This window comes from Caecibacter sp. AF58-12pH5A (assembly GCF_027681725.1).
GTDB lineage: Bacteria > Bacillota > Negativicutes > Veillonellales > Megasphaeraceae > Megasphaera > Megasphaera hominis.
The window spans coordinates 1,535-59,205 of sequence record NZ_JAQDBC010000008.1 but is presented as its reverse complement, the minus strand read 5'-3'; the positions used below and the strand labels follow the sequence as shown (position 1 = coordinate 59,205).

General features: G+C 50.1%; 46 protein-coding genes, 2 tRNA genes, 1 riboswitch and 1 other annotated feature (1 of these 50 cut by a window edge). Of the genes, 45 read left to right on the top strand and 3 right to left on the bottom strand.

All coding sequences use genetic code 11. From position 1 onward, the window contains the following. The 26 genes from PGX44_RS05715 to PGX44_RS05590 form a co-directional block, all read left to right on the top strand. Nucleotides 1-550, top strand: the end of a protein-coding gene (locus tag PGX44_RS05715; protein ID WP_498854580.1) for an ATP phosphoribosyltransferase regulatory subunit. The gene continues 668 nt to the left of window position 1, outside the view; only the last 550 of its 1,218 coding nucleotides appear in the window; the start codon falls outside the window, past its left edge; it ends in the stop codon at nt 548-550. Nucleotide 551: 1 nt separating this feature from the next. Beyond that, on the top strand, nt 552-1,184 hold the full coding sequence (gene hisG / locus PGX44_RS05710; protein ID WP_186502437.1) for an ATP phosphoribosyltransferase: 633 nt from the start codon (nt 552-554) through the stop codon (nt 1,182-1,184). Nucleotides 1,185-1,213: 29 nt separating this feature from the next. Continuing rightward, complete coding sequence (gene hisD / locus PGX44_RS05705; RefSeq protein ID WP_498854579.1) at nt 1,214-2,509, top strand: histidinol dehydrogenase; 1,296 nt, start codon at nt 1,214-1,216, stop codon at nt 2,507-2,509. Continuing rightward, complete coding sequence (gene hisC / locus PGX44_RS05700; protein WP_498854578.1) at nt 2,499-3,572, top strand: histidinol-phosphate transaminase; 1,074 nt, start codon at nt 2,499-2,501, stop codon at nt 3,570-3,572. The genes hisD and hisC overlap by 11 nt, the downstream gene beginning before the upstream one ends. Nucleotides 3,573-3,575: 3 nt before the next feature. Beyond that, nucleotides 3,576-4,160: an imidazoleglycerol-phosphate dehydratase HisB gene (gene hisB / locus PGX44_RS05695; protein ID WP_289001030.1), complete on the top strand. Its 585-nt coding sequence runs from the start codon at nt 3,576-3,578 to the stop codon at nt 4,158-4,160. Further along, nucleotides 4,161-4,778, top strand: coding sequence for an imidazole glycerol phosphate synthase subunit HisH (gene hisH / locus PGX44_RS05690; RefSeq protein WP_186502433.1), 618 nt, complete (start codon nt 4,161-4,163; stop codon nt 4,776-4,778). It abuts the gene before it with no gap. Nucleotides 4,779-4,782: 4 nt separating this feature from the next. Then, nucleotides 4,783-5,499: a 1-(5-phosphoribosyl)-5-[(5-phosphoribosylamino)methylideneamino]imidazole-4-carboxamide isomerase gene (gene hisA / locus PGX44_RS05685; protein ID WP_498854577.1), complete on the top strand. Its 717-nt coding sequence runs from the start codon at nt 4,783-4,785 to the stop codon at nt 5,497-5,499. A 1-nt stretch (nt 5,500) separates the two neighbouring features. Continuing rightward, nucleotides 5,501-6,265 carry an imidazole glycerol phosphate synthase subunit HisF gene (gene hisF / locus PGX44_RS05680; RefSeq protein WP_498854576.1) on the top strand — a complete coding sequence of 255 codons (765 nt, stop codon included), beginning with the start codon at nt 5,501-5,503 and terminating at the stop codon, nt 6,263-6,265. Then, the gene (gene hisIE, locus PGX44_RS05675; RefSeq protein ID WP_498854575.1) at nt 6,265-6,981 is read left to right on the top strand and encodes a bifunctional phosphoribosyl-AMP cyclohydrolase/phosphoribosyl-ATP diphosphatase HisIE; all 717 of its coding nucleotides are present in this window, start codon (nt 6,265-6,267) and stop codon (nt 6,979-6,981) included. Before hisF ends, hisIE begins: the two co-directional genes overlap by 1 nt. A gap of 11 nt (nt 6,982-6,992) precedes the next feature. Further along, nucleotides 6,993-8,117 carry an HAD family hydrolase gene (locus tag PGX44_RS05670; protein ID WP_498854574.1) on the top strand — a complete coding sequence of 375 codons (1,125 nt, stop codon included), beginning with the start codon at nt 6,993-6,995 and terminating at the stop codon, nt 8,115-8,117. Between the two features lie 26 nt (nt 8,118-8,143). Further along, nucleotides 8,144-9,085 carry a 3-hydroxyacyl-CoA dehydrogenase family protein gene (locus tag PGX44_RS05665; protein ID WP_498854573.1) on the top strand — a complete coding sequence of 314 codons (942 nt, stop codon included), beginning with the start codon at nt 8,144-8,146 and terminating at the stop codon, nt 9,083-9,085. Between the two features lie 130 nt (nt 9,086-9,215). Then, nucleotides 9,216-9,457, top strand: a binding site (T-box leader). 40 nt (nt 9,458-9,497) lie between these two features. Next, nucleotides 9,498-10,358: a 4Fe-4S dicluster domain-containing protein gene (locus PGX44_RS05660; protein ID WP_498854572.1), complete on the top strand. Its 861-nt coding sequence runs from the start codon at nt 9,498-9,500 to the stop codon at nt 10,356-10,358. 41 nt (nt 10,359-10,399) lie between these two features. Next, nucleotides 10,400-11,233, top strand: coding sequence for a MetQ/NlpA family ABC transporter substrate-binding protein (locus PGX44_RS05655; protein WP_498854571.1), 834 nt, complete (start codon nt 10,400-10,402; stop codon nt 11,231-11,233). 215 nt (nt 11,234-11,448) lie between these two features. Continuing rightward, nucleotides 11,449-12,111 carry a tRNA (guanosine(46)-N7)-methyltransferase TrmB gene (gene trmB, locus PGX44_RS05650; protein ID WP_498854570.1) on the top strand — a complete coding sequence of 221 codons (663 nt, stop codon included), beginning with the start codon at nt 11,449-11,451 and terminating at the stop codon, nt 12,109-12,111. Beyond that, a complete protein-coding gene (locus PGX44_RS05645; protein WP_498854569.1) occupies nt 12,108-13,349 on the top strand; it encodes an FtsW/RodA/SpoVE family cell cycle protein in 1,242 nt (413 codons plus the stop codon). The genes trmB and PGX44_RS05645 overlap by 4 nt, the downstream gene beginning before the upstream one ends. A gap of 24 nt (nt 13,350-13,373) precedes the next feature. Next, entirely contained in the window at nt 13,374-14,639 is a 1,266-nt protein-coding gene (uraA, locus tag PGX44_RS05640) for a uracil permease (protein ID WP_186502423.1), read from the top strand. 24 nt (nt 14,640-14,663) lie between these two features. Beyond that, complete coding sequence (gene hydE / locus PGX44_RS05635; protein ID WP_498854568.1) at nt 14,664-15,776, top strand: [FeFe] hydrogenase H-cluster radical SAM maturase HydE; 1,113 nt, start codon at nt 14,664-14,666, stop codon at nt 15,774-15,776. A gap of 423 nt (nt 15,777-16,199) precedes the next feature. Further along, nucleotides 16,200-16,288 (top strand) — tRNA-Ser (locus tag PGX44_RS05630). A gap of 353 nt (nt 16,289-16,641) precedes the next feature. Beyond that, nucleotides 16,642-16,998, top strand: a complete 357-nt coding sequence (locus tag PGX44_RS05625) for a hypothetical protein (protein WP_186502421.1) — start codon at nt 16,642-16,644, stop codon at nt 16,996-16,998. A gap of 2 nt (nt 16,999-17,000) precedes the next feature. Next, entirely contained in the window at nt 17,001-19,490 is a 2,490-nt protein-coding gene (locus tag PGX44_RS05620; RefSeq protein WP_498854567.1) for an Hsp70 family protein, read from the top strand. Between the two features lie 4 nt (nt 19,491-19,494). Next, nucleotides 19,495-20,880 carry an AAA family ATPase gene (locus PGX44_RS05615; RefSeq protein WP_498854566.1) on the top strand — a complete coding sequence of 462 codons (1,386 nt, stop codon included), beginning with the start codon at nt 19,495-19,497 and terminating at the stop codon, nt 20,878-20,880. Continuing rightward, nucleotides 20,877-22,505 (top strand): hypothetical protein, encoded by a 1,629-nt coding sequence (locus PGX44_RS05610; RefSeq protein WP_498854565.1) that lies wholly within the window; start codon nt 20,877-20,879, stop codon nt 22,503-22,505. Before PGX44_RS05615 ends, PGX44_RS05610 begins: the two co-directional genes overlap by 4 nt. A gap of 25 nt (nt 22,506-22,530) precedes the next feature. Next, nucleotides 22,531-23,325, top strand: a complete 795-nt coding sequence (locus PGX44_RS05605) for a hypothetical protein (RefSeq protein ID WP_498854564.1) — start codon at nt 22,531-22,533, stop codon at nt 23,323-23,325. Nucleotides 23,326-23,574: 249 nt separating this feature from the next. Further along, nucleotides 23,575-25,080, top strand: coding sequence for an IMP dehydrogenase (locus PGX44_RS05600; protein WP_498854563.1), 1,506 nt, complete (start codon nt 23,575-23,577; stop codon nt 25,078-25,080). A 207-nt stretch (nt 25,081-25,287) separates the two neighbouring features. Next, nucleotides 25,288-27,015, top strand: coding sequence for a dihydroxy-acid dehydratase (gene ilvD, locus PGX44_RS05595; RefSeq protein WP_186502415.1), 1,728 nt, complete (start codon nt 25,288-25,290; stop codon nt 27,013-27,015). A gap of 130 nt (nt 27,016-27,145) precedes the next feature. Further along, a complete protein-coding gene (locus PGX44_RS05590; protein WP_498854562.1) occupies nt 27,146-27,925 on the top strand; it encodes a hypothetical protein in 780 nt (259 codons plus the stop codon). Nucleotides 27,926-27,973: 48 nt separating this feature from the next. Here PGX44_RS05590 and PGX44_RS05585 read toward each other — a convergent pair whose 3' ends face one another. Both PGX44_RS05585 and PGX44_RS05580 read right to left on the bottom strand, forming a co-directional pair. Next, entirely contained in the window at nt 27,974-29,068 is a 1,095-nt protein-coding gene (locus PGX44_RS05585; RefSeq protein ID WP_498854561.1) for a metallophosphoesterase, read from the bottom strand. 63 nt (nt 29,069-29,131) lie between these two features. Next, on the bottom strand, nt 29,132-31,183 hold the full coding sequence (locus tag PGX44_RS05580; protein WP_498854560.1) for a transglycosylase domain-containing protein: 2,052 nt from the start codon (nt 31,181-31,183) through the stop codon (nt 29,132-29,134). 358 nt (nt 31,184-31,541) lie between these two features. On the opposite strand from PGX44_RS05580, the gene ppsA reads away from it, so the two are divergent. The 6 genes from ppsA (at nt 31,542) to PGX44_RS05550 (ending at nt 42,633) form a co-directional block, all read left to right on the top strand. After that, a complete protein-coding gene (ppsA, locus tag PGX44_RS05575; protein ID WP_498854603.1) occupies nt 31,542-33,944 on the top strand; it encodes a phosphoenolpyruvate synthase in 2,403 nt (800 codons plus the stop codon). 179 nt (nt 33,945-34,123) lie between these two features. Next, nucleotides 34,124-34,765 carry a transcriptional regulator CcpN gene (gene ccpN / locus PGX44_RS05570; protein WP_186502411.1) on the top strand — a complete coding sequence of 214 codons (642 nt, stop codon included), beginning with the start codon at nt 34,124-34,126 and terminating at the stop codon, nt 34,763-34,765. After that, entirely contained in the window at nt 34,766-35,587 is an 822-nt protein-coding gene (locus PGX44_RS05565) for a pyruvate, water dikinase regulatory protein (RefSeq protein ID WP_186502410.1), read from the top strand. A gap of 61 nt (nt 35,588-35,648) precedes the next feature. Next, nucleotides 35,649-40,538: a phosphohydrolase gene (locus PGX44_RS05560; RefSeq protein WP_498854559.1), complete on the top strand. Its 4,890-nt coding sequence runs from the start codon at nt 35,649-35,651 to the stop codon at nt 40,536-40,538. Then, a complete protein-coding gene (locus PGX44_RS05555; RefSeq protein WP_498854558.1) occupies nt 40,525-41,520 on the top strand; it encodes a Rossmann-fold NAD(P)-binding domain-containing protein in 996 nt (331 codons plus the stop codon). Before PGX44_RS05560 ends, PGX44_RS05555 begins: the two co-directional genes overlap by 14 nt. Nucleotides 41,521-41,532: 12 nt before the next feature. Next, nucleotides 41,533-42,633, top strand: coding sequence for a flavodoxin family protein (locus PGX44_RS05550; RefSeq protein WP_498854557.1), 1,101 nt, complete (start codon nt 41,533-41,535; stop codon nt 42,631-42,633). 91 nt (nt 42,634-42,724) lie between these two features. Here PGX44_RS05550 and rpmB read toward each other — a convergent pair whose 3' ends face one another. Beyond that, nucleotides 42,725-42,916, bottom strand: a complete 192-nt coding sequence (gene rpmB, locus PGX44_RS05545) for a 50S ribosomal protein L28 (protein ID WP_186502406.1) — start codon at nt 42,914-42,916, stop codon at nt 42,725-42,727. A gap of 136 nt (nt 42,917-43,052) precedes the next feature. Between rpmB and recG the strand changes: the two genes are divergently transcribed. The 13 genes from recG (at nt 43,053) to PGX44_RS05480 (ending at nt 57,543) form a co-directional block, all read left to right on the top strand. Beyond that, entirely contained in the window at nt 43,053-45,086 is a 2,034-nt protein-coding gene (gene recG / locus PGX44_RS05540; RefSeq protein WP_498854556.1) for an ATP-dependent DNA helicase RecG, read from the top strand. A 135-nt stretch (nt 45,087-45,221) separates the two neighbouring features. Further along, nucleotides 45,222-45,950, top strand: a complete 729-nt coding sequence (locus PGX44_RS05535) for a WecB/TagA/CpsF family glycosyltransferase (RefSeq protein ID WP_186502404.1) — start codon at nt 45,222-45,224, stop codon at nt 45,948-45,950. 16 nt (nt 45,951-45,966) lie between these two features. Continuing rightward, nucleotides 45,967-46,605 carry a phosphatidylserine decarboxylase gene (locus PGX44_RS05530; RefSeq protein ID WP_186502403.1) on the top strand — a complete coding sequence of 213 codons (639 nt, stop codon included), beginning with the start codon at nt 45,967-45,969 and terminating at the stop codon, nt 46,603-46,605. After that, entirely contained in the window at nt 46,602-47,282 is a 681-nt protein-coding gene (gene pssA / locus PGX44_RS05525; RefSeq protein ID WP_246415249.1) for a CDP-diacylglycerol--serine O-phosphatidyltransferase, read from the top strand. The genes PGX44_RS05530 and pssA overlap by 4 nt, the downstream gene beginning before the upstream one ends. 83 nt (nt 47,283-47,365) lie before the next feature. Beyond that, a complete protein-coding gene (locus tag PGX44_RS05520) occupies nt 47,366-48,616 on the top strand; it encodes a glycosyltransferase family 2 protein (RefSeq protein ID WP_186502402.1) in 1,251 nt (416 codons plus the stop codon). 9 nt (nt 48,617-48,625) lie between these two features. Next, nucleotides 48,626-49,381, top strand: a complete 756-nt coding sequence (gene surE, locus PGX44_RS05515; protein WP_498854555.1) for a 5'/3'-nucleotidase SurE — start codon at nt 48,626-48,628, stop codon at nt 49,379-49,381. Between the two features lie 148 nt (nt 49,382-49,529). Continuing rightward, nucleotides 49,530-49,620, top strand: a riboswitch (glycine riboswitch). A 130-nt stretch (nt 49,621-49,750) separates the two neighbouring features. After that, entirely contained in the window at nt 49,751-51,139 is a 1,389-nt protein-coding gene (locus PGX44_RS05510) for an alanine/glycine:cation symporter family protein (RefSeq protein ID WP_186502400.1), read from the top strand. Nucleotides 51,140-51,266: 127 nt separating this feature from the next. After that, a tRNA-Leu gene (locus PGX44_RS05505) sits at nt 51,267-51,350 on the top strand. A 139-nt stretch (nt 51,351-51,489) separates the two neighbouring features. Beyond that, on the top strand, nt 51,490-52,185 hold the full coding sequence (locus PGX44_RS05500) for a FadR/GntR family transcriptional regulator (protein ID WP_498854554.1): 696 nt from the start codon (nt 51,490-51,492) through the stop codon (nt 52,183-52,185). A gap of 411 nt (nt 52,186-52,596) precedes the next feature. After that, entirely contained in the window at nt 52,597-53,703 is a 1,107-nt protein-coding gene (locus PGX44_RS05495; protein WP_498854553.1) for a carbon-nitrogen hydrolase family protein, read from the top strand. A gap of 55 nt (nt 53,704-53,758) precedes the next feature. Continuing rightward, nucleotides 53,759-54,373 (top strand): hypothetical protein, encoded by a 615-nt coding sequence (locus tag PGX44_RS05490; protein ID WP_186502397.1) that lies wholly within the window; start codon nt 53,759-53,761, stop codon nt 54,371-54,373. A 157-nt stretch (nt 54,374-54,530) separates the two neighbouring features. Next, nucleotides 54,531-56,189, top strand: coding sequence for a dihydroxy-acid dehydratase (ilvD, locus tag PGX44_RS05485; protein WP_498854552.1), 1,659 nt, complete (start codon nt 54,531-54,533; stop codon nt 56,187-56,189). 49 nt (nt 56,190-56,238) lie between these two features. After that, entirely contained in the window at nt 56,239-57,543 is a 1,305-nt protein-coding gene (locus PGX44_RS05480) for a nickel pincer cofactor-dependent isomerase, group 22 (RefSeq protein WP_498854551.1), read from the top strand. Nucleotides 57,544-57,671: the final 128 nt, after the last annotated feature.

The window sequence follows — 57,671 nt, the reverse complement described above, 5'->3', positions numbered from 1 at the left end:
CCTGGCCAAGGCCCGGACGCTTTGCATCAACAGTGGTATGCGCAATGCCCTGGCACGTCTGGAAAAGACCTACGAGTACATCCAGGCCGCAGGCTATGCAGACAAGGTACAGCTCGACTTTGGCTTTGCCAGCCAGCTGGATTACTATACGGATATGGTCTTTAAGGTCTACGTCGATGGGGCCTTGTACGATGTCATCGACGGCGGCCGTTATGATTCTCTTTCGGCTCAATTTGGCGTTGACCGGCCGGCGTGCGGCTTTGGCATGAACATTAATCTGCTTTATGAATTCATGAGTGATGCCGGCCTTTTGGAAGATACAGAACCGAGCTTTCAGCTGGCTATTTCGTACACAGCCAGTGACGTCAGGCTGATTCAGGATTTAGGCTGCTGGCGCTCCCAGGGGTTCCGCGTTGCGGCGTATCCCGATGCGTCCTTTATCGACAGTGCTGATTACAGTATTCATGCCGTATACCGGAATGGCGCCTATTATAAAGATGGCAGGGAATTGAGCGCTTTAGACCTGGAAAACATGATGAGGGGGCTTTAAGATGGCAATTCACATTGCCCTGGCAAAAGGGCGCATTCATAAAGTAGTCATGAAATACCTGAAGGAAAGCGGCTATGATTTCCCGACCTATACGGAAGAAAGCCGGAAGCTGATCTTTGAAGATGCCAGTGGCAGCTTGAAAGTGACACTCGTCAAATCACCGGATGTAGCCGTCTATGTCGAACGGGGCGCTGCCGATATTGGCATCGTCGGCGAAGATGTCCTCATTGAGGATAATGCCGGTGCCAAGGTCTATGAAGTACTCGATATCGGCATTGGCCGCTGTAATATGGCCGTTGCCGGCGTAAAGGGTAAGACTGTGGATATGTCCAAGCGGATTACGGTCGGTACGAAATACCCGCGCATTGCCCGCCGTTATTTTGAGCAAAACCATCACAGTGTCGATATTATCAAGCTGAATGGTTCTGTCGAACTGGCACCTCTGGTGGGCTTGTCCGATGTTATCGTCGATATCGTCGAAACGGGTAATACCCTGCGGGCGAACGGCCTGGAAGTGCTCGAATACTTCATGGATTTCAGTGCCCGCATGATTTGTAATCCCGTTTCCTTTAAACTAAAGTATCAGGAAATCAGCACGCTCATTGAGGTCATCAAACAGAACGAAATTAAATAATTCGACTGGGGAAGAGAGGCAATACTACTATGGAATGGATAGAAGTACCGGCACAGGGCTTAAGCTTACGGGAAATCCGTCAGATTACAAGCCGCAGCCAAAGTGAAGATAATGCAATTCGCAAAAGCGTAGAAGCTATTTTGACGGCCGTACAGGAACAAGGGGATGCGGCTGTACGGGCGCTGACGGAGCAGTTTGATGGCGTACGCCTGACGGAGTTTCGCGTGACTCCTGCAGAAATCGCTGCCGCTGTGGAAACAGTCGGTCCGGACTTTATGCAGGTCCTGACAACGGCCCGTGACAACATTAAAGCCTATCATGAACGGCAGATTCAGGATTCGTGGTTTGATACCTTCCGTGACGGTGTGAAACTCGGCGCCCGCTATACGCCTATTCAACGTGTCGGTGTTTATGTACCGGGCGGCACGGCAGCCTATCCTTCGACGGTTCTCATGGATACGATTCCGGCGGCTGTAGCCGGTGTTCCCTCCATTGCCGTCTTTACACCGCCGGCTAAGGATGGCTCTGTCAATCCTTATATCCTGGCGGCTGCACACGTTGCCGGTGCTACAGAAATCTATAAGGTCGGTGGTGCCCAGAGTATTGCTGCTGCTGCCTATGGCACAGAAAGTATTCCGCCGGTCTTTAAGATTGTCGGCCCTGGCAATGCCTATGTTGCTATGGCTAAACGGCTGGTCTTTGGTACTGTAGGCATCGATATGATTGCCGGCCCCAGTGAGGTCGGTATCCTGGCAGATGAACAGGCGAACCCTGCCTGGGTAGCTGCCGATCTCCTGGCTCAGGCCGAACACGATCGCCGGGCCGCTGTGTTCCTGGCTACGCCGAGTGCGGCCTTTGCCGGAGCCGTAGAGCAGGAAGTGGAACGGCAGCTGGAAGAACTGCCGCGCAAAGAAATCGCCGCCGCTTCCATTAAGGATCACGGCAAGATTTTTATTACGGCCGACCGCAGCCAGGCTATCGAAATCATGAATCTCATTGCACCGGAACATTTGGAAATCGATTTCCCCATGCCGGAACAATATATACCACAAATCATCAATGCCGGAGCTATTTTCCTCGGGCCCTATACGCCGGAACCGATTGGTGATTACTTTGCCGGTCCGAATCACACCTTGCCGACGATGGGTACAGCCGCTTTCTCGTCGCCCTTAGGAGTATATGACTTCGTCAAGAGAAGCAGCCTCTTGTCCTACAGCAAGCAGGCCTTTGACGCCGTTGCCGATCAGGTCATGCAGTTTGCCGAAGTAGAAGGTCTGCAGGCTCACGGCCGGGCTGTAAAAAGGAGAGTTGAAAATGGAAAATAAATGGCTCCGCGACACGATTCGCGATTTTGAACCCTATAAAGTACCGGAAATTCAGGAACATACCATCATCAATGCCAATGAAAGTCCGTACAACATCCTCGATTTTCCGTCCGTCAAGCAGGATTTCTACGCCGGCCTGGAAAAACTGCCAAGCTACCGCTATCCCGATCCTTTTGCCGAAGACCTGCGCCGCGCTCTTAGTGAATACGCAGGCTGCAGGCCCGAAGAAATTCTGGCTACCAATGGCGGTGACGAAATTATCAACCTCATCCTCAATACCTTTATTAATCCTGGCGACCAGGTCCTGACGCATGGGCCGACCTTCGATGTGTATGGCATTGATGCGGCTGTTCTGGGCGGCCAGATGATCTATTGTCCTGATGAGGAAGGCTTTGTCCGTAATGCGGCCGCCTTCAAGCAGCTGATCGTGGAAAAACAGCCTAAGGTGACCTTTATCTGTAACCCCAACAACCCGACAGGTCACATTTGGCCGGCGGCGGTGATCGAAGAGTTTGTCCGTGCTGCAGATAATATCGTCGTCGTCGACGAAGCATATTTGGAATTTGCCAATCAGGAAAGCGTCATCCCCTTGATTGAAAAATATGAAAACCTCATCGTCATCCGTACCCTTTCCAAGGCCTTTGGTTTGGCAGGCTTCCGTTTAGGCTACGGCGTGGCCCGGGCAGATATGATCGATGCCTTGTCCCTGACCAAGCTCAGTTATAACCTCAACAGTGTGACCCAGCTCATGGGGATCGTCGCCATGCGTCACCGTGACGAAGTTCTCGGCCACAACGTACCGCCGACGATTGAAAACCGGGAATACCTGGAAGAAAATCTGAATGCCCTGCCTGGCGTAACGGCCTATCCCAGTGCGTCAAACTTTATCCTCGTGCGCGTGCCTGACGGGCCGGCCCTGATCCAGGCCTTGAAGCAGGCAGATATCTGTGTCCGCTTTTACGGGGCGCCCAGCCTTAAAAACTGTATCCGTATTTCCGTTACGACACGGGATGTAGCTGACCGGCTGCTGGCAGTCTTCCGTGCGCTTATGAAGGGGGAATAAACCATGCGTAATGCACAGGTGAACAGGGAAACGGCAGAAACGCAGATTGCCATTTCTTTAGAGCTTGATGGAGACGGTACTTTTGTCGGTGCTACGGGCATTGGCTTTCTCGACCATATGCTCAACCTCCTGGCCTGCCACGGCGGCATGGACATGTCCCTCCACGTGCACGGCGATCTCGATGTCGATACGCACCACACCGTAGAGGATTTGGCCATCGTCCTGGGGGACGCCCTGACACAGGCCTTAGGGGACAAAAAAGGGATTAATCGCTATGGCATGTTTTACTGCCCTATGGACGAAGCCCTGACGCGGGTCGTCGTCGACCTCAGCGGCCGTCCGTACTTGGTGAATAATGTCAAGCTGCAGGTAGAACGCATTGGTGATTTCGAAACGGAAATGCTCCAGGAATTTCTCTACGCCCTGGCCGTGCATGGCAAGATGAATCTGCACGTGACCAATCTCTATGGCGTGAATGCCCACCATATTGTAGAATCCGTATTCAAGGCCTTGGGCCATGCACTAAAAGAAGCTGTACGTATTGAAGGAAATGCAGACAGCGTACTTTCTACTAAAGGGGTGCTTTAATTGAAAATAGCAATCATCGATTACGAAATCGGTAATTTGGCCAATGTCTATAATGCCTGGCGACGCCTGGGCCAGGATCCTGTCATTACGCGTGATCCTCAGGTCATCCGCGAGGCAGCGCTCGTCGAGCTGCCCGGCGTCGGAGCTATCCGTGATGCCATGGCGAATTTGCAAAAGTTCGACCTCATTCCACTTCTGCAGGAAGAGGTCAAGGCAGGTAAATTTTTTATGGGCGTTTGTTTAGGCATGCACGCCTTGTTCGAACGGGATTTTGAAGGGGGGACGTACGACTGCCTGGGCTTTTTGCCGGGCGACGTCGTTCCCTTTGAAACGAAACTCAAGGTGCCCCACATGGGCTGGAACGAACTGGAATTTCGTAAGGCCAATCACTGGCTGCGCCAGGGTCTGCCGGCACATCCGTATGTGTATTTTGTCCATTCCTATCATAAATCGCCGGCAGATACGCCCGATGTCATTGCCACGGCGGAATACGACGGACCTGTACCGGCTATTTGCGGTATCGATAATGTCCTGGGGATGCAGTTTCACCCGGAAAAAAGCGGCCGCGTAGGGGCGCAACTCTTGCAGAACGTAGTCGACTACGTTCAGAAAGGATAAACACATGATCGTATTACCTGCTATTGATATACAAGGTGGTCACGCCGTCCGTCTGCGCCAAGGCGTAGAATCGGACAGTACGAAATATTTTGATGATCCTGTGGAAGCAGCCCTGCAATGGGCCGAAGGCGGCGCGCAGTTCCTGCATGTCGTCGATTTGGACGGTGCCTTTACGGGCAGCCGTTGCAATGCCCAGGTCATCGGCAAGATTTGTGATGCTGTGGATATTCCCGTCGAAGTAGGCGGCGGCATTCGCAGCGAAGAAGCCATTACGGCCTATCTCGATCAGGGCGTGGCCCGCGTCATCATCGGCTCCAAGGCGGCAGAAGATGAAGCTTTCATCAGGGAGATGGCAAAAAAATACGGCTCAGAGCTCGTCGTTTCGATTGACGCCAAGGGCGATACGGTAACGACCAAGGGCTGGGTGGCCGGCAGTGATAAAAAGGTCCTGCCCTTTGCATCCTTTCTCATTTCCATTGGCCTGCGCACCTTGGTATATACCGATATCAGCCGCGATGGTATGCTCACAGGACCGAATTTCTCCATGCTGGAACAACTGCAGCGGCTGCCCTATATCCGCCTCATTGCCTCTGGCGGCATGAGCAGCATAGACGATTTGAAGACTTTGCAGGCCATGGGCGTTTACGGTGCCATTACGGGCAAGGCCTTATATGAAGGCCGTATTACGATGGAACAAATCCGGGAACTGGAGGCAGAGTAAGATGCTGGCAAAACGTATTGTACCTTGCCTGGATGTGCGCGATGGCCGCGTCGTCAAGGGCAAACAATTTAAGAATATCCAGGATGTCGATGATCCCGTAAAGCTGGGCAAGTATTATTCCGACCAGCTGGCCGACGAATTGGTCTTTTACGATATTACGGCGTCCTATGAAAAACGAAACATCTTCATCGATGTCGTCCGCGCCGTAGCCGAAGCGATTAACATCCCCTTTACGATCGGTGGCGGCATCCGTACGGTGGATGATTTTCATCAGGTCCTGCGGGCCGGCGCCGACAAGGTGTCTGTCAATTCCGCTGCCGTACGGCGGCCGGAATTGATCCGGGAAGCGGCAGAACGCTATGGCAGCCAGTGCGTAGTCCTCTCCATCGATGCGAAAAAAGATGGCCAGGGCAGCTGGCAGGTCTATGTCGATGGCGGCCGCAAGAATACGGGTCTCGATGTCATGGAATGGGCTAAGCAGGGCGTGGCCCTGGGGGCCGGTGAAATCTGCATCAATTCCATGGACGCCGATGGCGAAAAGACCGGCTTTGACCTGCAGCTCAACCACGCCTTGTCGGCTGCGCTGCCCGTACCGATTATTGCCTCCGGCGGCGCCGGGACGATGCAGGATTTTAAGGCTGTATTTGATGCCGGTGCCGATGCGGCCCTGGCTGCTTCTGTGTTCCATTTTGGACAGATCAGCATACCGGAACTGAAAACGTATTTGCAGGGACAGGGTATTCCCATGAGAGGAGCTGAAAAATAATGGAATTCGTCAATATACAAGAGATCGCTTTTGATAAAAACGGCCTCGTACCGGCTGTCGTGCAGGAAGCACGCAGTGGCAAGGTGCTCATGGTAGCCTATATGAATGCCGAATCGCTGCAAAAGACAATCGAAACGGGACGGACGTGGTTCTACAGCCGCAGCCGCCAAAAGCTTTGGAATAAGGGCGAAGAGTCCGGACACTTTCAGGAGGTACGGGAAATATCCGTCGACTGCGATGCCGATACGCTTCTCATCCAGGTTGACCAGACCGGTGCAGCCTGCCATACAGGCCACAAAACATGTTTTTTCCGGGGTCTGGGCGGCACGGAAGATAAGGAATATACAGGCAGCCTGACCATTCTTTCCGATTTACAGGATGAAATCAAGGAAAAGCGGCAGCATCCGACGGAAAAATCCTATACGGCATACCTCTTAGAAACAGGTATTGATAAAATCGGCAAGAAAATCGGTGAAGAAGCGTCAGAGGTCATTATAGCCGGTAAAAATGCCGATTGGGCCGTAGAGGATAAAACGGAAAAAGGGGCTGCGCTGCGGGACGAAGTGTGCAAGGAATCGGCTGATCTGCTCTATCACTTGGCGGTGCTTTGGGAAAAAACGGGCGTTGGCGTCAACGATGTCATGGCCGTATTAGAAGCGCGGAGCCATGTGAAAGGCAATAAAAAAACAGTAGGTCATTTGGATAAGACATTTTAGAGGCGAACGAAATGAAGAAAGTAATGTTTGATGTAGATGGCGTACTTCTTAGCGAAGCCCGTTACTTTGATGTATCGGCCCTGACCCTTTGGGAATGGTTTTACAGTCCGGCCTATATGGGACTGCCAGGGGAACAGGTCCATGCCGATTTGACAGAAGAAGAAATCAAGACGTTACGGACCCGCTTTTGGAAAAATGATGAAATCCTGTTTTGGTTAAAAAGCCATGGCGTAAATGACAATTGGGATATGGTCCATGCCGTCCTCTTTGTGAGCCTTTGGATGATGCTCGAACAATATGCGGCGACGGTAGGCCAAATCCGGCACCTGTCCTTTGATTCCCTGCGCGGTGTCCGCCTGGCCGGCATTTTACTGCGTTCCTGCTCTGTGCCTGAAGCAGGCCAGGTATTGGACGTATTGCAGGAAACAGTACCGCCTTCGGCAGGGAAAAATGAACTCTTCACAGCCTTGCAGGAGGCCGCCGCCCAATCGACGGCAGGAGCGGCTATTGCGCCCTATGCAGATCTTAATTCACCTCTTTGGCAGCTCCACATGGATTGCTTCCAAAACTGGTATTTTGGCGATGAATTATATAAAAAAACGTATGGCAGGGATCCGGTTGCTCCGGGAAAAACAGGCTTTTTGGCGCGGGAAAAGCCCTTGGCTCCGGCGGGAGATATTTTAGCCCTTTTCCGGGAACTCAAACGGCGGGGCTACGCTATCGCCATTGCTACGGGCCGTTCCTATTGGGAAATGAAGATCCCCTTTGAAACCTTCGGCTGGCTTGCTGAATTTGACCCGCTCTACATCTCTACGTCTACAGATGTAGACGAAGCAGAAGAGATGCTTCATCAGTCCCTGGATAAGCCCAATCCCTTTGCCTATTATTTAGGCGCTTTTGGTCATTTTCCGGAAAAATACGCAGCGTATGTAGCAAATCCGGACGCTTTTAAAGAAGGGCAGTATTACGTCGTAGGCGATTCCCTGGCCGACGTTTGGGGGGCCAAAGCCATGGGGGCTGTCATGATTGGCACCTTGACGGGCCTGGAAAAGGAAAACGCCCGGCACATGTTTGAACGGGAAGGCGTAACCCATGTCGTCGACACGGTTACGGATATTTTGTCGATTTTAGAGTGATACAGAAAAAGAAGGTGGCACGTTTTATGGAACAAACCGTTGTAATTGCCGGTTCCGGCATTATGGGCGCTTCCCTGGCACAGGTATATGCCGGTGGTGGCTGGAAAACCCTCGTCTGGTGCCGTTCACAGGCTTCGGCCGACCGCTGCAGCCAGTTAATCGATCTTAACCAGTCGACCATGGTGCAGACAGGCATGCTGACCCAGGACGAATCGGATGACTTGCGTCATCGCATTGAATACAGCTTTGATGAATCCGTCTTTGCAGAACCGCAGGTGGATTTGATTTTGGAAACCATCGTCGAAGACCTGGCCATTAAGCAGGAATTTTTAAGCCGTATTTCCCGTCTGGCCTCGCCGTCCGTACTCATGGCAACGAATACATCGGGCCTTTCGATTACCAGCCTGGCCGCCGGTATGTCCCATAAGGGACGGTTCATGGGGCAGCATTGGCTGAACCCGCCCCACTTAATCCCGTTGTGCGAATTAGTCAGTGGGGCAGAAACGGCACCGCAGACGGTACAGAAAATGCAGGCCATTGTCTTGGGACTTGGGAAACACCCCGTTTGTGTCCGCGATATTCCCGGCTTTATCGTCAACCGCCTGCAATACGCCTTATTGCGGGAAGCCCTGCATATCCTGGATATAGACGCTGCGTCTGTCGAAGACATCGATGCCGTATTTAAATACGGCATGGGTCTTCGTTTAGCAGCTGTGGGCCAGCTTTCGGTTGTTGATTTTAACGGTGTCGATGTGTTCGATAAAGTGACGAAATATCTCTTCCCTGATCTCGATACGTCTGTGAGCAGTCCCCGACTGGATCAGATGGTAGAAAAAGGCTATTGCGGCGTCAAAGCTGGCCGCGGCTTCTATGATTATAGTGGCGATAAGGCAGAAAAGGCCATCCGCCAGCGCGACGAAGCGTATATCCGCTTGGCTAAATGCCTGTACGGTCCCCCAAAAGACTGAGTGATTGAACGACGAAACTTGTTCTACTGTAAAAACCTCATATAACATCCCATAAAAAATAATGGTAGAATTTTATTCTAAAATATCTTGACAGCAGAGGCCCGCCATGATAGACTAACTCCAACGCATATAGCAAGCGATGAAGAGAAGAGTACAAAAGAGGAAGCGTTACAGAGAGTCTCAGCAGGTGAAATGAGATACGTCTAGTCTTTTGGAAGATGGCCTCTGAGCTGATTAGCTGAATGATTAAGCTGTCCGGGTGCACCCGTTATCGTGCCAGGGTATTCAAGGCTGCGGCCTGCGTACCTGCAGAGGTCAGTCCCGTAAGGGACTGATGAAATTGGGTGGTAACACGGTACTTCCGTCCCTTATGGGGCGGAAGTTTTTTTATTTGTAACACAGGGGGAACACGATGAGTACAACAAAAGAGACAACAAAGAAACTGGCAAGAGGACCATTAAAGCAATTGATTAAGCGGCAGGCTAAGCAGTTAGGTGCCAACCTGATCGGCTTTGCTTCTGTAGACCGCTGGCCGGAGCAACAGGAAGTGAAGCCGGAATACTGGCCCCAGTCTATTTGGCCGTGGAGCCGTACGGTCATTTCACTGGGCGTACAGATTTATTTGCCCATGATTGAAACGACACCGTCAGTCGTTTATTCGGAATGTTACAATACGACGAACCGAATTCTCGATGAGATTGCCTATCGTCTGGCTAATAAACTGAATCAGCTTGGCTACCGGGCCCATTGGTTTCCTCGCGATTGTTATGGGGATATTTCGGTTCTCGTAAAAAAACAGGAGGCTGCCTTTTCTCATGTCTTTGCCGGAAAATACGCCGGCTTGGGAACGCTGGGTCTGAATCATACGCTGCTGACGAAGGAATATGGGCCCCGGGTCCGGCTCGTTTCTGTCATTACCGATGCCGATGTCGTTCCGGATGAGCTGGTAAAAGACGACTTATGCATCCGCTGCCAGCAGTGCGTGCGCAACTGTCCTACAGAGGCCTTTACGCCGCGTAGTGACCGGCTGATAGCCGACATGGCTAAGACCCGCTGTGCCGGCTATCATCAGAAATTAAAGAATGAATTTCGCTATCCCTGCGGCGTCTGCATTGCCGTATGCCCCATTGGGGAAGACCGCAAGCTCTACGGTGCCCATTCTGTAACGGAAGCGGGTAAAGAGCACTGCCAAAACTTTGGCTCTGCCAATGCGGTAGCCGGACTGCCTGTGCCGGAAGATGCGCAGAAGATTATTGATACGACGATTCGCTGATCTTATTTGACTCATATATACCATAAACGGAGGAATTCATCATGAAGAAAAACGTAAAAAAGATACTTGCTGTTGCTTTAGCTGCAGTGGCCTTGGGAAGCTTTCTGGCAGGCTGCGGCACAGATACCAATAAAGGCGCTGCTACGGCAGAAAAGAAAGTGGTTACTGTCGGGGTCAACCCCGGTTCCGGAGAACGGATTATGGAACAAGTAGCTAAGGTAGCTGCAAAGGATGGGCTGGATGTAAAGGTAAAGGTATTTTCCGATTACATTACGCCCGATAAGGCCTTGGCGGACGGCGATATTGATTTGAACTCCTATCAGCATTTGCCGTTCCTCAAGACCTTTAATGAAAAAAATCATACGGATCTCGTATCCATTGGCGATACGTATTTAGCGCCTATTGCCTTGTACTCACACAAGTACAAAAACATCAGTGACGTCCCCGGCGGAGCTGCCATTGCCATTCCTAATGACCCCAATAACGGCAGCCGGGCACTCCTCTTGCTCAGTAAGCAGGGCTGGATTACACTCCGTGCCGGAGCCGATCCGACGAAGCTGACTGTACAGGATATCGTAGCCAATCCGAAGAACATCCAGATTACCGAGCTCGAAGCCGGCCAGCTGCCGCGCTCCCTCGATGATACGGCTGGTTCGGTTATCAATGCCGGCTATGCGATTGCAGCGAAGATTCCCGTTACAGACCGCATTGCGACAGAAGATGATACGAGCCCGTATGTAAACGTCATCGCTGCCCGGGCGAAAGACAAAGATAATCCGGCGTACCAGAAATTCGTCAAAGCCTTCCAGTCGCCGGAAGTACGGCAATATATTGAAGAAAATTTCAAGGGTGAACTATTGCCAGCCTGGAAATAACCTGTGCCTGACGGGGACACCCTTTTCTGAGGGGGAAGCGGGTATCCCTGACAACCGCCGGCAGCCTTTGTGTGCCGGCGGTTGTTTTTTACGCCTTTACCAGGCACTGCCGTTCTTGACAGTGTTTCTGGAATTACCTATAATAGTACAAGTAAATTTATGTAATGTTGGCTGATTTCACCTGAGGAATCAGCCTTTTTTAAAGGAGTAAAAGTATGCGTTTACGGAGAAAACCCTGGATTGATGAGGCGATCAAAGAATATGATTCCTTTGTCCATCTTTCCGGAGCAGAACAGTTCAAGGGAAAATGGAATACCCTGTTTCCCAACCCCCAGGCACCTTTATGGGTAGAATTAGGCACGGGTAAGGGAAATTTCATTTCACAGATGGCAGCCCTGCATGGGGAAGTGAATTTTATCGGCATTGAAATTCAGGTAGGTGTTTTGTACTATGCCTGCAAAAAATGTGCAGAAGCAGAAGTAACCAATGTACAGCTCCTGAAATTCGATGTCTCGCGCATAGAAGATATCTTTGCTCCCAGCGAAGTGGACCGGTTTTTTATCAATTTTTGCGATCCCTGGCCTAAGGCCCGCCATGCCAAACGCCGCCTGACGTACCGGTTGTTCCTGGACCGCTATGCCCGGCTTCTCAAAGAAGGCGGTGCGGTCTGCTTCAAGTCGGATAATGCCGGCCTCTTTGACTTTACACTGGAAGAATTCAAGGAGCGGCAATGGCAGCTTTCAGAAGTAACCTACGATTTGCACCATAGTGATATTCCAAACGAAGTACAGACCGAATATGAGGCCCGTTTTAGTGCGAAAGGGCAGCCTATTTTTCACTGTTTTGCTGTCCGCCCGACGGCAGGTGAAGGGGAATGACTCCGAAAACAAAGGAACTGCGGTTAACCTTTTGGATGATTTTTACAGCATTCCTTCTTCTGTTCATCATTGGGACCGTAAATATATTCAGTTCCACTTTTATTGAAGATATGGCAGAAGGCGGCAGTGCTTACGGTCATTTAATCCGCCATGTTCTTTGCTTTGTCATCGGCATGATTCCGGCGACCATCGTCTACCGTTCAGACTATCGTCTTTGGAAAAAGATCGCCTGGCTGGCCATTATTTTTTCGGCCTTGCTTCTGGTCGCCGTTTTGGGCGCCGGTATTGTCGTCAATGGCGCTAAGCGCTGGCTCGGCGTTGGTGGCTTCACTTTCCAGCCGTCAGAAGTGGCCAAATTGGCAGTCATCCTTTTTACGGCCAAGTATTTGGCTCCCCTATTGGAGAAACATAAACCCATCACTTTTTTTGGCCCCTGGGACAGCAGCCCCCAGGCACCGGCGTGGAAGCGCTTTCATTGGCTGCCTCAGCCGGTCCTGCTGCCGGCCCTGGTCCTGGCGGGCCTGGTCATTAAGCAGCCTGATGCAGGGACGGCGATTGTCATTATGTTTTTACCCTTTGCCATGCTTTGGATTAGCGGAGCCAGCTTGAAACAAGCCGTTATCCCGTTGGGCGTGTTTTTGGTCGCCGCTGCTGCCTACACCCTTTCGGCGCCGTACCGGATGGACCGCCTGCGGGCCTGGTATGACCCCAGCTCGTATGCCCAGACCTTAGGCTATCAGACTATGCAGGGGTTTATTGCCATCGGGTCCGGCGGTATCATGGGCCAGGGCATTGGGGAAGGTATCAGTAAGTTCAGCTACCTGCCTGAAGCGCATACTGATTTTGCCTTTGCTATTCTGGCGCAGGAATGGGGCCTCCGTGGTTCCATTGTCATGCTCGTATTGTTTTGTATCCTTATTTTCTTCGGTTTTCAATGCGCTTGGAATACACATGACAAGTTTGGCGAATTGCTGGCAGCCGGCATTACCCTGTATTTTGGCGGTCAGGGGTTGATCAATTTGGCCATGGTTTGTGGCCTCTTCCCCGTCGTAGGTGTACCCTTGCCCTTTATCAGCTATGGCGGTACGTCGCTCATTGTCAATTTGATTGCGGCGGCCCTGCTCTTAAATATAGCGCGGCGCAACTATAAAACGGCCGTGATGGCAGCCCGTTTGCGGATGCAGCCTCATGTACAGTCTATGAAAAAAGAAACACGCAGTCATTTTCAGCTGCATTAGGATGATTCTAGGAGGTCCTTACGAATGGAAAGACGTATTATTCAGGTAGACGAACGCCTGCCACTGTTGCCGACAATCCCCCTTAGCCTGCAACATTTATTTGCTATGTTTGGTTCGACCGTACTGGTGCCGTTTTTGCTTCACGTAGATCCGGCGACAGCCCTTTTCATGAATGGCATTGGCACACTCTTGTACCTGACCATTTGTAAATGGCGCCTGCCTGCTTATTTGGGCTCCAGTTTTGCCTTCATTTCTCCGGTCCTGGCGGTTTGTTCCACACCGGGGATGACCTATGGCGATGCCCAGGGCGGGTTCATTGTCTTCGGTCTCTCCTTTATGGTATTGGCCCTCATCGTCGATAAGGTGGGAACCAAGTGGATCGATATTCTCTTTCCGCCGGCAGCGATGGGTGCTATCGTAGCTATCATCGGCCTGGAGCTGGCTCCCTTGGCCATGACTATGTCGGGTTACCTCGGCGAAGCCCAGGGCATGAGCAACGAAACGGCCATCATTATTTCCACGTTTACCCTCATCGTAACCGTACTGGCAACGATTTTGGGCCGCGGCTTTATCGGTATTATTCCGATCCTCATCGGTGTCGTATCGGGCTATGTCCTTTCTTACTTTATGGGCGTTGTCGATTTTTCCGCCGTGGAAGCAACGCCGTGGTTTGCTGTGCCGACCTTCTATGAACCGAAATTTAACTTCAGTGCAATTATGATGATCATGCCGGCCCTCTTCGTCGTCTTTGCTGAACACTTAGGGCATCTCTTTGTCACCAGTGATATCGTCGGCCGCGACCTGATCAAGGACCCGGGCCTGCACCGCAGCCTCTTTGCTGACGGCCTGTCCAACGTCCTTTCGGGCTTTATCGGTTCTACACCGAATACGACGTATGGGGAAAATATGGGCGTCATGGCCATTACCGGTGTATACAGCACGTGGGTTATTGGCGGCGCCGCTGTCTTTGCTATCGTTTTTTCCTTTATCGGTAAAGTAGCTGCTCTCATTCATGGGATTCCGACGCCGGTTATGGGTGGCGTCTGCATTTTGCTCTTCGGTTTCATCGCCGCTTCCGGTATTCGTATGCTCGTAGAAAAGAAAGTAGACTATACGCGGTCTAAAAACCTTATTCTGACGGCTGTGACCATGATTACGGGCCTTTCCGGCGCAACCGTAGTCCTTGGTCCGGTACAGCTTAAAGGGATGGGTCTGGCCACGGTAGTTGCCATGGTATTAAGCCTGGCGTTTATCTTTTTCGAAAAGACCGGTCTGGAAAATAGAAACTGACCGTCTCGTATAAGAGGTGATCGTATGGCAATATCTTCAGCGCTGCAAGCGCTTTTACAAAAGCAGGAACGCATGACCCGCCAGGATCTGGTGACGCTGCTCAGCCTGACCGATCCTGAGGAATTACAGGCCTTGTATGATGCGGCTTATGCCGTAAAAGCAGAAAAGGTCGGCCGTGTCGATTACTACCGCGGCCTCATTGAGTTTTCTAATCGCTGTATCAAAAATTGCTGCTATTGCGGCATTCGCCGGGACAATGAAGAAGTAGAACGGTTTGATACGGCCCGTCAGGATATCCTCGACATGGCCCAATGGACGTACGACGCAGGCTATGGTTCCTTGACACTGCAATCCGGTGAACGGCAGGATCCGGAGTTTATCGATTACGTTGAAGCGCTGATCCGGGATTTGAAAAAAATCGGCAACGGCGGCCTAGGGCTGACCGTTTGTGTCGGCGAACAGACAGAAGAAACGTACCGCCGCTGGTTTAACGCCGGGGCACATCGCTATTTATTGCGCATCGAAACGAGCAATCCCGATCTCTATGCCACACTCCATCCCCAGGATGGACACCATCTTTGGCAGGTCCGCTGTGACTGCCTGAAAATGCTGCGCCGCATTGGTTATCAGGTGGGAACCGGTGATATGATTGGCCTGCCCGGCCAAACCGTAGAAGATCTGGCAGCAGATATTCAGTTTTATAAAGACATGGATATCGATATGATCGGCATGGGCCCGTATGTCGTACACCATCATACGCCTATTGGCCAGGCTGTCGTAGCAGCCGGCCTGGATTCGGAAGCGGATAAATTAAACCGCCTCCATTTAGGCTTAAAGATGATTGCCGTAACGCGGCTGTATCTGCAGGATGTCAACATTGCTGCGACGACGGCGCTGCAGGCACTGCATCCCTTAGGCCGCGAACTGGGCCTCAAGGCCGGAGCCAATATTCTCATGCCTATTGTGACGCTGCCCCAGTTCCGGGCGCAGTATCTCCTCTATGATAATAAACCCTGCGTCGATGAGCATGCCGAACAATGCCGTAACTGCCTCAGTGCCCGTGTAGCCTCTGTGGGCGATCGCGTAGGTCTCGGCCAATGGGGCGATTCGCCACACTTCTTTGAGAAAAATAGATAAGGCCTGCACTATCTTTTTCATTCGTTCTATGTTACAGTAAAGATGGAATCTCTGGTTATGGTAATCGGGATTCTTAAAATAGTATCTCTCGTACGCGCGATAGTGTAGGCGTACGGGCAGTAGCTACGGGTGAATCAAAAACCTTCACCGTCAGCACTACTATTTTAGGGTATACGCTCGTTCTTACATGGGTGTTCGTAAGAGATAACTCCACCTTTATTGTTATTTCTTACCTGCAAGTACACCGTCGGTGGATACGGGGGCGGAGGCTCACTCCCGCCAAAGAACAGTATATCCTTACTAAAGGCAAATCCCTACGTGCGGCTTGTTTCGTACAGGCACGGTTAAAAAGGGGTTTGCCTTTTCTTTTTTATTGCTATTTTTTTGCAGGTTTGATATAATATTTTCGTTAGTTCTTCACAGGGAAAGGTGTCCGAGTGGTTTAAGGAGCTGGTCTTGAAAACCAGTGATACGGCAACGTACCGTGGGTTCGAATCCCACCCTTTCCGCCACAAAATTTCAAAATGTTATAAAGAAGGAATATGCAGCCGGCAGACTGCATATTCCTTCTTTTTTTGTACGTCTGCAGGCGTTTTAGATGAAAAAATAAATATGCATTATGAAACGATAAAAACGAATGCAGGGTGGCAGGCGCTGTATTTTTACAGATGAAATGATATAATTAAATACATATGTAACATACCTGAACTGTATGGGAACGAAGGCGCAAGACGACGGGGCTATTCATAAAAGGGGCAACGGGTCCGGCCCGGCCGGCGTGGCTGGAAGCCGGGACCTATGTCAGGACCGGTCTGTCAAGAGCCGTCAATATAAGAAAATACAACGAAGACGAGGAGGCTGGGATATGGAGACAGAATGCATGCAGGATGTGTTTATCAATACCCTCATAGAGTCATGGCGTTTTGCCAAAACGTATGCCAAGATACTGGAGAAGCTGGATTTGAGGGAAAGAAATAAATATGCCGGGCGTCTCACCTGGTATATGAAGAAACTTTCCGAAAATGCAGCCAAGGCTGGCATTAAAATCAAGGAATACGAAGCCGGCGAGCCCTTTGATACAGGCATGGCTGTAACGACTGTCAATATGGATGAATTCGCACCAGAGGAGGCGCTGGTGATCGAGCAAATGCTGGAACCGATTATTATGAACCGGGAAGGGCAGATCTTACAAACGGGAACTGTACTGTTGAGGAGGGCGTGAGCATGGCAATCTATGTAGGCATTGATTTAGGGACGACAAATAGTGCCATTTGTACGTATGATGGCAAGGAAACCAAGGTGTGGAAAAGCAGTGAGCAAAATGATGTGACGCCTTCGGCCATTTATATTGACCGCCGCGGTAATACGCAGTATGGCTTACGGGCTTATAATGCGGCCTCCCAGGCACCGGGCTATGCGGCGACGTTATTTAAACGCTTTATGGGCACGAGCACACTGATTGAATTTCCGGCAGTGAAGATCACGAAAACGCCGGAAGAATGCTCGTCAGAGATTCTAAAGGTGTTGTATGGCTATTTGTCCGGCAAGGTAGCGGCTGATGAGATTAAAGGCGTGGTCATTACGGTGCCGGCAGCGTTTAATCAAATGCAAAAAAACGCTACCATGAAGGCAGCCGGGCTGGCCGGCTTTCGCAACGTGTCTTTAATGCAGGAACCGGTAGCAGCGGTCATGAAGATCATGCAGCAGGAACATTCCGATGGCACGTTCCTGGTCTATGACTTAGGCGGCGGCACCTTAGACATTGCCATTGCCGAAAGCGTTGCCGGACGGGTCAATCTCATTGCGCACGGCGGTATTGCCATGTGTGGCGGCCGGGACTTTGACAGAACACTCGTAGACAATGTGGTCAAACCGTGGCTGCGGGAACATTTTTCTCTTGCCGATGATCAGGTGCAGCGGCAGGACACACGCTTAATGCGCATGGCTGCCTGGGCGGCAGAAAAGGCGAAGATGGAACTCTCGTCGAGTGATAGTGCCATTATTTCTTTATCGGAAATGGAGTTGAATGTCCGCGACTTGGACGACAATGAAATATATTTGGATATTCCCATCGACCGGGAACAATATGACGGACTCATCGAAAAACGGCTTATGGAATCTGTAGAAGCAACGCGGGAAACAATCAGCAAGGCCGGCCTTAAGCCGCAGGATATTGCCAAGATTGTCTTCATCGGCGGGCCGACCAATTATAAGCCCCTGCGGGATAAGGTGTCTTTTGAATTGGGGATTCCCGGCAGTACCGACGTCAATCCCATGACGGCCGTTGCCGAAGGGGCCAGCATCTTTGCTGAGTCCATCGACTGGGATTCTTTGGAACATGGGCGCAAGGGCAATAAAGGGAAGATGAATACCGGTGGCGGTCTGGATGTACAATTTGTATATATTGCCAGAACGTCAGACAATAAGACAAAAATTGCCGTGAAATTTGCCCAAGCTGAGCCAAAGAACATGCAATTCCAAATCGACAGTCTGGATACAGGCTGGTCGTCCGGCCGCTATCCCTTAGAAAATGGCAAAATCATGGAAGTGCCTTTGTCTGAAACAGGTGAAAATACCTTTAAGGTATTCGTCTTTGGTTCTGGCGGTGAAATCGTTCCGATCAAAAATGACAGTATTGTCATTACCAAGACGGCCGCGACGATTGTCGGCATTCCGGCTTCTCACTCCATTGCGGCCATTGTCTTAAATAAAATCGGCGGCGATCAAGTACTGGACTATTTAGTGAAGGCAGGAGAATCACTGCCCAAAACAGGACAAAAAATATATCGCGCCGGAGAAACTCTCAAGGCAGGCAGTGCCAAAGCGTTGAACTTTAATCTGGTGGAAGGGGATATTGAGTATCCCGTCACGGATAACCGGCCTATTGGCTATTTACAGATTAGTGGTAACGATTTTGAAGACGATATTATTCCGGCCGGGGCCGAATTGGAATTCAACTATCAGATCATGGATTCAGGAAACCTGGTCGTATCCGTATCGGTACCCAGCATAGGCATCACCTTTGAAACGAAAAATTTCTATACGACAGCAGGAAAAACGCCTGATTTCAGCCAGACGTCAGAACAGGTCAACCGGGATGCCCTGGAGCTGCTGGACCGCATTTCTGATATGGAAGAAGCCGTCGTCGATCCGGCCCTGAGCGAAGCCAAGGATAAGGCGAACGAAGCGCTCTTTTTGAACCAGAAGGGAGAAAGTGCAGAAGCCATAGGAGAGGCGTGGAATAAAATTTATGAAGTCAAACGCCTTTTGTCAAAAACGCGGGAACGGAACTTAAAGGCCATCCGGCAGGGTGAATTAGAACGGCAGCTCGCCATCTATGAAGAGTCGGCCAAGCCGTATGCGACGGCCGTAGAACTGGCCCGTTATGAAGGCTTGCGGCATAATGCGGGTAAATGCATAGATAAAAATGACAGCGAATTTGAATTGACCTTGGCTAAGATACACGATGAAATATTTACGATCTTATGGCGGCAGGATTGGTTTGTCATTGATCTCTTCAATCATTTTGCCGGCCATCCTGCCGGCTGCCAGGATATGCAGCGCTTCCAGGAACTGGTTGCTGAAGGGCAGCGCCTGAAACAGGGGGATCGCATTGCTGACTTGAAGCGGGTCCTCGCAGAAATGGTAAGCCTGGCGTACAACTTTGACAATACAGGCGATATCCGCAGCCTGGTCAATATTATCAGGGGGTAGGAAGATGATTGATCCTTGGCTGCCGCGGGGCTATTACATACACGGCTGGAAGATAAAGCAGGTCGCCTGCGCAGGGACGGACTGGCAAATCTACCGTACGGAACAGGCCGGGGACGATCTGCTCCTTATGGCAGCTCCCTTAGGGGAAACACTGATAGCGCAGGGGTTTTTAAAAGCCGGCCTGTTGGCATCGATACGTATCGGTGCCGCTGACCGGTACTGTCTGGCCGGCGGGACTATCTTTTCCCTGTCAGGCTGTCCGGCACCGGATACGTTCATTGATGCCAAAGCCGTCGCGCTGGCACTGTGCCAAAGCCGGCAGGCAGATCAGGATGTTTCCTTGGACGGTGCCATATATGTAGAAAAATATTCCCTCCTTTTACCAACCGCAGGGGCAGCCCCCTTTGTGGGAGATGATCTTGTATTAGGCCAATACCTGACCGGAGGGATTCCGCTGTCGGTCTTTTCTTTTTCCCGGCTGGCAGAAATTTGCAGCTGGCTCACAGAAGAGCAGCTGCGGGACATTATAAAAGCGGCCGGTCTGTCCCTGCCGGCAGGCAATGGCGAGGCAGCGGAACGGACGGACCACAGGGTTGTCATCAAAGGTACGGGCACATTTAGCTTGCCCGGCCGGCCTGCCTTAGAAACGTTTTTTAACGAACACATTATCGATATCGTCCGGCATGAAGAGAAATATCAGCGCATGGGCATTGATTTTCCCTCGGCCACTATTTTGTATGGGCCGCCGGGCTGTGGTAAAACCTATGCAGTACACCGGCTGGTAGAATACCTGGGCTGGCCCAGCTTTACTATTGACGCCAACAGCGTGGGCAGTCCGTACATTCATCAAACGGGCAAATTGATTGCAGAGCTATTTGCTAAGGCGCAGGAGAAAGCTCCCTCGGTCATTATTATTGATGAAATGGAAGCCTTCGTCTCGGCCAGGGACAGCGGCGGGTCCCAGCAATATCACGTAGAAGAAGTGAGTGAATTCCTGCGCCTCATACCGGAAGCCGTGCAAAACAAAGTCCTTATCTTTGCCATGACCAACCGGCTGGATATGGTGGATACGGCCATCCGGCGAACGGGCCGGTTTGATAATCTTGTCGAAGTGACCTTTCCCGGTAAGGAAGAAGTAGCGGCGTTAATTCAGCATTTGTTACAGGATCTGCCAGTCAGTGACACCCTGCATACAGAGCGTCTTATTGACGCCGTAACGGGAAAGCCCTTGTCCGATGTGGATTACGTTATCCGCGAAGCGGCCAGACTGGCAGCCAAACAGGATAAGGAATGTATCGATCAGGAATGTCTGGATCTGGCTACAGCTGCTTTTGAAGACCGGAAGAGAATACACAAGGTTTCCCCTTTCCATGATAGGAGTTTTTCATGAACGTATTTGATAATCCCTTTTATACATTAGGCGTGTCGACCAGATCAAAAAAGGCAGACATACTGAGTGCTGCTGAAGATTTGGAATTATTACATGATGATAGCGAGGCAAGAGAGTGGGCGAACCGTATCATTAACCCCGTTACGCGGCTGGAAGCCGAAATTTCCTGGTTTCCCGGCGCGGACCCGGCGGCTGTACAGGCGTTCCTGGACGAGATCAAAAAAGGCGGTGCCCCGGAATTTGCTGCCGCTGAGAGCTTTTTGCAGGAAGCAAAGCTGGCCTGTGCCCGCGTAACTGTACTGGCGGCTTTACTCTGCTGCCATACAGCGGCGACTGCGCCGGTGTGTGTCCGCTATATCCGGGAAATGGCTGATTGCTACGAGAATATCGATCTGGAAAGCTTGTTGTCCTCGATTAATACAGACCGCAGGGCCGCCGGAATAGCCGTAGTAGAAGACACGGACCGGATTAAAGCGGCTGTAGGCAACTATGCAGAATACCTGGCGTCTGTTGGCAAGCAGGCGCTGGACAGGCTGCCGACGGATGATCTCATGGCTGCCGTAACGGAATTGGTGGAGGTTACGACAAAGAAAGGCAAAGACATTGCGCCGTCCCTAATCTATAAACTGGTCGATATATATGAAATAGAAACACAAGCCTTCTTCTATACGGCTACGCCGGCACTGCAGCAGCTCATTGCCACCGTCAAAGAGCGGGCTGATAAGAAAGAGCCGGTACAGACTATTTCGCTTCTCGTTGACAAGCTGCTGCAAATGACCAGGCAATGGGATGCCGTAGCCCAGCCGGTTCAAATGGCTATGGAAAGCAAGGGCTTAGAGCATGAAGCCAGTCTGGACCTGGCCAGTGAGCTGCGTAATCTATCGGTAGATTTATGTAATGACCATGGCTATGTGGAACTATCGCAGCGTATTATCGCGGCCATTTCCAACATCTTTGCCGAACTATTCACGGCAGCTGCTGCGTTCCAGAAGGATATGGAAGTACTGCGTAGTTTTGCGCCGTCAGGCAGCCAGGCCGAGGCAACGGAGGCCATCACTCCGGACTATACGGCGACCCTGGAGACGGCAGCTAAAAAGCAGGCCCAAATGACACAGGACTACATACGCGTGGGCCGTGAAACCGTGTATTTGAAAAATATTGGCCATCTCGCCTGGGGCCGTATTCGCCGGCAGGAAGATACACTGTATATCATCCGTGTGAAAACCTATTCGGGAGAACTTCATGAGTTTTCCTTGGGAAACAGGCCCGATATTTTTTCTGAGCTCACCAAAAGACTTTGGGAACTGGTGGGTGTACGCCTGGGTCTGGAACTGATTCAAGCCTTGCAGGCAGGGAAGGAAAAATCCTTCGGCCAGGTGCTCGTCCGGGACGACGGCCTGGTCTTTCAAAACCAGGCAACAAAGGGCGCCGGAAAGGGGCTGTACGCTTGGCATGAATTGAAGCTTCTGTCGGGGCAGGATGGGTTTTCCCTTACGAGTGTGCGCCAGCCTTCTGTCCGGGTGTATTTGGACTTTCTCATCGTACAGGATGCCCTCCTTTTAGAAACGCTCTTGTGTATGGTATTTAAACAGGGCCTGCACAGGATCAGTGATGTGCTGTTATAATTATAGAAGGATATGAGGTGAAATCATGCCCAGGAACAAGGGCTTCGCCGGCTTTGAAGACAAGGCCTTGTCTTTTAAAGCTGCCTGTGAAGCCATTCAAAAAGAGCCGGTCCGGGAGGCCCGGCGACAGGCAACGGCACAGCGGACGGCCCGTCCGGCAGGAACTGCGTCCCGGCGGCCGGTTGACCCGCAGCCGGCCCGCCCGGCAGCAGCGGCCCAGTCACAGCGTACCGGTACAGTCTGGCTCTATGCGTTGCCTCTGCTGGTGGTGGCCTTTTTTTTCCTGATCGGTTATGGGGCTAGTCACTCTTCGGGGAATCCCCGGCCTAAGACGACGCAGTCCAGCCAGACTACCCAGAAGACAAACACAGCTAAACCGCAGCCGGCAGTCAATCAAACCCAGAAGGCACCGGCAGCACCTGCGAAAAAATTGCCACGAGAGGAATACAGCCAATTTTATACATATGCCGATAAGAAAGATGCTCTCGATCGCAAAACAGCACAGCTGGCGACGGATATCAATAACTACGGTGGTAATTTTGGCAGCAATCGCTCTTTTTATGATCGTGGCAGGGCCATTTCTAATGAAGCGCGGCAATGTATTCAGGAATTGGATGGCATTTCCTGTCCGTCCGATCAGGCACGGACGCACCTTAAGGAGCTCTTCGTGCTGATCAATAACCGGGCTGTGGCCATGGCCAATGCCGTGGTCTATTCCAGTCAGGGCAGGGACCCGATGTCACAGTTTGCTGAAGGACGTGATGCGGCTATTAAATACGATACGGTAAATGGAGACTTTGAAGCGGCCTATAGTAAATAAAGGCGGTGCCTGGCCGTTTAGTGAGGAAGTGCGCCCGGCCGGATACCCTGGCAGGGCGTACGTCTTTTACTTTTTCTTTTTAAGCCGTGGCTGAAAAAACAGACTGATTTTAGAAGAAAATGAGATTACTCTTGATTTTACTTTTGCACGCGGTATAATAGTATAAATTCCCTCGTCACGGGAACCCATTATGAGAGACCGGCAGATACAGGATCCGGTTAGTTGCTTGTATATTAAGGAGGATATAAAATGGCTATTTACATCAATGAACCATCGCATACGTTTAATGAATATCTTTTGATTCCTGGGTATTCATCAAAGGAGTGTATGCCGGTAAATGTATCATTGAAGACGCCTCTCACAAAGTTTAAAAAAGGAGAAAAACCGGCCATAGAAATGTCAATTCCTATGGTATCCGCTATCATGCAGGCCGTTTCCGGCGAAAAGCTGGCTGTTGCCCTGGCCAAAGCAGGTGGCGTTTCTTTTATTTATGGCTCCCAGACTATCGAAGAAGAAGCTGCCATGGTCGCCAGTGTCAAAGCCTATAAATCCGGTTTTGTACCGAGCGATTCCAATGTCAGCCCGAATATGACTATGGCGGATGTCGTAGCGCTGAAAGAACGGACCGGTCATTCTACAGTAGCCGTTACCTCCGACGGTACGGTAAATGGCAAGCTCGTAGGCATCGTAACCAGCCGTGACTATCGTGTCAGCCGCATGGACCCGGCTACCAAAGTCAGCGAATTCATGACACCTCTGGATAAACTGATTTATGCTAAAAACGGCATTACCCTCGGTGAAGCCAACGACATGATTTGGGACAAAAAGCTCAATGCCCTGCCGATCGTGAATGCCGATGGTACGCTGAATTCCTTCGTCTTCCGTAAGGACTATGCAGACCATAAAGAAAACCCCGGTGAAATGCTCGACGAAAAGAAGCGTTATATCGTCGGTGCCGGTATCAATACGCGTGACTATGCCGAACGTGTACCGGCCCTGGTAGAAGCCGGAGCCGATGTGCTTTGCATCGATTCGTCTGAAGGCTTTTCGGAATGGCAGAAGCTGACGCTGGAATGGATTCGTCAGCATTATGGTGATACGGTAAAAGTCGGTGCCGGTAACGTTGTCGACCGGGAAGGCTTCAACTTCCTCGCCGATTGCGGCGCAGATTTCATTAAAGTCGGCATTGGCGGCGGCTCCATTTGCATTACCCGCGAAACGAAAGGGATTGGCCGTGGCCAGGCTACAGCCGTTATCGAAGTTTGCAAGGCCCGTGATGAATATTATGAAAAGACCGGCGTCTATATTCCGGTTTGCTCCGACGGCGGCATCGTCTATGACCACCACATTACACTGGCCCTGGCTATGGGTGCTGATTTCGTCATGCTCGGCAGATACTTTGCCCGCTTCGACGAAAGCCCGTCTGAAAAGGTCATGATCGGTGGTACGTACGTTAAGGAATATTGGGGCGAAGGTTCTAACCGTGCCCGCAACTGGCAGCGTTATGACCTGGGCGGAGCTAAGAAGCTTTCCTTCGAAGAAGGCGTTGATTCTTATGTTCCCTATGCAGGTACACTGAAGGAAAACGTGGACAAGACGACGAGCAAGATCAAGTCGACCATGTGCAACTGCGGCGCACTGACCATTCCGGAACTTCAGAAGAACGCTAAGATCACGCTGGTTTCCGCTACGTCTATCGTTGAAGGCGGCGCTCACGACGTCATCCGCAAGGAAAAGAATACGACAGATAAATAAGAAAATTCCCTGTATCCGCATGGACAGAGGTATGACATATGCCATACTTCTGTCTGTGCGGATTTTTTCTTATACGTATGCATTTTAGTACAACACTTACATTCTAGGATACTAATTTGACATATGAATTGACAGAGCACGTGCCAGGACTTAACATATTGTATATAAGAGTTTCGTTTTACTAATACTATATATGAAGAGGTGCTAATGATGGATGTACAGAGAAGTAAAGCAACACGTAAGATTTGGCCGCAAGTAGATGCGCTGAAATTGGCGATGAACTGGTCTGAACGCGATCTGGATAAGATGCAGATTCTGGTCGATGATGTACAGGGTGAAAGCCATCCGGGCAGCTACCATCTGGGAACCTTAGCCGAACAGGTGAGCATGGGTGTCCTGGAAAGCGGCGGCAAAGCAGCCCGTTTCCATGCTACGGATATTTGTGACGGCTGGGCCGAAGGCCACGACGGCATGAACTACGTCCTCCTGAGCCGGGAAATTATTGCCGATATGGTAGAAATTCATGCCAACGTCATTCCCTGGGATGGGATGGTTCTCCTTTCGAGTTGTGATAAGTCCGTACCGGCCCATCTGATCGCTGCAGCGCGTCTCGATTTACCGACTGTACACGTACCGGGCGGTTCCCAGCACGTGGGTCCGGATATGACGACTGCCGGACTGTGCGGCCGCCTGTGTGCCCGGGAAAAACGGGGGGAACCGGTAGAACGGGAAATGCGCAATTATAAATTATCCAACTGTCCTACGTGTGGCGTCTGCCAGTTCATGGGGACGGCCAGCACGATGCAGTGCATGTCTGAAGCGTTAGGTCTGGCCCTGCCGGGCACGGCCCTCATGCCGGCCATGTTTGCGGAAACCAAGCATTATGCCCGTGCAGCCGGTGATGCTGTCATGAACCTGGCCCGGCAAGGGATTACTGCCTCGAAGATCATGACGGAAGACGCCTTCATGAATGCCATTAAAGTACACGCCGCCCTGGGTGGCAGTACGAATGCCTTCATCCATTTGCCTGCAGCAGCCCACGAATTAGGTATCGAATTGGATCCGGAAATCTTTGATGAAGTCAACCGCAAGATCAAGCACCTCGTAAATGTACAGCCTAATGGCAAATATGTCGGTGAAATGTTCTGGATGGCCGGTGGCGTGCCCATGGTTGAATGGCTGATCCGGGATCAGCTGAACCTGGATGTCATGACCTGCACGGGCAAGACGCTGGGTGAAAATCTGGAAACACTTCGGGAAGATGGCTTCTTTGAACGCTGCCACGGTCACTTGCGCAACTTTGGTATTCGCCCGGAAGACGTCATTACACCGCCGGAAGAAGCTACGATGTATGGTTCTGTAGCCGTTATGAAAGGGAATATTGCACCTGATGGCGGCGTTATCAAATATTCGGCAACAGTACCGGAAATGCACCATCACATTGGTAAGGCGCTGGTATTCAACTCGGAAGAAGCTGCCTATGATGCGGTTATTAAACGGCAGATTCCACAGAATAGCATCATCGTTATCCGCTATGAAGGTCCTAAAGGGTCCGGTATGCCGGAAATGCACATGACTACCGATGCAATCGTATATGACCAGACGCTGAACCACTCGGTTGCCCTGATTACGGATGGCCGTTTCTCCGGTGCCAGCTCCGGTCCCTGCATTGGTCACATCTCGCCGGAAGCCGTTGAAGGCGGCCCCATTGCCCTGATCGAAAACGATGACCTGATCGAAATCGACATTCCCAATCGTAAGCTGAACGTCATTGGGACAAAAGGCGAAAAACAAACGCCGGAAGAAGTAACAGCTATTCTGGCAGAACGGAAACGCAACTGGAAGGTACCGCAGCTGAAACCTAAATCGCCTGTACAGCGGCTCTATTCGAAGTTAGCCGTATCGGCTATGGCCGGCGCCTACATGGATGTCTGATTCACGCCGCCTGCCGCAGTTCTGAAGGTGACTGTTCCCCAGCCAGCATATTGTTTGCTGGCTGGGGATTTTTTTGTTGTGATATAATACTATATGAGTCCTAATTTATGAGGAGAGGAAGTGAATGCCTGTGCAGATACTTGGTGGAAAAGATCGTTTTATCAATTCGTGTTTTGATCCGGCCCAGTGGGGTGCCGTAGTGTGGCAAAATCCGGACGAGCTGCAACGCATGCTGCAGGCCCTGGATATAGAAGGGGCAACCCTCAAAGGAATACGCTTTTTGGATGGCCCTGACTGCATGACCTATAGTAAGGATGAGCGCCAATATCTCTTCCCGGCGGAAGAATTTTATAAATTAAAAGTAAATGACGGAAACAGTCTCTTTTATACGCCTAATGGCACACGCTTTTCCCTTGAGGAAGGCCGCGATCTCGTCCAGCGCCTGCGTATGCCGATCCGCTTCCGCGTGCATGAACCGCTGCTGCTCATAACGGACAGGGGGACCTTCGAAATCTTGTACAATGAAAGCAGCAGTGTCCGCGTCAGCAAGAATCTCCTGCCGGCGAACCTGCGCAGCAGCCGCAATGGCAGCCTGGCTGTATTCGATAGCGAAACCTTGCTTGCGCCCTTACTGGGCCAGCCTATTCTGTCTGTCGACATTCAACAGGAAGAGGAAGCAACGGCGCGTCAACATGCTACGGGCCTGTGTAACTATCCCTTAGCGTCACAGGACACGTATATTGGTACGGTGCGCCTGGTCTTTGCTAACAGCCTGCAGCTCTGCTTTGATGATGCAGGCCAGGGCAATGGCAACGTGTGGCTTGAAGACACAGACAAGCAGTGGATTTGGCGTTCTGGCAATGAAATAGTAGACGCTTGTGTCCCTTCTCAGCAGCTGGTACGTAAATAAAAAGGAATAAAACAGCTCCAGCCGGTAGGTAACCGGTTGGAGCTGTTTTTATGGGCGTCTGTTGATGTTGATGACGACGATTTCCGGTGCCGGGCCCGTGCGGAAGGGCATGCCCCACGAACCATAGCCACTGGAAACGATGGCCAGGAGCTTGCCGAAATAGCGGCTGCCGTAGTTGAGCTGATACAGGCGGTTCGTAATCGTCGTAACGGGGAAGAACTGCCCTCCGTGAGTATGGCCGCCCAGATACAGGTCATACCCGGCTGCTTCTGCTTGGGAGATGCGCAGCGGTTCGTGATCGATGAGGATATTGAACTTTCCGGGATCACAGGCAGGAACGGCAGCTGAAGGAAAATGGATATAATCATTGAGGCCTGTAAGTACCAGACCGGGGACTAGTTCCCATTGTTCGTGACGCAAGAAGCGGATGGATGAGAAATACTGATCTTCCCGGTCGATATCACCGTCAAAAAAGTCGTGATTGCCAAAAACGGCGTACGTACCCAGGCGTGCTTTGATCTGTTCAAAGGCCCGGTAGCTGCCGTCGCGGAGGACAAAGTCCAAGTGGGCATCGATGAGGTCACCGCCCAATAGGACCGCATCCGCAGACAGGTCATTGATCCGCTTTACCAGCCGGCGGCTATACCAGTTGCTTTGCAGCGGTCCTAAGTGCAGGTCCGTGAGAAACGCCAGGGTAACAGGCGCAGCAACCTTATCTGTTTGGACGGTAACGGTCCGTGTGACCGGGTGCAGGGCGTGCCATGAACCGTAACAGAGAAGAAGCAGACAGAGTACAAAGAGAACCTGTGCAGCAAGGGGCGCGTACAAGTGCCAGAGGGACAGGGAGCGGCTCAGGGCGCAGAGCAAAAAGGCCAGGCCATAGAGCAGGGCGAAGAAAAAGGAATACAAGGTAAAGACAAACCAGTAACCGCCTGTCCAGGCGAAGATTTTTTCCAGCCACGATGGGACTGCGTGAATAGCGTTATAAGCCAGGGAAAAGCTAAAAGGCAGGAGCAGGAAGGGCAGCAGTGTCCACCAAGAAGAAAGAAAAGGCAGGCCCTGATGATACATAAACCAGTTGACACAGCCCAAGAGGGCGCCTATACAGCCTATTTTCCAGAAAAATACAATGCGATTAAACATAGGTCTCTCCTTTTGTGAGAAATAAAACCGGGACGGCTCTGCCGTCCCGGTTTTTATGCAGCCCTACTGGGCCTTGTTATTCTTGTCAGCCTGTTGTGATTTGCTGCGCTGTGTATCTGACGTGTCGGTTTTATCCGTATCGGCAGTTTTGGTTTCCGTCTTATTCGGTGTTTCTTTTTGCGTCTTTGTCGTCGTTGTCGTCTTTTGCTCAGAAACGGTCTGCCGTGCCTGACGGGCCATGCCCTCCGGTACGGAGAAGTCCTTCGTCGATTCCCCATCGACAGCAGAAACCATATAATCGTGCCAGATCCTTGCCGGAATCGTGCCGCCGTATACTTCACCCAGACTGTGGGAACCGGTGTCATCGCCAATCCAGACAGCGGTGACGATGGTCGGCGTATAGCCGACAAACCAGGCGTCTTTATTATCGTCTGTCGTACCGGTCTTGCCGGCAGCAGGCTGACCGATGGCAGCGGCCGTACCTGTGCCGTGATCGATGACGCCTTCGAGCATGGAAGTCATTTCATAGGCTTCCCGTTCGGACATAACCCGCGTTGCGTCAGCTTTGTTGTTGCTGTTATCTTCAATGACGTTGCCATTGCGGTCGAGAATCTTGATGATGGCCGTCGGTTTAACGTGGACCCCCTTGTTGGCGAAGGTGCCGTAGGCACTGGCCATTTCAAGCGGTGTAACGCCGCGCGTGAGGCCGCCCAGGGCCATGGCCAGGTTGTTATCATTGGGGCTGCCCTTGTCGACGAGGGTTGTTATGCCCATCTTCTTGGCATTGTTGATGATCTTTTCTGTACCGACTTTGTCAGCCAACTGGACGGCAATGGTGTTGACCGAGAGGGCCAGGGCCTGACGCAGGGGCATCGTACCGCCATAAGATTTTTCCGAGTTCTGCGGACTCCAGCCGCCATAGGATACTTTCTTGTCTTCCATGGTCGAATCAGGGGTCATGTCATCCTGAAGGGCTGTAAGGTATACGAAAGGCTTAAAGGCCGAACCGGGCTGGCGGACTGCCATGCTGGCACGGTTGAAGCTGTCCTGGCCACGGCCGCCGACCATAGCTAAGATATAACCGGTCTGGGGGTCAATGGAAACGAGGGCGCCCTGCGGCTGTGTCAGGCCATTGGCATCGGTGTAGTTATCAGGCAGATCGCGCATAGCCTTGACCGCTGCGTGCTGCTTTTCTGTATCCAAGGTCGTGTAAATCTTCAGGCCTTCCTTGTAAAGCGCATCGTCGCCGTACTTGGCAGCCACCTGCTGGGATACGTAATCGATGAACGATTCTGTTTCGGAGTTAGCAGCAGTCTGCTTGTTTTGGGACAATTCAAGGCTGGCTTTTTTAGCTTCTTCTGCCTGGGCCGTCGTAATGTAGCCGTATTTGGCCATCTGGTCGAGAACGACGTTTTTACGGGCTTCAGCTTCTTTCAAATTATTAAACGGCGAGTAATAGTTAGGACTCTTAGGTAACCCGGCGAGCATAGCGCACTGCGTCAATGACAGCTGATCGACGTCCTTATTGAAATACGTTTTGGCAGCCGTCTGAATACCGTACGCGCCTTGACCAAAATAGATCTGGTTCATGTACATTTCCAGAATTTCTTTTTTGCTGTACTTGTGTTCGATTTCCAAAGCCAGCATGGCTTCCTGTACTTTACGCTTTAATGTTTGTTCCTGCGAAAGGAAGGCGTTCTTAGCCAGCTGCTGGGTGATCGTACTGCCCCCCTGGGCGATACCGTGGTTGGTCAGATTGGTGACAATGGCACGAAGAATGCCAATGGGGTCGATACCGATGTGATCGTAAAAACGATTATCTTCGGCGGCAATAAAGGCGTTCTGCAAATTCTGGGGCACCTTGTTGATGTCGATAGGCAGGCGGTTCTGATCGGAATGCAGGGTCGTGATCAAACGGCCGTGACGGTCGAATACCTGCGAGGAAACGGCAGGACGCATATTGTTGCTTACTGGCGGCAATGTTTGATAGGCAGCAAAGATGTAGCCAAAACCAAGGCCGGCCATGACGACGATAAGTAAGACAATCAGCATGCGGAAACGATGCAGCGGACCGCCGTGTTTGGCGTGTTTCGCTCTGCGTCTGGGTGTATACATAGTTCCTCCTGATACTCCTTGTGGTAATCATATTAATTCTATTATATATAGCTTTACTAATTTCTAATTATAACACACCAGTGCGCTCTGTGAATAGGGACAAATAGGGGCCGGGACAAATTTTGACGGTGCTCATGGGGCTGTTCCGGCACGTAGTATGGCAACTAAAACAGATGTACAAGAATACAAGGAACTTTTTTAGAATAGTACGATATTTGCTGTAAAGGACATACTCTTAAAAAGGTATTATGTCTTTTTTTGCAAATTCATTGACAATATGATACAAATAGGGTACTATAAATACGAAATAAGTAACATTAAGCATATATAATTAGAGGGTTTCAGGAGGTAAGGTATGATGGACAGAGATAAAGCATTTGTGTTATGGTTTGACGAACTGCGCCGCGCAGACGTAGCTCTTGTTGGGGGAAAATCATCTTCTCTGGGCGAATTGACATCGCAGACGAAAGTGCCTGTTCCGTATGGCTTTGCAACGACTGCTGAAGGGTATCGGCATTTCATGCATGCTACAGGCCTTGATGTTAAGATAAAGGAATTATTAAAGGGCTTGACCGATGTAGAAGACAGCACACAGCTGCATGATGTAACAGCAGCTATCCGTAAAGCTATTTGCGATGCGGAAATGCCTAAGGACCTGGCTGATGCTATCCGTACCAACTATGAAGAATTGGGCAAAAAGGAAGGCATAAAGGATCCGTTTGTAGCCGTTCGTTCCAGCGCTACGGCCGAAGATTTGCCGGATGCCAGCTTTGCCGGCCAGCAGGATACATATCTTAATGTCCATGGCGCTGATATGGTTATCGAAAAGGTTAAAGAATGCTATGCTTCGACCTTTACGGACCGCGCTACGTACTATCGTACGAAACAGGGTTTTGATCATCTTTCCGTTGCCCTTAGTGCAGCTGTCCAGATGATGGTCTTCTCCAAGGCTGCCGGCGTTATGTTTACGGTTGACCTGGTAACGGGTGATGATTCGACGATTACCATTGAAGGCGCCTGGGGCTTAGGTGAATACGTCGTACAAGGAACGGTTACGCCGGATAACTTCCGCGTTAAAAAGGATACACTGGAAATCATCTCCAAGATGGTTAACGACAAACCGATCAAATTGGTTCGCAAACCCGATGGAGATGTAGAAGAACAGGACGTACCGGAAGCAGAACGGAAGCAGCAGGCCATTTCCGATGACCAGGTACGTGAACTGGCAGGCTATGCGAAAGCCATTGAAGAACATTACGGCTGCTATATGGATATGGAATGGGGCGTTGATGAACGGACGAACAAGCTCTGGCTCCTCCAGGCCCGTCCGGAAACCGTATGGTCCAAAAAGAATAAAGAAAAGAAACATACACAAACAGAAAGCGGGGAACACACAGCTATGACGACAGAACGCAATACGCTGGTCAAAGGTCTTCCTGCCAGCCCGGGACATGCTGCCGGTAAAGCACATGTTATCCTTGATCCTTCGAAGATCGCCGAATTTAAAGACGGCGAAATCCTTGTTACGACCATGACAGCTCCGGACTGGGTACCGGCTATGAAAAAAGCAAAAGCAATCGTCACCGATGCCGGCGGCATGACCTGCCACGCTTCCATCGTCAGCCGTGAACTCGGTATTCCTTGCATCGTTGGCACGAAGAGCCGCAGCCAGGAAGCTACGACGACCATTCAGGATGGCCAGGAAATCACTGTAGATGCCACCAATGGTATTGTCTATGAAGGCGTCGTAGAAGACATCGTCAAACCGGCTGCTGCCGCACCGGCTGCCAGTGCTACGGTTGTCGCTGCCGAAGCAGCACCTATTACGGGGACGAAGATTTATATGAACCTGGGCAACCCCGATTTGGCTGAAAAATATGGTGTTCTGCCGTGCGATGGCATCGGCCTCATGCGTGAAGAATTTATTTGGACGACGTTCATTCATGAACATCCGCTGTATCTCATCGAAATCGGTCACCCCGAACGCGTCGTAGACCAGCTGGCTGACGGCATGCGCAAGGTTTGCCAGGCTTTGGCTCCGCGCCCGGTAACGCTGCGTTTCAGCGATTTCAAATCGAGTGAATACCGCAATCTTAAAGGCGGCGATAAATACGAACCGCAGGAAAGCAGCGCCCTCCTCGGCTGGCGTGGTGCTTCCCGTTACTACGATCCCAAATACATCGAAGCCTTCAAGCTGGAAATCAAAGCTGTCCGCAAGGTACGTGAAGAATTCGGCTTCAAGAATCTGAACGTCATGATTCCGTTCTGCCGCCGCGTTGACGAAATGGAAAAGGTCGTTAAGATCATGGCTGAAGAAGGACTGCATCGTGGCCCGGACTTTAAAGTTTGGCTCATGGCTGAAATTCCTTCCAACATCATTCTGGCGGACCAGTTCAATAAATTCGTCGATGGCTATTCCATTGGCTCCAACGATTTGACCATGCTCATCATGGGCTGCGATCGTGATAATGATACGGTAGCACCGCTCTTTGATGAACGGAACCTGGCAGTAAAGAGAGCTATCCGTCATCTGATCAATGTGGCACACAAAGACGGCAAGACCGTTTCTATTTGTGGCCAGGCCCCGAGTGTATATCCGGACTTTACGGAATTCCTCGTCAAGAGTGGCATTGATTCTGTATCGGTTAACCCCGATGCGGTCGTTGCGACCAGAAAGAATGTAGCACAGATAGAACAGCGGATACTTATGGATTCCCTCACCGGCAAAGGCCGTGCTGATACCGAAGATTATACGTGGTAACAGAATGACATAAAAAAGACGGATCAAGAGTATTAGGCTATTCTTTTGATCCGTCTTTATTTGTATACTATCTTATTTTTCTATATCAGGCAGGTATTTATTGTGTATATGGAAGAGATAGTATATACTTATTATTGCATACAATCAAATTATTGATACGCAGGAGGTGAACGGAGAACATGTTATCGGAACGCCAGGAAACGATATTGAATATTGTCAAGGAACAAAGCCCGATTACGGGACAGCACATTGCGGCCAAATTGCATGTAACGCGGGCTGCTCTGCGCTCTGATCTGGCCATTCTGACAATGCTGGGCCTCATTGATGCCCGCCCGAAATTGGGCTATTTCTTTACAGGCAATAAGGAAAAAGATCTGCTGTCCCGCGTGATTACAGATATTAAAGTAGAGTCGTGCCTGTCCCAGCCCGTTGTCGTAGGTGAACATACCAGCGCGTATGATGCTGTAATCGCCATGTTTACAGAAGATGTAGGAACCGTATTCGTTGCCAATGACAATATCCTGGTCGGCGTCGTGTCCCGGAAGGACCTGCTGCGAACGGCCCTGGGAAATAATGACCTGCGCTCGTTACCTGTACGCATGGTAATGACCCCGGCCAGCAAGCTCATCTATGTAGAACCGGAAGAACAGGCATTGGTAGCGGCGCAACGGCTGATGGAATACGAAGTGGATTGCCTGCCTGTCGTGAACGTCTTGAACCGGGAACAGGAAGATCGCAAGGAATTACATATTGTAGGCAGAATTTCTAAGACCAATATTACCCGCCTCTTTGTAGAATGCGGATTAGGGAGGAGATCGTAAGTGGATAAACCCATAGTGTATGCTTGTTCTGATTCACTGGGAGAAACGGCAGAACGCGTGGCCCGGGCTGCTGCCAGCCAGTACAATCAGGAGGAGTTTAACATTGTACGTATTCCATATATACGTTCGGAACAGCAGATAGACGATATTGTAAAAAAAGCAGAAGAAAATAATGCCATGATCTGCTATACCATCATTTCTCCGGTTTTGCGGCGGCGCTTACAGACGCTGACAGAAGGACGGAAGATTACCGTTGTCGATATTATCGGCCCGATGCTCGCAGGGATAGGACAGATTGCGTCTACAGAGCCGACTATGAAAGCCGGTATGATTCACCGCCTCGATGAGGAATACTTCAAACGCGTAGAAGCCATTGAATTTGCCGTAAAATATGATGATGGCAAGAACCCTGTAGGTTTCCTGAAAGCGGATATCGTCATCGTCGGCGTATCGCGTACATCTAAAACGCCTTTATCCATGTACTTGGCTCATAAGCGGATCAAAGCGGCTAACCTGCCCTTGGTGCCGGAAGTGGCCCTGCCACCGGAACTGTTCCAGATTCCGGCCCGCAAAGTTGTAGGCCTGATCATTGATCCCTTCAAGCTGAATTTTATCCGTAGTGAACGGCTGCGCAGTATGGGCCTCGACGCCAATGCCAGCTATGCCAATATTGACCGCATCAACGAAGAATTAACGTATGCCCGCAGTGTCATGCGGCGCCTTCACTGCCCGGTTATCGACGTATCGTCTAAAGCCATAGAGGAAACGGCGAACCTTATTATGGATATCGTCAAACGTAATCGGGAACTATATGCTGAATAAATTATGATGAATACAACAAGACGCCGTCCTGGCGTCTTGTTGTGTTTTGGAGGGATAGACTATGAAGAGTGACGGTATTACCATATATCAAGCACTTCGGCATGCCTTGAATGAAGAAAGCTTCCGACGGCGTCCGGTCTTTGATGAAACACTGTTGCAAACGCTTTGCAGCGAGTCTGTACTGCGGCCCCTCGCAGAAACACTGGCCTCTGTTGCCGGTGCCGATGGCCGTTTTTATGCACCGCAGGTACTGGAAGAGCTGCAAGCGCGGTTTTCCCTGCTCAAGGACAGTCCTGATGGCGGCTGGCTGCTGTACTGCTATAATTCTATCCTCGTGCGGATCTTTCCGGAAAATAAGGATTCCTGGGATGACCCCATGATGCTTCCGGCTCTGACGGATGCGCCGCAGTACCGGGCAGGCCGTCTGTTTATTCTGCAGGTATTACGTGGCTTATACCGTTACGAACGGTACCGTCTTCCCTTCGATCCGACGAAAGATATTCAGCTACTCAGCAGTGATGAAATACGGGCTAACACGTATACGTCAGAATACCTGCGCATGAAAAAACTGATCATGGACTTTTATGTCTATGAATTTATGCGCCTCGGTATTGATATTACACCGTATAATACGCTAGGGCATATAGGCGGCGTCCATTATGTGGCGATGTATATGGCCAGACAGCTTAGCCAGTGCGAGGTCCCCATCGATTTGGGCCTTATTTCCGGGGCGGCTGTGTGCCACGATATAGGAAAATACGGCTGCCGGAAAAAGGAAGCCCGGCGCGTGCCGTATCTTCATTATTTTTATACCAGCCTTTGCTGTGACCGGACCGGCCTTTCTATTATCGGCCATATTGCCGCCAACCATTCGGTCTGGGATTTGGAATTGGAAAATTTGTCGGCTGAATCGCTGCTGCTCATTTATGCTGACTTCCGCGTCAAGAGCAGCCGCGATGCCAAGACGAAGAAAGAAATCGTCCATTTCTATACCCTGGAAGAAGCATTTAATGTCATTTTGAGTAAGCTCGATAACGTAGATGAAAAGAAAAAACAACGCTATCAGAAGGTATATGCCAAGCTGGCAGATTTTGAAGCCTTTATGCGGGAACAGGGCGTCATGACGGACTTGCCAGATGACTTTGCCCAGGCTCCTTTATTTCCGCCGCAGCGGCGGCAACGGGAACGGGTACTCATGGAAGGAACGGATATTGTCGACCAGCTCAAATTTGCTGCCATTGACCACAACCTTCGCCTCATGAGCCTTTTCCGCAATGAAAGTGATTTTGGTAATCTCATCGAAGCTGCCCGGAGTGAACGGAATTGGAAAAATGTGCGCACGTACATCGGCATTTTCCGGGAATATTCCATGTACATGACGGAACATCAGAAATTGATGACCCTGAAGTATTTGTATGAGCTCTTGTCGCACCGTGAAGGCGATATCCGCATGGAAGCGGCCGAACTCATGGGAAGCATTATAGCTAATTTCAATATTCATTCCAGTAAGGAGTTGCCGGAAGGCGTAACCCTGCCTCACAAAAAGATTACAAACCTGACCTTGTTCCGGCAGTACCTGTCCCAGACTATTAAACCGGGCTTGCGCTTTACCATGCAGCACCGTCTGTGGATCAGCTATTGCCTGAGTCCCTTTGTCTGCTCCCTGCTGGAGAATTGCCGCGTTCAGGACCGGCCGGCGTATATGCAGATTTTGCGGGAGTATTACGAACAGGATGATTATACGTCGGAATTGCGGATTATCCTCTTGAAAACACTGAACGACATTAAGCCCGAATGCTTTGATGCGCCGTTTGGCAATATGGCCAATTCCTTTATTTTGGCAGCCCGTAAAGACGCTGATTTCAATGTGCGCATTGCCTCTATTTACTCGTCCCGTCACGTCGTAGCCGGCTATACGGATGATGATTTTTGGCGCGACCTGCTGGAAGCCAAGGGGCTGCCTGCAGAAAAAGAAGCCTTTTATGAACAAGAAGGAGCTCTCTTCCTGGATGACTTGAAGACCGGTGTCCATTGGGTCGTCAAGGTTGCCAATATCGAGCTCGTCCTGCATTATATGGATGAAAGCCGCGATAGTGGCAGTGTCATGCATTTGGGCATGCATTTGAATAACCTTTTGAAGGTAAGTGAATCGTTTTTTGTCCGCCAGGTGGCCGGCCAGGGACTCTTGGACGTTGCCAGCCACATGACCTATGCCCAGCGGAATGAAATGGCCGTCGAATTGTTTAATGGCCTTGAAATCGGAGACCTGCAGATTTCAAAATACGTACCGCAGTTCCTGGGCCAGATGATCCTGAAACTGCCGCCTCAGGTCTTCGATGAATTTGCAACGACAATCCGTACGCAAATCCTGACGGCAAATACGCAGATGGCTTCGTCCATGGTGAATACTGTGGGCGTCGTCCTGGAACATTTCCATGAATTTGAACGGGACTTTCCCAATAACGAAGGTAAAAATAGGGAACGCCAGCGGCAGCTTCTGTATATCATGATCAAGGCCTATGCCCATTACGATAAGGAACTGAGCCGTGATGCCTTCCGCGACATAGGCCGTTTCATTTATCACAGCCCGTACATGCCTATAGAGCAGACGGATTTCCTCTTTGCCCATTCGTATAAAAAACTGCTCATTACCCTCTGTGAAAATACGGAACGAACGCTGGATTTCTACAGTAATGCCGCTGTTTTGAACCATATTTACCGCTATATCGGTATGCACGAATTCCTGCATCAGGGCGCTTTCGATCTGCCCCTTCATCGAAAGGCATGCTTCTACCCGGGCACCTTTGACCCCTTCAGCCTGGGCCATAAGGCGGTAGCCTGCAAGATCCGCGATCTGGGCTTTGAAGTGTACCTGGCACTGGATGAGTTTTCCTGGTCCAAGCATACGCAGCCCCGGCTCATGCGCCGCAAGATTATGAACATGTCCGTTGCTGATGAAGAGGATATTTATCCCTTCCCGGACGATGTATCTGTCAATATCGCCAATGAGGCAGATATTCACCGCTTAAAGGAAATTTTTTCCGGCAAGGAATTGTACATTGCCGTCGGTACGGACGTTATTGAAAATGCTTCGGCCTATAAGGCGACGCCGACGGCAGATTCAATCCATACGGTGAACCATATTGCCTTTGCCCGGGAAACGCGGGAGAATGAAGATGGCGGCCCCCATGGCGGCTATCCCATTACGGCGAAGGTCGTGCCGCTTTTGCTGGATAAATTCTATGAAGATATCAGCTCGACGCGGATCCGTGAAAATATTGACCTGAACCGGGATATTTCTAACCTCATCGATGCCGTAGCGCAGAGCTTTATTTACGACAACAACCTGTACCTGCGTGAACCGGCCTATAAGCACGTTCTGGAAGCCAGGGAAATCGGCATCGGCGCATTCCGGCCGCGGGGGGCAGAAAGTCTTTGGCCTATTTATGGCCGTCTGACTCAAATGGGCTATGATATCGACGTTATCGACCGCTACATCGAACGGGACCGCAACCTGGACAAGGAACGGGTCTGGACGCTCTATATCGATAATGCCGGTACAGAAAAGCGGATGATTGCCTATGCGGCAGTCCATGGTGTACGAAATAAAGATTTATTGAATGAATTCGGTGACATGCAGACAGCAGCACACATCCGCCAATCGGCCGACGGTAACATTGCCTGCATTGGCTTCATGTACATTGCTGATGATGCGGATATTTCCAATGCCGGCCAGATACTGATTACAGAAATCCTGACGGAACTCATTGCCCGGGACTATGCCTATGCGGTCTATCATCCTGTCGATGAGGCCGGCTATAACCGGCCCGTCCTGGACGCGCTGGCAAAACAGGGCTTTATCAACATCGAACCGCCAGGCTCCATACAGCCTCTCTACGCCGTCAATATGAAGTCGCCTATCGTCATCTTCCGGGATGTAGAAACGATCATTAAGAACCCCTTTAATAAGAATCCCCGCGTACTGAAGGTGCTCGATCAGGCCCATTCTAATTTGCTGCGGACCATGCGCCATATTTATCCGGGCAAATTGCTCCTGTCCTTTAATACGAGTGCAGTACACCATAAAATCATCAATAAAGTGGCCCATATCAACGGCGTCTCCATCATTGAAGATAAGAAAAAGCGGCGCGGTCCCTATATGTCCGTGCCCTTTGGTAAGGCCTTGAGCGATGTCCTCGTGCCGAATACAGTAACCAAGGCCCTGCACATAGAAAAATATTTTAACCGCTCTGTGAAAGGCTTTACCATTGCTGAAACGCATCACTATTCTTCTGTGGAAAACCAGGTCAAGACGATTAAGTCCTTTAACCGCCCGGTTATCCTCATCGATGACCTCTTGCACAAGGGCCATCGCATGCGTATGCTGACGCCGTATTTAATGAAGAATCAGGTAGAAATCAAAGAAGCCCTCGTAGGGGTCATGACAGGCCAGGCCATGGACATGATGGCAGAAAAACATATTAAAGCCGAATGCGCCTATTTCCTGCCGACACTGGAGGTCTGGATGAATGAACGGGACTGCTACCCCTTTATTGGCGGCGACAGTATAGATAATGCCGATAATTACAGCGGCTACGACCGCAATCCGTCGATCAATCTGATCCTGCCGTACGTAAAACCTGCGTTCATTAAGCATGGTGATGCGGAAGCGGATTTCTACTATTCTCTGACGTGCCTGAAAAATGCACATATAATTTTAAAAACCCTGCAGGATGTCTATCAGGAAACGTACGAAAAAAGGCTGACCTTAAAACGTTTAGGTGAAGTCGTTACGTATCCGCGCTATCCGGATATCGATGTAGGCGTCAAGTTTGATGAAAATATGGACCTGACACGCTTCATTGAAAATGATATCGAACGGCTCGTACGCCTGCGCTGGGGGGAACACTGGAAGAGCGATGAAAAGGGGGATACAGATGATGGAAAATAAACGGTACGTCCATGAATTGCCACGTGAGGCCGGCATTATAGCGCCGCTGCCTCTCACGGGCTGCCCGTTTACGACGCAGAAGAAGCAGCGCCTTCATATCCTGGCCTTGGGCGACGTAGGTACGACGCTGCTCATTGGCTTGCGGCTCTTAGGTGCAGCTGATATTGAGTCTATAGGTATTTGTGACCTGAACGAGAAGAACCTCAGCCGGCTGGAAATGGAAATCAATCAAATCCGCTATCCCTTTGCCGGTCAGGGGACAGAACCGCTCTTGCCACCTGTAGATATCGTACAGGAGGACTGCCTTTTTGACTGTGACGTCTTTGTTTTTTGTGCCTCTAAGGGCGTGCCGCCTTTAGAAGCAAAAGGGGACGTGCGCATGGCCCAGCTCGCTGCGAACCGCAGCCTTATCGGCCATTTTGCGGCCTTAGCCAGGGCGGCTGCCTATAGAGAACTCGTATGCGTCGTTTCAGATCCTGTAGATCCCTTGTGTGCAGCCTTTCTCGACGCGTCGGGCCTTAAGCCCTGGCAAATCCAAGGCTATGGCTTAGGCGTCATGAACGCCCGGGCCTGCTACTATGCTGAAAAGGATGGCCGCTTTACGCATTATCTAACGGCTGGCCGGGCCTTTGGCCCCCATGGGGCAGATCTGGTCATTGCCGACAGTGTCACAGCCTATGACGACGCCCTTTCCAGGGAATTGACGGGACGGGTCGTGCAGGCAAATATGCGTGTCCGCGAGTTAGGCTATAAGCCCTACATTGCACCAGCCCTTTCGTCCGCCGCTCTTTCGATTCTCCTTAGCCTGCGCGGCCATTGGCATTACGGCTCGGTCTATCTGGGTGACGCTGCTAAGGGTGCCTTTTTCGGCGTTAAAAACCGCTTTACCCCGGCAGGTATCGAGTACGAGGACCTGCCCTTGTGCCAGAGCCTGTACGAACGGCTGCAGCTGGCCTATATGAATCTGTGTGCCCTGCGATAAAGGAGGGATAGCATGCTCTACGTGGTACAATTGGATTGGCAGGATAAGGAAGGTGTTTCCCGCCTGGATACGATTCTCGCATACGCCCTGGCAGGGACACCTTACAAGCTGATCAGCCATTTGGAAAAATTTATAGCCCTGTGTCCCGACACCGCCTTGCGTACTGCGCCGGACGGAAAAGACCGGCAGCTGCTCTTTGCTGTCAATCTGGCCCGTGGCGGCATGAATCTCTCCTATGCCCGCCTGCTGTATCATTTATCGTGTCACAGCCATTGTTTGGAAGGCTGGACCGGCGCTGTCCTGGTCGACGGCTCGGAGGAACTGTTTACCAAAAAAATAGGCCGTGAACTGATCTTTATGGCCAACCGGGCCGGCTGCGCATTCCCGGGCAAACCACTCGTAGAAGGGACGGGATCCCTCTATAATTTTAATGTGCAGGCGAAATTGCAGGGCATTGATAATCTGCAGGCCTATAAGGAAAGTGCCCGCCGCCTCGTAAAAAAAGTGACGGCCTTTGTGCCCCGCTGGGAGGGCATGGGCCAGCGCGTACTGGCGTTGCATGCCAGCAGCCGCCGGACGAGCAATACCCTCCTCTTGTGGGAACTCGTACGGCAGCACTTGCCTCCGGAAATGTCAGTCCAGGAAATTTCCTTGCGCAATGGCAGCGTCGTCGATTGCCGCGGCTGCAGCTATGAAGCGTGCCTTCATTTTGGTGAAAAGGGGGACTGCTTCTACGGCGGCGTCATTGTCGAGCAGGTTTACCCGGCCATCAAGCAGTGCGATACGCTGGTACTCATATGTCCAAACTATAACGATGCCGTCAGTGCTAACATTATGGCCTTCTTTAACCGCCTTACGGCCTTGTTCCGCAAGGACTGGGATACCTTTTCCCATAAGCGGATTTTTGCCCTTGTCGTCTCCGGCTACAGCGGCGGAGACATTGTGGCGGAACAGATCATCGGGGCCTTGAACTGTAATAAGAATTTTGTCCTGCCCGGTCATTTTGCCCTTATGGAAACGGCCAACGAGCCGCGCAGTATCCTCAGCTGCCCGCACGTAGAAAAACGGGCTGCTGCACTGGCACGGCGCATCAGTGGCGTAGCCTATGTATAAAAATAACCCCCTGCCACCTGGCAGGGGGTTATGCATGCACGGCATATAAAAAAAGATGATTCGAAAAAGAATCACCTTTTTTTATACAGGATTAAACATCACGCTGTACTTTACCGGAACGGAGGCAGCGCGTGCAGACGTTTACGCGTTTTACTTCGCCGTCAACGATAGCGCGTACTCTCTGAATATTCGGCTTCCAAGTTCTTTTGGTCTTTAAGTGGGAATGGCTGACGTTCATGCCCGTTACGGTACCTTTACCGCAGATTTCGCAAAAATTTGCCATGAGTAACACCTCCTTGTACTTTCGCAGTACAACATATAAATCCTATCATAAAAGAAAGATAAAATCAAGGACTAATCACAAAAAGAGTTCACTAGATATGATACAATAAATAATATCATATGACAAGGAGAAGTTTATGGAAAATTCAATGAAGCGTCTGCCCGGCATTGGCAAACAACGGGCAAGGCTTTTTGCCCGTCTGGGCATAGAGACAATTTCGGATTTGCTCCAATATTTTCCGCGGGAATATGAAGACCGCAGTCACGTCGTCTCCCTGGGGGAGGCCGACGGGGAAGCAGGCCTGCCGGTCCTGGTCTGTGGGACTGTTGGCACGATACAGGAATTACGACCGCGGCGGGGTATGACCATTTTGAAGGTCGTCCTGCGCGATGAGACGGGCTCTGTAGAAATGACCTGGTTTAATCAGCCCTTTAAAAAGAAACAGTTTCATACGGGTATGACTGTAACTGCCTTTGGCAAAATTGAATGGGCTTACGGCCGGCGGCAAATGAATACGCCAGATGTAGAAGAAGGAAGACCCCATGGGAATGGGTTTATGCCCGTGTATGGCCTGACCGATGGCCTTATGCAAAATGATCTGCGCCGGGCTGTCCGGGCTGCCCTTGCCTTAGCCCGGCAGGAACCGGAACTGCTGCCGGCACCCTGTGTTGCGACGCGCCACTCTGTTCAGCCCCGCCTGGCTGTGTATGAGCAAATGCATTTTCCGGCGACGCGGGAAGAACAGGAAAAGGCCCGGCAGCAGCTGGCCTATGAAGAATTATTTGATATGCAAATGGGGCTCCTCTTGCGGCGGCGCAAGGAAGGCGGCCGCCAGGGGATTAAGTGTGGGCCCAATGGCAGCCTCTTGCGCCAGCTCTTTGCCCAGCTGCCCTTTCAGCTCACGCGAGGCCAGACGGCAGCCTTTTTGGACATCCAGAACGACATGGAAGGGGAAGTGCCTATGCAGCGCCTCATCCAAGGCGACGTAGGCTCTGGGAAAACGGTCGTAGCCGCCCTGGCCTTGGCAAAGATTGTAGAAAATGGCTACCAGGGTGCTCTAATGGCACCGACGGAAATCCTGGCCGTCCAGCATTATGAAGAGTTTTGCCGTCTCTTTCACGATTTGCCCGTGCGCATTGCCCTGCTTACGGGCCGGACGGGCGAAAAGGAGCGAAAGACTCTCCTGACAGCGCTTCAGGCCGGTACGATCCAGATCCTCATCGGTACGCACGCACTCATCCAGGAGGACGTTCTCTTTGCCGATCTCGGCCTGGTCGTTACAGATGAACAGCACCGCTTTGGCGTGCGCCAGCGGGCGGCACTGCAGGATAAAGGGCGGTCGCCGCATGTCTTGTTCATGACAGCTACGCCTATTCCCCGTACGCTGGCCCTTTCCCTCTATGGCGACCTCGATGTATCGTCCATCCGCGAGCTGCCGCCAGGACGTAAAGTCGTCAAAACCTATGCTGTCGGCGAGTCCATGCGCCAGCGTATTTATACATTCATGCGCAAAAACATGGCCCAGGGCCAGCAGTGCTATGTCGTCTGTCCCCTCGTTGAAGAGTCGGAGAATGTCGATTTGCAGGCTGCGACAGCCCTGTATGACACGCTGCGCAGTGCCGTTTTTCCGGAGTTTTCCTGTGGCCTTGTCCATGGCCGTATGTCGGGAAAAGAAAAGGATGCCGTCATGGAACAGTTTTCTGCCGGTGCTATTCAGCTCCTCGTCGCAACGAGCGTCATTGAAGTCGGCGTCAATGTGCCGAATGCAACCCTCATCCTCATCGATGGGGCCGAACGCTTTGGCCTGGCCCAGCTGCATCAGCTGCGCGGCCGCGTAGGCCGTGGGGACTTACAGGCCTATTGCATCCTCCTGGCCCATCAGGGCAGTGAGGAAACGCGGCAGCGCCTGCATTATATGGAAACCATTCACGATGGGTTTGCCCTGGCAGAAAAAGACTTGCTCTTGCGCGGCTCAGGCCAGCTCTTTGGCTATTTGCAGCATGGACTGCCCGATTTGAAGGCGGCCGACATTATCCGTGACGTGTCCCTCTTGGCTGCTGCCCGTGATGAGGCCCGTCAGGTTCTGCACGCAGGTGTCGATGAGACGCACGTACTGGCAGCTTTGAGCCGCCGCTTTGGTGCGTCCTTCGAACGCCTGCTGAATAATTAAACCTGTTGATAAATTGCGGGAATATATGTACATCATAGCGAATTTCAGCTATAATAAATGATAAAGTGCCTAAAACAGATGGAAAACTGTTGTCTGGCAGAGGTAAATTTCTAAACGATAAGGCGGAGATGGATTTTGTCTGGTAAAATCGATGTATTATCTGTTCCCATTGCGAATATCACTGTAGAGGAAACGAAGGACTTTGTTTTTTCCTGCGTCGATCAGGGCTTGGCCGCGTCGATTGCGACGGCAAATGCCGAAATGGTGATGAAGGCACAAGAGGATAAAGAACTGGCCCGGGTTTTACAAGGTGCAGACCTGGTGATTCCTGACGGTGCCGGCGTCCTCTGGGCAGCAGAACAACAGGGAAAAAAATTCAAAGAACGGGTAACCGGCTGTGATGTGGCAGAGCTGCTGCTGAAAGAAGCAGCTGCACGGCAGACGCCGGTATATCTTTTTGGTGCTGCTGACGGTGTTGCTGAAACGGTAGCAGCGAATATGGAAAAACGGTATGGAAAATTACGGCTGGCAGGTACCCACTCCGGCTTTTTCAGCGCTGCTGAAGAAGGCGATATCATTCGTGAAATCCGGGAGCAGGGAACAAAAATCCTTCTCGTTGCCCTCGGTGTTCCAAAACAGGAAAAGTGGATCCATGCCCATTTATCCGAATTAGGTCCCTGCGTTTGCATGGGTGTCGGTGGGACCTTTGATGTGCTCGCCGGCCGCGTTTCCCGTGCTCCGTCGTGGATGCAGCACAACCGCTTGGAATGGCTCTATCGTCTTTGCAAGGAACCAAGCCGCTTTCGGCGCATGCTGGCCTTGCCGCGCTTTATGGCAGCTGTGAAATTCAGCAGGCGCTCTTGAACAGGCAGGTGATTTTGTGAATAAACCTTTTATCATTACTGATGGCTATGTATTCATTTTTGGATCCATAGTACTGGCTGTTTTGGCAGGCCTCTTCATCAATGTATACGTAGCTGTATTACCGGCGTTGCTGGCTGTCTATTTTGCCTATTTCTTTCGCAATCCCCGGCGCCGTATACCGGACGATGAATTAGCTTTGGTAGCACCGGCCGATGGTACGGTCGTCGCCGTGGAGGACGTGGACGAAGACCTTTTTCTCGATGAAAAGTGCCGTAAAATTACGATTTTCCTTTCTATTTTTGATGCTCATGTCAATCGGATTCCCCTGGCCGGCACGATTAAGTTTCAGCAGTATACGTGCGGCCGTTTCCGGCCGGCTTATGAAGATGGCGTAGGGTACGAAAATGAACGCTATTCTCTGGGCATTGAAAATAGCCATACGCGCATTCTGGTTACTTTGATTGCCGGCGTTTTGGCCCGGCGCATCGTATCCTGGGTGACGTTGGGCGATGAGCTGACGCACGGCCAGCTGTACGGAATGATCAAATTTGGTTCTTGTATCGAAGTGTTCGTAGAAGATAATGTGGAAATATGCGTAACGAAAGGGCAGAAAGTTCGTTGCGGTGAAACGGTGATAGGGAGGATTTTGCAATGACCATGAAGAACGTAATTCCATGTATATTGACAGCCGGAAATTTGGGCTTTGGTGTACTTAGCATTATCCAGACAGCACAGGGAAATCTGAATATAGGCGCACTGTGCATCTTGCTGGCAATGGTTTGTGATGCCCTGGATGGACGGACAGCCCGGGCCCTGGGCGTGCAGGGTGAGTTTGGCAAAGAGCTGGATTCCTTATCAGACTGCGTGTCTTTTGGTGCTGCTACAGGGTTTTTGATTTACACGTACGCCCTGCGCGACCTGGGCTGGATCGGCATGGTTCCTCCCATTCTTTACGCCTGCCTCGGCGGTATCCGCCTGGCCCGTTTTAACCTCAACACGACCGTCATCCACGGCTACTTTCAAGGTATGCCTATTCCAAATGGCGGCTGCATCGTCGCTACGTATGTCCTTTCCGGCGTTCACCTGCCGTCCTGGATTATCGCTATTATCGTGCTGGCCTTAGGCTATCATTTGGTCAGCAAAGTACATAACCCTGATTTCAAAGGCGCCAGCCCTGATGTGCTGCACAAATCTGCTTTGGCTATTGCCATCATTTGTGGTCTCCTGGTACTGGCCCTGATCGATTGGCATTTAATTTTGATTATGCCGTTTTTCCTCTATATTATCTTTGGTCTGGTCAACACTTGCATGAACATGGCGAAGGCGCACTAAGAGGATTCTTGCTGCGCTGCGCCCCGGTGCCTGCAAATTTTGCGGCAGGAAGATAAGAATAATGGTCTTAGAAAGAGGAATACATGGAGCATTTTCTTGATGTTATAATGATACCCATACAGGTAATCATCGTATTTTATACGTTGTATTACTTTATCCTGGCTTGCTTCGGCCTGATGAAAAAAAGGGACCGCGTGATGAGACCGCCAAAGCATACGTTTGCGGCTGTCATCTGCGCCCATAATGAAGAAAAGGTCGTCGGCAACCTGATTGACAATTTAAAAAATTTGAACTATCCGCGGGATATGTACGATATTTATGTCGTTGCCGATAACTGTACCGATCATACGCCTGATGTTTGTAAAGCCCACGGTGCCTATGTACGTATTCGTACGAATAAGGAACAGGTAGGCAAAGGCTACGCCCTGGACTGGATGTTTGCCCAGATGCTGGCCCAGGAAAAGCAGTATGATGCTTTTGTCGTCTTTGATGCGGATAACCTGGTACACCCGGAATTCCTGCGGGAAATGAATAACCATTTGTGTAAAGGCGAAAAGGTGATTCAGGGCTATATGGATTCTAAGAATCCGACTGATACATGGATTGCCGGTACCTTTTCCATTGCCTTTTGGCTCATCAACCATATGTGGCATCTGGCGAAGTACAATATTGGCCTTTCGACCGCCTTGGGCGGTACGGGCATGTGTATTGCGACGGAAATCGTGCGTAAATATGGCTGGGGCTGCGACTGCCTGACGGAAGATATGGAATTTTCCATGAAAGTTCTTCTCGAAGGGGTACGTACGTGCTGGGCCCACGATGCCATCATTTATGATGAAAAGGCACTGGGCTTTATGCAGTCTTGCCGGCAGCGTAAACGCTGGGCTCAAGGTCAGTGCGACTGTGGCGAACGCTTTATTCCCAAGCTCTTTGTGCGTGGTATTAAGACGGGAAACATCCGCATGCTCGATGGGATTATCACGTTATCACAGCCGTTTTTCATGATGATGTCGACGATTTATGCCGGCATTGCCATGATCAATTCGTATATTCCTTTGTATACGAATATTTTAAATCAGCTTATACCCGTTCAGATATGGACCGTCCTAGGTGTAGGGCAGTACCTCATTCCTATCATTGTCCTGTTGCAGATTAAAGTACCCATGAAGTCGTGGCTGTACCTGATCGTGTATCCGATCTTCATGTACAGCTGGATTCCCGTCAACTTTCTGGGGTTTAAGGACCGGCATAAGATGGAATGGAGTCATACACTGCATACGCGGGCTGTGTCCTATGATACGGCAGCTTTATTGCGAAAAGAAAACAAAAAATAGGAGAACTCTATGCACATTCTTTTGACAAATGATGATGGACTGCAGGCCCCGGGCCTGCAAGCGTTAAAGAAAGAAATGGCACGTTTTGCTGATCAGGTCACTGTTGTTGCCCCTGCAGGGCAGCGCAGCGCTGCGTCTCATTCTATGACGATCAACAAGGCCTTATATTGTCAGGAACTGCCACAGACAGAAGACCATGTACGGGAAATCTCCGTTTCCGGGACACCTGTCGATTGTGTCAAAATGGCTATGGAATATTTTCTTTCCGGCAAGCATCCGGATCTGATCATTTCCGGCATCAACAATGGCTACAATCTGGGCAGTGATGTCCTCTATTCCGGTACCGTTTCGGCTGCCATGGAAGGGCCATACTACCAGGTGCCGGCCATGGCATTGTCGATGGTCAATATGACGGAAGACCGGTGCCGCCAGACGGCACAATTTGCCAAAACACTGGTTGAACGGATTTTTTTGTGTGGTAAATTTCCGGGCATCTTAAATGTCAATATTCCCGAAGAAGGCGACATTTCCCTCAGTAATACACGCGTTGTGCCGCAGACCGTACAGATTTATCACAATGTCATCACGGAAAAGCGGGACCTCGATGGCAGTCTTTGCTATAAAATTGTCGGTGATATCGACTTGACGACGGCTCCGGAAAATAGTGACGTTTCCTGCATCCGGAGCGGACACGTAGCGTTGACTCCGTTGTGCTGGCGTCAGACCGCAACAGCAGCTATGGAACATATTCAGGGCTGCCTATAAGATTGCTTAATTTTTTGCTTGCATTTTTCAAGTGAATCGTTTATAATCTTAATCAATCACATATGACGTGGATGAAACACAGGGGAGAAGGCGAAAGCCTACCGAAGGAGTTAAACTCTCAGGTTCTCGTATGAGCAGGACCCTGTGCGGACACAACTCTGGAGAGTCCCTTAAGGGCGCCGAAGGTGCACGGAATCGTTGATTCCTTATCTCTCAGGCAAAAGGACAGAGACCCTAATCATGCGTAACGTTTTTTTCGTGTCGTATTTTTATCGCCTATCTTCAGAGTAGTATGCTGAAGATAGGCGTTTTTGTTATTATCATTACCCTTTATATGCAAGTATAGGTTACACGAAGGAGCGAAATGTCATGAATTTGGAAACGTTAAATGCAATCGACAGTTTTGTCTGGGGGCCTCCCTTATTAATCCTGCTCATTGGCACGGGTATTATGCTGACTGTCCGCCTTAAATTATTGCAGGTACTCCGTTTACCCCGGGCCTTGAAGCTGATCTTTACGGCTAAGAATCAGGGTGAAGGCGATATCGACAGCTTTAAGGCGTTGTGCACAGCCTTGGCCGCTACGGTCGGCACAGGTAACATCGTCGGTGTTGCTACGGCGGTCCATGCCGGTGGCCCGGGTGCAATTTTCTGGATGTGGATGGCTGCGTTTGTCGGCATGGCCACTAAATATGCTGAAGGCTGTCTGGCTGTCAAATACCGTACAGTCGACAAAAACGGGGAAATTTCCGGCGGGCCTATGTACTACATTGAAAACGGCCTGGGCAAGAAATATAAACCCTTGGCCTTCCTCTTCGCTTTCTTTGGTGTCCTCGTCGCCTTCTTTGGCATCGGTACCTTTGCCCAGGTAAACTCCATCGTAGAAATTACGCGCTTGACAGCCGATATTCCTGTCGAATACACGGCCGTCGTCCTGACGATTCTCGTTGCAGCTGTTACCATTGGCGGGCTGCAGTCTATTGCCAAAGCATCTTCCAAAATTGTACCGGCCATGGCTATCATTTATGTTATTTCCACCATTGCCTTCCTCGCCGTATTCTACGAACAGATTCCGGCAGCTCTGTATGAAATCATTCACGATGCGTTCAATCCGACGGCTGCTGCCGGCGGTTTCCTCGGGGCTACCGTGCTCGTAGCCATGCGAAATGGTGTGGCCCGTGGCGTCTTCTCCAATGAATCGGGCCTCGGCAGTGCACCTATTGTAGCCGCCGCTGCCAAAACAAAATGGCCGGCAGAACAAGGCCTCATTTCTATGACCGGTACGTTCATCGATACGATCATTATCTGCACCCTGACGGGCCTCGTACTCGTTGTCAGCGGTGCCTGGGCCGGCGACCTCAACGGCGCAGCACTGACGAACGCCGCCTTCCTGCAGGCTTTCCCGACCTTCGGCAGCATCATTCTTTGCGTAGGCCTGACACTCTTTGCCTTTACGACCATTTTGGGCTGGAACTATTACGGTGAACGCTGCACGGAATACCTCGTCGGCGTAAAGGGCATTATGCCGTACCGCATTATCTTCATCATTCTCGTAGCCTGCGGCGCTTTCATTAAATTGGATGTCATCTGGGTTCTCGCAGATATCGTCAACGGCCTCATGGCAATTCCAAACCTGATCGCCCTCATCGGCCTCAGCGGTGTCGTCGTTGCCGAAACGAAAAAATATTTTGCTCATGTAAAAGAAGAAGAACAGGGCCTGGTAAAACAGGCAGAAAAGGACGTCGTCAGTGGGGACTGACACTTCCTTGGTATAGAAAAGAGGAATCTCTCAAGATAGGGGTGAGAGATTCCTCTTTCATCTTTGCAGAAAGTACTTGACGCATAATTAAAATATGGTATAATAAATCTTGTTCCAAACACTACCTGCCGGAGTGGCGGAATGGCAGACGCACCTGACTCAAAATCAGGCGGGTAACACCGTGTGGGTTCAAGTCCCACCCCCGGCACCAAGGAGAGTATCTGAAAAAGATATTCTCTTTTTTTTACACCTGGCAAATAGATTTGAATAAGCAGTGAAAAAAGATCTTTTCTTAAGCCGTATGGCCAGGGAGTATTGTTTTATGAAATTTACGATGAGAAGGATCCTATATGAAAAAGAAAAGCTTAACGCAGCAAACGGCGGATACTATTTATAAAATGATTACAAGAGGAGATGAATTCCAACCAGGCGATCAATTGCCGGGGGAAAATATCCTTTCTGAAAAACTGGGAGTTAGCAGGGCTACTCTGCGTGAAGCAATTCGTACTCTGGTCATGCAGGGCGTGCTCGAAGTATACCGGGGTAAAGGAACCTATATTGCTGCAGACATGAAGGCTTTTGGCGACTATGGTCTGGGAGAAATTCAGCGTATGAAAATCAATCTGAAGGATTTGTACGAAGCGCGTTTACTTTTCGAACCGGAAATTGCGGCCATTGCCTGCCGGCGTGCTACGGAAGAAGAACTGGAACATATTATTACCTGTGGCGAGCGGGTAAAGGCACTTATACTGGAGCAACAGGACCGGACAGAGGCTGATGGGGAATTTCACCGTGCTATTGTAGCAGCATCTCATAACGATTTTATGATGCGTTTAATCCCAGTCATTAACAGGGCTATCGAAGAAGTCATCTTGTATAATAAAGAAGCGCGAGAGCTTTCTGAAGAAACGCTGCGTGATCACGATCAATTGATGCATTTTCTAAAAAACAGAGATGCACGGGGTGCTAAGTATGCAATGGCTATTCACATTCATAATGTTATTGCGACGTTACAATTGAATGAAGAAGAGGAACCCATCTTCTGAATAAAAAGAGATTCGATGTAAATGAAAAGCAGACAGATACATTTTTGTATGTGTCTGTTTTTTTTGCCCCAAAGCCGCATAAACGATTATAAAATAGCAGTGTATTAACGGGACTATCAACGAAGGTGGGTTATTTTATCTTGAGACTACTTGACAGATTTATAAAAAACAGCTATAATCATGTCAGACAAGTTGATAAAAGCCATACAAGAATAACGATTCACTTCAGTACAATAAAGCAGAAGTAAAAATGCTTTTCGGATAAAATTTATCTTTGCTTATATATGGTGCAGTTGACGCCATACGATTATATTTATCTTTTACGTAGGAGGGCAAGAAAATGGCTACATTAAAAAACTACAAACCGGAAAAAAGACCTATGGCAGGAAAAAATTTGTTCGTGTAGCGTGTGTGCAAGCACCACAGGTCGTCTTCAACAAATGGAAACAAATTGAAGTGGCCTGCAAGTACATTAAAGAAGCCGGAGAAAAAGGGGTAGAATTGGTTGTTTTTTCTGAAACCTATATTCCTGTATTTCCAGCCTATTATACCGGTGGTTATGAAAGCAATGTAGAAGAATGGCGTCTGTGGAATATCGGACTTCAAGATAACTCCATTGTCGTTCCCAGCGACGAAACAGATGCTATTGGTAAAGCATGCAAGGAAGCCGGCGTATATTGCGTAATGGGGGTCAACGAATTGGATGATGCCGATGGCGTTCGCACCTTTTATAATACGCAAATTATGTTCGGCAAAGATGGCCGTATCCTCAGAAGACACAGAAAATTGACACCGACATATTCTGAAAGATGCTATTGGGGTTCTGGCGACGGTTCAGATCTGGGTGTTGTGGAAACGGACATCGGCCGCATAGGCAGCCTGATTTGTGGGGAGCATCATGCGATTCTGATTCGGGCAGCCGAAATGCTTATGGGAGAAGATTTCCATATTGCCAATTATCCGGGGTGCCATAAGGCGCAATCAGGTGAAAAATTCCTCGTTGCCAACCGAGATGAAAATGCCTATGGCTGTGAATGCCATCTCGGTGCCCGTGAATATGCTTTGGAAGCCGGTTGTTTCTGCCTTTGCTCATGTGGTATTTTGGGCGAAAAGGATTTTGAACCGGAATATAAGTCACTCATTGGTAGCGATCATCTGAATATTGATTGGGCTATTGGCGGCAGTGCTATTGTCGGTCCTGGTGGTGAATATGTTGTAAAACCGGTATTTGATAAAGAAGGGCTGGTCATTGCCGATTGCTATGCTGATGATATTAAAGTATCTAAGATGCTCTTTGATGCGGCAGGTCATTATTCACATCCGGAAATTGCCCGTTTGGTCCTGAACACCAAGCATTATACCAATCTGAATATTATTGAAAACAGTTCGCCGAAAAAAGGGATTAGCTATAAAGATCTGAAGAACCTTTCGGAAGAATTTGAAGTAGATTTGGATAAATTGGAACGGATTGCTACGCGAATCGAAAAACATAACCAGGGTTTAGCTATTGATGATTAGTACCCCTCGTATTTGAAATGAGGTGCACAGCGTGTATTCGGCAGACAAGGACGATATGTCTAGAGTAGTGGCGGCGCAGCCTGTAAAAGTTGATATTACAGCAGGCCGTATTAGTGATCCGCTAATTAGCGATGTTATGACCTTCGTTACATTTTCTGCTTTGTTTTTCCTCATGAATGTTGGCTTATTACCAGCTGATGCAGCTTTTACAGTTGGTGTCCTTCAATTGTGTCTGGTAGGATTATTTTTTGCCGGATCGCGGGAAAGGGCAAAATATAATTATTTTTGGGGAAATATGAATTTCATTTTTGTCTTTTTCTTTGGCGTTCTTGGGGGTATAGCCAATATCCTCATGGGCTTGGGCTTTTCCTTGAATGGTGTTGTTCTGGCTATTCCCAATGTCATTTGTGGGGCACTTATGCTTTGTACGATACCAGGTGTAAAGCATGACCCATGGACCTCATCCGTGTTATACGTACTGGCCGGTATTGCCGTATTTGCCTTGGGACTTGCAGGTTTGGGATTTTTTGTGAAGCCCCTGCAGATTCTGGCAGGCATACTCCTCGGTGGTGTAGCTTTATTAGGTTTTTGGTCTATGATAGTGGCTATGTTAGGATTCACCGGTATCAAAGTTCCTGTAGGAAAACCATTTTCAAGGAATAAAGAATAAAGATGCTTTAGGCGACAGGGGGTGTGAAATGCGAATATTCGTCTTTCACATCCCTTGTTCTATGGTGAGACATGTTAGACAAGTCATATTCAGGTTACTTTATGGCTATGGTTATATCGTATAGGGTTAATATGACAGTGTTTAGGAGGTAATATATATGATCAGCGAAAGAGTAACAACTGGCCCGGAACGGGCCCCGCACCGCTCCTTGTTCTATGCGGCAGGCTTTACAGAAAAAGAAATACACCGGCCTTTGGTTGGTGTCGTATCGGCATATAGTGAAATTATTCCGGGACATACACATTTGGATAAACTGGCTGAAGCTGTAAAGTATGGTGTGTATGCAGCGGGAGGTACGCCTGTCATTGTCCCTTCTATTGGCGTCTGTGATGGGATTGTCATGGGGCATGCCGGTATGCGCTACTCCCTGGCTTCACGTGAATTGATTGCTGACTCCTTAGAAACCCTGGCAGCAGCGCACTGTTTCGACGGACTCGTACTCATCCCTAATTGTGACAAAATTGTACCGGGGATGGTTATGGGCGCACTGCGCTTGAATATTCCGGCTATTGTGTTGTCAGGAGGGCCTATGCTGGCAGGACATGTACATGGGAAAAAGACCAGTCTTTCGCAAATGTTTGAAGCCGTAGGCGCGTATAAGGCCGGCATTATCGATGAAAAAGAATTACAAGCCAGGGAAAAATCGTGCTGCCCATCCTGTGGTTCCTGTTCCGGCATGTTTACCGCCAATTCTATGAACTGTCTTTGTGAAGCCCTGGGGCTGGCATTACCAGGCAATGGTACCATTCCGGCCCCGCTTTCAGCACGTACCCAACTGGCTAAAGAAGCGGGCGCACAGGTTATGGAATTGATTCGCAGGAATATAAAACCAAGGGATATTGTAACGATGGATGCATTGAAAAATGCCATAACTGTAGACATGGCACTGGGGTGTTCGACGAACAGTGCCCTGCACTTGCCAGCCATTGCGCATGAAGCGGGCTTAAAACTGGATCTGACGCTATTCAATGAAATTAGTGAAAAGACACCGAACCTTTGTCATTTGGCGCCGGCAGGAGAGACGTTTATGGAAGAACTGAATGAAGCCGGCGGGGTACCTGCCGTCATGAATGAATTGGCCCAGGCAGGTTATCTCAAGACGGATTTGCTTACTGTTACAGGAAAGACGGTAGCAGAAAACATCTCCGGAGCGATGAATCTCAATACAGATATTATCCGTCCGTTGGAACAGCCTTTCAGCAAAACGGGCGGTTTGGCATTTCTCTTTGGTAATATCGCCCAAAAAGGCTGCGTAGTTAAACGCAGTGCTGTAGCACCGGAAATGCTGGTGCACTCCTGCAGGGCCCGTGTATTCTATGGTGAAGAAGAGGCCGTGAAGGCTATTTATGGCGGTAAAATTAAGGCAGGAGATATTGTCGTTATCCTTTATGAAGGCCCTAAGGGAGGGCCTGGTATGCGTGAAATGCTGGTGCCGACATCTGCACTAAACGGAATGCAGCTCGATAAGGATGTAGCACTGCTGACAGATGGACGTTTTTCCGGGGCATCCCGTGGTGCTGCCATTGGTCATGTATCACCGGAAGCCGCTGCCGGTGGTGAAATAGGTTTGTTGCAGGATGGTGATATCATTGACATTGACATGGTACACTACCGTATTCATGCCCGCGTTTCTGATGCAGAGTTTGCTGCACGTCGTAAAGAACAAGTGATACCTGAGCCAAAGGTGACCCGTGGCTGGCTGGAACGATATAGCCGTCTTGTTTCGTCTGCTGATGAAGGGGCCATTTTAAAATAATCGGAGTAATTCATTGATAACACTGTAATAGTAAGGGGGGACAGAAAAAATGCAGTTTGAAAAGCAGCATTGTATAATTCAAGGGATGGATGAGATACAACTGCCTCAGATGGTAAAAGTGCGTCAAAAATTTAATGCCAAAACGATTACTGATCCGGCAAAGCATTTGAGACAGCAAATGCAAGCGAAACTTACGGAACCTGAAATTAAAGCACTTCAGGGGAAGCGAATCGGCATTTCGGCAGGCAGTCGCGGCATTCCCCATTATAAGGAGCTCATTAAAGCGATGGCTGACCAATTAAAAGAATGGGGAGCGGAGCCATTTGTCTTTCCCGCGATGGGCAGCCATGCCGGGGCGACGGCAGAAGGGCAGGTTGCCTATTTGCGTCAGTTTGGAATTACAGAAGAATATATTGGTGTTCCGGTCCTGTCTACCATGGAGGTCGTTCAGGTTGCGACGTTACCAGATGGCTTTCCTGTATATTGTGATAAATATGCCGCTGCAGCTGATGGTATTGTTGTCTTTAATAAAATTAAACCGCATACACATTTTAAAGATCGTCATGAAAGTGGTCTGCTAAAGATGATCTGTATCGGCATCGGTAAACATCGTGGCGCTGCTACTTTCCATCAATATGGATTTGATCACTTTTGTTACAACCTAGAACGTGTGGCAGCCGCTTTTTTACAACATGTCAATGTTGTCTTTTCTGTAGGCTTGGTCCAGAATGCCTTTGATGATATTGGCTGGCTGGAAGTTATCAGGACCGAAGAGTTTTTTGATCGTGACGCAGCTTTGTTGAAAATTGCCAAGAAAGAATTAGCACAGCTCTGGTTTAAGAATATTGATGTGCTGGTCATCGATGAAGTGGGAAAAGAAATCAGCGGCGTCGGCTTTGATCCCAATGTGACAGGGCGGACAGAAGTGCTTAGCCAACAGGCAGCCTTTCGAGCGATTGCTCCGGATATTAAAAAAATTGTTTTGTTAGATATTACGGAAGCATCTCATGGCCTGGGAATTGGTATGGGTGAAGCAGATATCATTAGCTATCGCTTTGCAAATAAACTGGATTTTGGGCAAACCTATACCAATGTTATTACGAATAACTATTTGAAAGCAGCGGCTATGCCTTTGTATATGAATAGTGATGAAGACAGCATCAAACTGGCAGTATTAACCAGTATGGTCAAACAAAAAGATCAGGTAAAAATTGTTCATATTAAGAACACGATTACGTTGGATGAAATTGAAGTATCTACAGGAATGTTGCCGGAGGTACAGGATACGAACAAATTTGAAATCCTTTCTGAACCCTATTCCTGGGCTTTTAATGAAGCAGGCAATCTTTGGTAAAAAGAATAAAAAAAACGGGGCAGTCCCTACAGATTTATGTAGAAACTGCCCCGTTATGCTATATATTACAGGGGGATGTGACAAAATGAGAAATCATTTTGTCCACATCCTCTTTTTATTTGCATCTT

Coding starts and splice junctions, on each gene's coding strand:
- hisG (WP_186502437.1), top strand. CDS start 552: ATGGCAATTCACATTGCCCTGGCAAAAGGGCGCATTCATAAAGTAGTC.
- hisD (WP_498854579.1), top strand. CDS start 1,214: ATGGAATGGATAGAAGTACCGGCACAGGGCTTAAGCTTACGGGAAATC.
- hisC (WP_498854578.1), top strand. CDS start 2,499: ATGGAAAATAAATGGCTCCGCGACACGATTCGCGATTTTGAACCCTAT.
- hisB (WP_289001030.1), top strand. CDS start 3,576: ATGCGTAATGCACAGGTGAACAGGGAAACGGCAGAAACGCAGATTGCC.
- hisA (WP_498854577.1), top strand. CDS start 4,783: ATGATCGTATTACCTGCTATTGATATACAAGGTGGTCACGCCGTCCGT.
- hisF (WP_498854576.1), top strand. CDS start 5,501: ATGCTGGCAAAACGTATTGTACCTTGCCTGGATGTGCGCGATGGCCGC.
- hisIE (WP_498854575.1), top strand. CDS start 6,265: ATGGAATTCGTCAATATACAAGAGATCGCTTTTGATAAAAACGGCCTC.
- PGX44_RS05670 (WP_498854574.1), top strand. CDS start 6,993: ATGAAGAAAGTAATGTTTGATGTAGATGGCGTACTTCTTAGCGAAGCC.
- PGX44_RS05665 (WP_498854573.1), top strand. CDS start 8,144: ATGGAACAAACCGTTGTAATTGCCGGTTCCGGCATTATGGGCGCTTCC.
- PGX44_RS05660 (WP_498854572.1), top strand. CDS start 9,498: ATGAGTACAACAAAAGAGACAACAAAGAAACTGGCAAGAGGACCATTA.
- PGX44_RS05655 (WP_498854571.1), top strand. CDS start 10,400: ATGAAGAAAAACGTAAAAAAGATACTTGCTGTTGCTTTAGCTGCAGTG.
- trmB (WP_498854570.1), top strand. CDS start 11,449: ATGCGTTTACGGAGAAAACCCTGGATTGATGAGGCGATCAAAGAATAT.
- PGX44_RS05645 (WP_498854569.1), top strand. CDS start 12,108: ATGACTCCGAAAACAAAGGAACTGCGGTTAACCTTTTGGATGATTTTT.
- uraA (WP_186502423.1), top strand. CDS start 13,374: ATGGAAAGACGTATTATTCAGGTAGACGAACGCCTGCCACTGTTGCCG.
- hydE (WP_498854568.1), top strand. CDS start 14,664: ATGGCAATATCTTCAGCGCTGCAAGCGCTTTTACAAAAGCAGGAACGC.
- PGX44_RS05625 (WP_186502421.1), top strand. CDS start 16,642: ATGGAGACAGAATGCATGCAGGATGTGTTTATCAATACCCTCATAGAG.
- PGX44_RS05620 (WP_498854567.1), top strand. CDS start 17,001: ATGGCAATCTATGTAGGCATTGATTTAGGGACGACAAATAGTGCCATT.
- PGX44_RS05615 (WP_498854566.1), top strand. CDS start 19,495: ATGATTGATCCTTGGCTGCCGCGGGGCTATTACATACACGGCTGGAAG.
- PGX44_RS05610 (WP_498854565.1), top strand. CDS start 20,877: ATGAACGTATTTGATAATCCCTTTTATACATTAGGCGTGTCGACCAGA.
- PGX44_RS05605 (WP_498854564.1), top strand. CDS start 22,531: ATGCCCAGGAACAAGGGCTTCGCCGGCTTTGAAGACAAGGCCTTGTCT.
- PGX44_RS05600 (WP_498854563.1), top strand. CDS start 23,575: ATGGCTATTTACATCAATGAACCATCGCATACGTTTAATGAATATCTT.
- ilvD (WP_186502415.1), top strand. CDS start 25,288: ATGATGGATGTACAGAGAAGTAAAGCAACACGTAAGATTTGGCCGCAA.
- PGX44_RS05585 (WP_498854561.1), bottom strand. CDS start 29,068: ATGTTTAATCGCATTGTATTTTTCTGGAAAATAGGCTGTATAGGCGCC.
- PGX44_RS05580 (WP_498854560.1), bottom strand. CDS start 31,183: ATGTATACACCCAGACGCAGAGCGAAACACGCCAAACACGGCGGTCCG.
- ppsA (WP_498854603.1), top strand. CDS start 31,542: ATGGACAGAGATAAAGCATTTGTGTTATGGTTTGACGAACTGCGCCGC.
- ccpN (WP_186502411.1), top strand. CDS start 34,124: ATGTTATCGGAACGCCAGGAAACGATATTGAATATTGTCAAGGAACAA.
- PGX44_RS05560 (WP_498854559.1), top strand. CDS start 35,649: ATGAAGAGTGACGGTATTACCATATATCAAGCACTTCGGCATGCCTTG.
- PGX44_RS05555 (WP_498854558.1), top strand. CDS start 40,525: ATGATGGAAAATAAACGGTACGTCCATGAATTGCCACGTGAGGCCGGC.
- PGX44_RS05550 (WP_498854557.1), top strand. CDS start 41,533: ATGCTCTACGTGGTACAATTGGATTGGCAGGATAAGGAAGGTGTTTCC.
- rpmB (WP_186502406.1), bottom strand. CDS start 42,916: ATGGCAAATTTTTGCGAAATCTGCGGTAAAGGTACCGTAACGGGCATG.
- recG (WP_498854556.1), top strand. CDS start 43,053: ATGGAAAATTCAATGAAGCGTCTGCCCGGCATTGGCAAACAACGGGCA.
- pssA (WP_246415249.1), top strand. CDS start 46,602: ATGACCATGAAGAACGTAATTCCATGTATATTGACAGCCGGAAATTTG.
- PGX44_RS05520 (WP_186502402.1), top strand. CDS start 47,366: ATGGAGCATTTTCTTGATGTTATAATGATACCCATACAGGTAATCATC.
- surE (WP_498854555.1), top strand. CDS start 48,626: ATGCACATTCTTTTGACAAATGATGATGGACTGCAGGCCCCGGGCCTG.
- PGX44_RS05510 (WP_186502400.1), top strand. CDS start 49,751: ATGAATTTGGAAACGTTAAATGCAATCGACAGTTTTGTCTGGGGGCCT.
- PGX44_RS05500 (WP_498854554.1), top strand. CDS start 51,490: ATGAAAAAGAAAAGCTTAACGCAGCAAACGGCGGATACTATTTATAAA.
- PGX44_RS05490 (WP_186502397.1), top strand. CDS start 53,759: ATGTCTAGAGTAGTGGCGGCGCAGCCTGTAAAAGTTGATATTACAGCA.
- ilvD (WP_498854552.1), top strand. CDS start 54,531: ATGATCAGCGAAAGAGTAACAACTGGCCCGGAACGGGCCCCGCACCGC.
- PGX44_RS05480 (WP_498854551.1), top strand. CDS start 56,239: ATGCAGTTTGAAAAGCAGCATTGTATAATTCAAGGGATGGATGAGATA.